This is a genomic window from Pseudomonas serbica (genome assembly GCF_028823535.1).
In the GTDB taxonomy this organism is placed as follows: domain Bacteria; phylum Pseudomonadota; class Gammaproteobacteria; order Pseudomonadales; family Pseudomonadaceae; genus Aquipseudomonas; species Aquipseudomonas serbica.
This window is the reverse complement of the sequence record NZ_JAQIYM010000025.1, coordinates 1-52,938: the sequence shown is the minus strand read 5'-3', so window position 1 is coordinate 52,938 and position 52,938 is coordinate 1. Positions and strand designations below refer to the sequence as shown.

Here is a 52,938-nt window from a genome sequence, read left to right as displayed (position 1 = left end):
GCGTGGGGTCTTGGTCGTCATGGTCATCTCCTCATTCAGCGGTCAGTGGCGTGGCATCGGCAAACAAGGATGTACATGTATGCTTATACCAACCTGTATGTACAAGTGAATGCAAGTGAAGGGCCAAAATCGTTCTGAACGGACGCAGCGCAATTCAGAATCGAATAAAAAATGAATTAAAACAGTTGGTTAACAAAAACAAGAAAAAGAGGGAAATGCAAAGAAGCACGAAAATTCTGTTGCAACTTTGCAAGGGTTTGCTGCGGCGGTGAGCATCCCGTAACACTTTTGTGCGAAAAGAAACGCTGGGTTGTCACTTTTTTGCCATATTTGGCCCTGGCAGTAACAGCCCCTGCAGGGTGTCTGCAACAGCAGCCTTGTCGAGCGGCAAGCGGGGGCCGCTCGACGGATGAATCAGCTGCCGAACTTGCCTTCCAGGCGATAACGCGAACCCGGATAGACCAGTCGCGCACAGCCGACCTGGCCTTTGGCGGCCCAGGTACGGCGGCGAATCAACAGGCACGGCTCGTACCGTTTTATTTGCAACAGCTTGCATTCCGCAGATTTGGCATGGATCGACTCGACCACGTGTTCGCCTTCGGTCAGTGGGGCCAGCTGGATCAGATAGGCGTAGGGCGTGACCTTGGTAAAGTCCTGCTGCAAATAAGCGGGTGCGACCTCGGCATTGACGAAGCGTTCTTCAATCTGCACCGGCACGCCATTCTCGTGGTGCACCACCACCGAATGGAACAAGCGCTTGACCCCCTCCAGGGGGAAGGGCATGGACGCGCGGGCCCGTTCCGGCATCTCCTCAAGCACGATCACTTCGCAGCGATGCTCATGACCCCGGGCCTCGATTTCTTCTGCGATGTTGTGGATCTCGAACAGCGCGGCGTGCCCCTTGGGCTCCGCCACGAAGGTGCCAACCCCTTGCATGCGCACCAGCGCGCCTTCGATGGTCAGTTCGCGCAATGCGCGGTTGATGGTCATGCGACTGACCCCCAGCAAATTCAGCAATTCGCTTTCAGACGGAACCTTGGAATTGGGTAGCCAGGCACCGGAGCGGATCTTCTGCATGATGATTTGCTTGACCCGCGCATACAGGGGGGAGGGGCTCTCGAGAGAAAAGGACTCGAGAGGCGCATTGTCCTCAATAGATTTGGCCACGTTTATTCCTGAATTGAAAAAATTACCCCGACAAGCTTGGCGGCCAGTTTACCGAGCTACGACAGATACGCCTATGTGTAAACAATGTGGCGCAGGGGTGGGGCACCTTGGGTGCCCCCAACGATCAGCGCACCAGGCAAGGTTGCTTGTTGTTGAAGCTCCAGCCAGGAATCAGGAACTGCATCGCGACGCTGTCATCCCGCGCACCCAGGCCCATGCCTTTGTAGAGTTCGTGCGCCTTGGCCACGGCGTCCATGTCGATGTCTACCCCCAGGCCGTGCCGGGTCGGCACCTTGACGTAGCCACCTTCGATTTTCAGCGGCTCCCTGGTCAGGCGCTGGCCATCCTGCCAGATCCAGTGCGTGTCGATCGCGGTGATCTCACCCGGTGCGGCGGCCGCTACTTGAGTGAACATGGCCAGGGAGATATCGAAGTGATTGTTGGAATGAGAGCCCCAGGTCAGGCCCCATTCGTGACACATCTGGGCCACACGAACCGAGCCCTGCATGGTCCAGAAGTGCGGGTCGGCAAGTGGGATGTCGATCGATTGCAATTGAATGGCGTGGCCCATTTCGCGCCAGTCGGTGGCGATCATGTTGGTCGCGGTTTTCAGGCCCGTGGCACGGCGGAATTCGGCCATCACTTCGCGCCCTGAGTAGCCATTTTCAGCACCGCACGGGTCCTCGGCGTAGGCGAGGACATGATGCTGGTCCCGGCACAGGCGGATGGCTTCCTTGAGCGACCAGGCGCCATTCGGGTCAAGGGTGATGCGTGCGTCGCAAAAGCGTTCAGCCAGGGCGGTGACCGCTTCGATTTCTTCATCGCCGCTCAGTACGCCACCCTTGAGCTTGAAGTCGTTGAAGCCGTATTTGGCCTTTGCAGCTTCAGCCAGGCGCACGACCGCCTCGGCGCTCATGGCTTTCTCGTGGCGTAGCCGGAACCACTCGTCTTCAGCGTCGGGCTCGTTGCGGTAGGCCAGGTCCGTGACATTGCGGTCGCCGATGTAGAACAGGTAGCCGAGCATTTTCACAGCATCGCGTTGCTGCCCTTCGCCCAGCAATGCTGCCACCGGCACCTCGAGGAACTGACCCAGCAGGTCGAGCAGCGCGGCTTCCATCGCGGTCACCGCATGGATAGTGATCCGCAGGTCAAAGGTTTGCAGGCCGCGACCCGCCGCATCACGGGATGCAAAGGTGCTGCGCATCTGGTTGAGGATGCGTTGGTACTGGCCAATGGGCTGGCCGATCACCAGGCTGCGAGCGTCTTCGAGCGTTTCGCGGATGCGTTCGCCACCCGGTACTTCGCCCACGCCAGTGTTACCGGAACTGTCCTTGAGAATGACAATGTTGCGGGTAAAGAATGGCCCGTGGGCACCGCTCAGGTTGAGCAGCATGCTGTCGTGCCCCGCGACGGGGATGACCTGGAAGCTGGTGACGACAGGGGACTGGGTGGTGTTGGCGGCATGTTCAGCGTTCATGGCAAATTCCTGCGAAATATGGTCGTTCAGGGATCAAGGGGATCAGTGGGATTTGCTCAGGGTCGCACCCGTTGCAGCGGTGGTTGGCGGCGTCAGCAGGGAGGATGCTTTCGGCGCAGTCCTGGCGAAAAACACCAGGATCGCGGCGAGCACCGAAGTGCCGGCCAGGCCATAGAGGCCGCCCTGGATCGACCCGGTGGTCTGCTCCAGGAAGCCGAAGGTTGTCGGTGCCACGAAGCCACCCAGGTTGCCGATCGAGTTGATCAGCGCGATGACAGCGGCGGCGATACGTGCATCCAGGTAGCCCTGGGGAATTGGCCAGAACAGCGAAGACGCCGACTTGAAGCCGATGGCCGCGAAGCAGATGGCGACGAAAGCAAAGATCGGCCCGCCGGTGGTGGACAGGAACATGCCGGCCGCAGCAATCAGCAGGGCGGTGGCAACCCAGGCTTGCTGGAACTTGAACTTGCTCGACAGGGTGGCGAAGGAGTACATGGCGATGATCGAGATCAGCCAGGGAATCGAGTTGAAAAACCCGACCTGCACGTCGCTCAAGTCTCCCATCTTCTTGATGATGCTGGGCAGCCAGAAGGTCGCGGCGTAGATCGTCAGTTGTATGCAGAAATACAAGGCGCAAAACAGCAGGATCTGACGATCTTTGAGCAGCTTGCCAAGGGTCGGTTTCACTGTGCTCAGTGCTTCGCGCTCGCGTTGTTCCTGATCGATGGCGCCGACCAGTGCATCTTGCTCTTCACGCGTCATCCACTTGGCGTCGTGGGGTTTTGAGTCAAGCCAGAACCAGACGAAAAAGCCCAGGGCTACAGAGGCCAGGCCTTCGATGGCGAACATCCACTGCCAGCCGTGAAAACCGAAACCTTCGATCTGCAGCAGGGCGCCCGAGAGAGGGCCTGAAATCAGCGAAGCAACGGCTGAACCGCTGAGGAAAATGGCAATGGCTTTGCCGCGCTCCACGCCTGGCAACCAGCGGGTGAAGTAGTAGATCACGCCGGGAAAAAAGCCTGCTTCGGCCACGCCCAGCAGAAATCGCAGGATGTAGAAATGGGTTTCGTTCTGGATGAACGCCATCAGCGTGGCGACGATGCCCCAGGTGAACATGATGCGGGTCAGCCAGATACGTGCGCCGACTTTTTGCAGCAGCATGTTGGAGGGCACTTCGAACAGCGCGTAGCCGATGAAGAACAGGCCTGCGCCCAGTCCGTAGGCGGCAGCGCCGATACCCAGGTCATGTTCCATGTGCGTGCGCACGAAACCGATATTGACCCGGTCGATGTAGTTGAGGATGAACATGATCACGAAAAGCGGGAGCACGTGTCTCTTTACTTTGCTCACGGCCCGCGCGAGATCTGAATCGCTTTCTGGAACGACGGATGCGTTGTTTGAATTGTTCAAAATTCAATTCTCCCACTGATTATTTTTATGCGGGTTTTAGCGTGACACCGGCGGCTTGTTGGGATCTGTGGTGCGCCTTGTGTTGATAGACATCATACAACTGGCTTTTCTGAATCGCAATGCGGTGGGCTGCGTTTTGTTGACGTAATGGACGGCGAAAAATAGTCATCAGGTTATAAAGCCCATGTTTAACGGGCTGTAGGCCCTGTAGGTAGAGCGGTTCGGTGCGCTTTCGCAAGCTGGTCGGGGGGAAAGGCCTGCGGCTGCGATTCAGTTTATTGATGTGTTGTCATACAAGTAGGCGCTATTTTTGATCAAGTCCGGCGGAGTACGTTCGCGCGGGTGTTAAGCTCTCAAGAGCGAAATTCCGTGGACTCAAAACCTATGCAAACTGAAAACGGCATCCCTGTCCGTAGACGTTCTACCAACCTGGCCCAGGGCGTGGTCGAGGCGCTGACCCAGCGCATTTTGCTCGGCCAATTGAAGCCAGGCGAAAAGCTGCCCTCGGAATCCACCATCGTTCTCGAGCATGGCGTGAGCCGCACCGTTGTCCGGGAGGCCATCTCCAAGCTGCAAGCGTCGGGTCTGGTAGAAACACGCCACGGCATCGGCACGTTTGTATTGGCGCAACCATCGCAGCCAGGGCTGCGCCTGCATGTGGATACGGTGGCAAGCGTCAGGAGCATGCTCGAACTGAGATTGGGCCTGGAGGTGCAGGCTGTTGCACTGGCAGCGGTGCGCAGGACTGATGATCAGCTCGCTCGCATGCGCCAGGCCTTGAGTGATTACCAGGCTTCGCTGGCCAACAACGACAGTTGCGTCGAGGAGGACAAGCGCTTCCATCAGATCATTGCCGAGGCCACCGGCAATACCTTTTTCACCGAGATCATGCAGCACCTGGGCAATGCAATGATTCCTCGCACCCAAGTGAAGGGTGACGAACGTGGAGGCGCCGACTTTGCGCAATTGGGGCAGCTGGCGAACAGGGAACATGAAGCTATTTTCAACGCGATCAAGCGGCAGGATCCCGATGCGGCTCGGGCTGCGATGGTCTTGCACCTGACCAACAGCCGGGATCGTTTTTCGGGAGAAACTCTGTAAACCCGTAGCCTGCGCATTCACCCCCTTGTTCCTACAGCTTCCACGCATCGAGTGGCAGCGCCGCCGTGCCTGCGCACCACACTCCGCCTGCGGGCCGACTAAGGGAAACCTTTAGCCGGGTTGGAGATTTCCCCCTTTCGGATGCTGTTCATCTTGATACCGGCGCGGCGTCTACTCGCTTACCTTGCGTAGACCCCGGACGTGTCGTCGTAGTGGATTGTCCATTGAGCTCGCCTGGCGCCATAACAACAAGAAAGCGGTTTTTGTGTTTCGTTTGACACTGCTCCTATAAATACAGTGCCCAGGCACATACAGATGTGGAGATGTTGGATGTATCAGGTAAAGCAGTCTTGCCGAGGGCTCGGTATTGCCAGCGTGTTGGGGATGATCTGTTCGCCATTGGCCGCACAGGCCGATGTTATCGATGACAGTCACTTCAAAGTGGATACGCGTAACTTTTACTTGAATCGCAACTACACCAATACCAATGCGCCGGTTTCCGAAGTGCACAGTTGGTCCCAGGGTTTCGATGCGCAGTTCACCTCCGGTTACACCGACACGGCCTTGGCCATTGGCCTGGATGTGGATGCGCAATACGCCGTGCGCCTGGATTCGTCGGGCAATGACGGTTCGTTGCCTTACAGCGTGAGCGAGCAGCAGACGGCCGATGACTACAGTCGCGCCGGTGCCACTTTCAAGATGCGCTACAGCAAGACCGAGTTGAAGGTCGGCGATCTTCGCCCGCAATTGCCGGTGGCGTTCGATGACACCAGCCGGCAACTGGATACCATCTACCAAGGGGCTGTGGTCGAGTCCAGGGAAGTGGACGGATTGACGATGACCGGCGGGCGTTTCTGGTCTGCGGTGACCCGCGAATCATCCAATCACGAGAAACTCTACAAGTTTGGCTCCACCGATAATCTCGACAGCGACGGCCTGGATTTTGGCGGCGTTACTTACGACATTACCAAGACTTTGCAAGCCAGTTACTTCTACGGCGTGTTGCACGACATTTATCAGCAGCACTATTTCGGCCTGATGCACATGGCTGATCTGGGTAACGGCTACAAACTCAAGACCGACTTGCGTTACTTCAATAACAATGAAGACGGCAGTGCCTTGAACGGTGAGATCGACAACCGTTCCTACGGTGCCTTGTTTACCCTGCTCAAGGGGGCGCACATGTTTGGCCTCAGTTACCAGCGCATGCTCGGCGACAGTGTGTTCCCGACGATGAACGGCTACATCCCGCAACCTTACCTGGTGCACTGGTCGTCACTGGGGTTTGTCCGCCCGGATGAAAAGTCCTGGGGGGCGCGCTACAGCTATGACTTTGCCGGCATGGGCATGCCAGGGCTGAAGCTCTACACCCGCTACATCAAGGGCACGAACTGGGACCGTGGCGGCAACCTGAGCGACAATCAGGAAAGCGAACGTTTCCTGGGGCTCAGCTACGTGGTACAGAGCGGGGCGCTGGCAGGCCTCGGGCTGGACCTGCGCAACATCGATGTGAAACAGAAGTACGGCTACGACTACAACGAATTCCGTGTCGCCACGACCTACACCTGGAAGTTCTGGTAAGTCCAGTCCAGCCCGCGCTTGACCCCATAACAATAAGAGGCCTGACCATGTTCGAACCCATTGTCCTTTGCATCTGCCCTGCAACTTTCCAGTCGGCGCGCCGTGCACCGTTACCCGGCGCGCTGCGCCCATGAGCGGATTCCAGAAGGAGCAAACACTAGTGAATATCCAGGTCGACAGTACTGTCCTGCAAAACAAGAAAACCTACCTCTACGAGTGGTACGTGGTCGGTTTGTGCATGATCGCCTACATCTTTTCATTTGTTGATCGACAGATCCTGGCGCTGATGATCGAGCCGATCAAAGCCGACCTGCAGATCAGCGACACTCAGTTCAGCCTGCTTCACGGGCTGGCCTTTTCGTTGTTCTATGCCTTCATGGGCATGCCCATCGCCTATCTGGCGGACCGTTTCTCCCGGCCGAAAATCATCGCCGTCGGCGTCGTGTTCTGGAGCCTGGCGACGGCTGCCTGCGGCTTGAGCAAGAACTTCCTGCACATGTTCCTCGCCCGCATTGGCGTCGGCGTCGGCGAAGCGGCCCTGTCGCCCTCGGCCTACTCGATGTTCAGCGACATGTTCCCCAAGGAAAAACTCGGCCGCGCAGTCGGCATCTATTCGATCGGTTCGTTCGTCGGTGGCGGCCTGGCCTTCCTGGTGGGTGGCTATGTGATCGCCATGCTCAAGGACATGAACACCATCGAGGTGGCCTTTCTCGGTGCGATGAAAGCCTGGCAGCTGGCGTTCTTCATTGTCGGCCTGCCCGGCATCGTGGTCGGCCTGCTGATCTGGCTCACCGTGCGTAACCCGGCGCGCAAGGGCCTGCAGGTCGATGCGCAGGGCAGGGCCAGGAAGGTCGGGATGACTGACGGCCTGCGTTTCCTCGGGCGTCACCGTGCCACCTTCGCCTGCCACTACCTGGGCTTTTCGTTCTACGCCATGGTGCTGTTCTGCATGATGAGCTGGAGCCCGGCGCTGTATATCCGCAAGTTCGGCCTGTCGCCGATGGAAGCAGGCTACATGCTCGGCACCGTACTGCTATTGGCCAACACCGCCGGGGTGCTGTTCGGTGGATGGCTCACCGATTACCTGGCCAGGAAAGGTCATCAGGATGCCGCGATGCGCACCGGCGTCATCGGCGCCCTCGGCATGGCGGTGCCAGCCGTGCTGTTCCCCCAGGCTGATCAACTGTGGCTGTCGGTGACCCTGCTGGTGCCGGCGATGTTCTTCGCCTCGTTCCCGATGCCGGCGTCCACGGCGGCGATGCAGATTCTTGCGCCGAACCAGGTGCGTGCACAGGTCTCGGCGGTGTTCCTGCTGATCAGCAATTTGCTGGGGTTGGGCCTGGGCACCACCTTGGTGGCGCTGTTGACCGACCGCTACTTCGGATCGCCCGCGGCGGTAGGTTCGTCGATGTCGCTGGTGATCTGTGGGGCGTCGGCGTTGACTGTGCTGCTGCTATGGCACGGCTGCCGCCGTTTCCGCGAAAGCTATGCACGGGAGTACCCTGCCCAGGCGTGAAGTAAATAGTCCATAGTGGTGCTTCAGCCTCGCTCCGTACAACGCAGCGGGGCTGATCCGCTGCAGGTCAGGAGAGCCTCTGATGTTGAATGACGTACACCTGCTGGAACGGCACAGCCTGCTCAGTTCAGCCGATTACCGCGAGATCAAGGACAAGGTCAGCCACTACCTGTGCCCGCACAGCTTCAACGTGCTGCGTGACGAGCCCATTCATACCCGGCTCAACGGCGTGTTCTTCGGCACTTCGGCGCTGCTCGACCTGCGCTATGGCGCGCCGGTGGAGATCACGATCGGCGACATTGCCGATCAGTACCTGTTTCGCATCACCTTGCAGGGGCATTGCGAAGTGGCCCACGGTCGGCGCAGCGCGGCAATGCAGTCGGGCTACCTGAGCGTTTCCTCGCCGTTCGCGCAAAGCCGCATCGTCACCGATGGCGAGTGCCGCAACCTGATCCTGCGCATCGACCGTGATGCCCTGCAGATGCAATTGCAACGCTTGCTCGGTCGCAGCCTGCGCCAAGCGGTGATCTTCGATGTCAGCGTCGATCATCGGCGTGCCGGCATCGTCAGCCTTTATCACACCCTGGACTACATCTGCCGGCTCTACGGCAGCGGCGTCGACGGTTCGCGCCTCGCCAGCGGCCTGTCCGACTACCTGATGCAACTATTGCTCACCCAGTTGCCGCATAACTACGGCGCGGAGCTCTTGCTCGATTCGCGCGCGCCGCTGCCGCACCACGTGAAGAAGGCCCGCGACTACATCGAGGAGCACCTCGACCAACCGATCAGCCTGGCGACCCTGAGCGAGCTGTGTGGTGTCTCGGTGCGTACCTTGCAAAACGGCTTCAAGCAGTTTCTCCAGCAAGCGCCCGTGGAGTACATCCGCGACCGGCGCCTGGCGGTGATCCACGAGTCGCTGCAGCAGGGCAAGGGCTGCGAATCCGTCACCGATATCCTGTTGCGTCACGGCATCAACAGCTTCGGGCATTTTTCCAGTGCCTATCGTCAACGTTATGGCTGCCTGCCGTCGGACACTTTGCGGCGCAAGAAACATTGAGACGCCTGCGTAATCCGTGAGTCGGCTGCGCAATCGGATAAGCCTGCGGCGGCACCACTCGCTAGCATCGAGTCTCTTACAAGAGGAGTGACTCCATGAAGATTACGGTGCTGGGTGGTGGACACGGCTGTTATGCCGCTGCTGTCGAAATGGCTGAAAAGGGGCATCAGACCCGCCTGTGGCGTCGCGATTCTGCTGCGCTCAAAGAGCTGCTGGCGATCGGCAGCCTGACCATCAAGGACTATCGCGGCACTCGCCAGCTATCGGTCGGCAATCCAGGTGACAAGCTGTCACTGACCGACAACCTGGACGAAGCCCTGGCCGACGCGCAGCTGATCATCATCCCGCTGCCAGCGACCTCCCACGAAGATTTGGCCAGACACGTGGCGCCGCATCTGCGCGACGGCCAGGTGGTGTTCCTGCCACCGGGCACTTTTGGCAGCTACGTGTTCGCCAAGGCCATGGCCGACGCCGGCAACCGCAGCAAGGTCGCCTTCGCCGAGACCGGCACGCTGCCGTACCTGGTGCGCAAGCATGGCGCCAGTGACCTGGTGATCAGTTGCTATGCCACCCGTCTGCCGACTGGCGTGTTCCCCAGCCACCTGTCCGAGCACGCTTTTGCGGTGCTGCGTGAAGCCTACCCGAGCATCGAGCCGATCGAAGACGCCCTGAGCGGTGCATTGATGAACGCAGGTCCCATCATCCACCCGCCGCTGATCATGATGAACGCCGGTCCCCTGGAGCATTTCGAGGCCTGGGACATTCACAACGAAGGCACCCAACCGTCGATTCGTCGCGTGACCAACCAGCTCGATGCCGAACGCATGGCCGTGCGCGAAGCATTGACCTACGGCGCGCCGCACTTCCCGCTGGCTGATCACTACAACAGCAGCGCTGGCGAGGAATGGATGTACGGTCGCGGTGCCCATGGCAAGCTTACCGACAGCGGCGACTGGCGCGAAGACATCGACCTGCAAAAACATCGCTACATGCTCGAAGACACCCGCCTGGGCCTGTCCTTCCTGGTGTCCGTTGGCCGCTGGGCCGGTGTGCCGACCCCGGTTGCCCAAGGCCTGCTGAGCATTGCCTCGGTCGTTGCGGGGCGCGATCTCTACGCCGAAGGCCGCACCCTGGAAAACCTGGGTCTGGCCACGCTGAGCCCGGCGCAGATGACCGAACTGCTGACCAGGGGTTACAACTGATGAGCGCCGCGCTGCCCCAAGTCAGCGTGGTCGGCGCCGGCCGCATGGGCGAGGGCATTGCCCTGGCGTTCATCCATGCGGGCCTGCCAGTAACCCTCATCGACATCAAGGATCGCGCCGAGGATGAGCGCCACGGCTACTTCGAGCGGGTGCGCACCAACCTGCGCGGCGAGCTGCAGATGCTGGTACGCCTCGGCGTGCTCCAGTCGGAGCAGTCGGATATCGCGCTTTCGCGGTTGACGCTGTTGTCCAGATCCGAGGCCGCCGAGGCCATGCACGTGTGCGACCTGGTGTTCGAAGCCGTGCCGGAAGTCATTGAGGTCAAGCAGCAGACCTTTGCCTGGGTCAGCGAACATGTCCCGGCGACGGCCATCATCGCCTCGACCACCTCGACCTTCCTGGTCACCGAGTTGAGCGAAATGGTCAGCGGGCCGCAGCGCTTCGTGAACGCGCACTGGCTCAATCCCGCGCACCTGATGCCGCTGGTGGAAGTCAGCCGCAGTGAAGCGACCTGCCCCCAGGTGGTGGAGCGGCTGCTGCAACTGCTCAAACGCATCGGCAAGGTGCCCGTGGTGTGCAATCCGGTGGCGGGCTACATCGTGCCGCGCATCCAGGCACTGGCGATGAACGAAGCGGCGCGGATGGTGGAAGAGGGCGTGGCCAGCGCCGAGGATATCGACACCGCGGTGCGCGTCGGCTTTGGTTTGCGCTTCTCGGTGCTGGGCCTGCTGGAGTTCATCGACTGGGGTGGAGGCGACATTCTCTACTACGCTTCGCGTTATCTCAGTGGTGCGCTGTCTCCACGTTTCGAGTCGCCGCAGGTGATCGCCGACAATATGCAAAACGGCCGCAATGGCCTGCGCGATGGCCAGGGTTTCTACGATTACCGTGACCTGGACGTGGACGCCTACCGGCAGCAGCGTCTCGGCGATTTTGTTCGCAAGCTGGAGTTGTCGGGGTTGACGCCTGCGTTCGAGGGCGCCTTGAGGCAGGCCTGAGCATCAGGGGCAGCGGCCAAGGCGAGGGAGTTTTCACTCCCTCGCCGGTGTGTTACCCCCGACACTCCGCCAGGCCTTTGACCTGTCCCGAAGCCGTCTGGTTTTCGTCGCTCAACCAGCGTTCGAACCCTGCGCCAATCGCCGGCCACTCCGAATCGATGATCGAATACCAGGCGGTATCGCGGTTCTGTCCCTTGACCACCATGTGCTGGCGGAAGACGCCTTCGAAACTGAAACCCAGGCGCTCGGCGGCGTACTTGGAGCGGGCGTTGCCGTTGTTGCATTTCCACTCCAGGCGCCGGTAGCCGAGGGCGAACGATTCCTTGGCCAGCAGATAGACGGCCTCTGTGCTTTTGGGGGAGCGTTGCATCGGCGCGCCGAAGGTCACGTGGCCAATTTCGATGCGGCCCTGGGCCGGGATGATCGACATCAGGCTGAGGATGCCTTGCACCTCGCCGCTGGCGCGGTCGATCACGCTGAAGAAGTAGGGATCGCTGCTGGCGGCGTGGTTGTTCAGCCAGTCGTTGAAGACGCTGCGCTCCGGGAAGGGACCGTAAGGCAGGTAGTCCCAGAGTTTCGGGTCGGCCCCCGGGCCTTGCAGGGCCTTGAACAAGTCGTCGCCGTGGCGCGCCGGGTCGAGTTTTTCCAGGCGGATGAAACGCCCTTCGATCAGTTGGACGGTCGGGGCCGGGACGCCTTTCCAGTCGGCGAGTGAAGTCATGCTGTTCTCCTTGAACCTTAAATGGCTTTGCGAAACTGGATGAAACCCGGACGCTCGGCGATGCGCTCATAGAGCTGGATCGCCGTGGCGTTGGTTTCGTGGGTCAACCAATGCACCTTGCAGCAGCCGTCTGCCTTGGCGGTGGCATAGACAAATTCGATCAACTGACGGCCGACGCCCGTGCCTCGGGTTTGCGGTACCACCAGCAGGTCCTGCAGGTAGCACGAGTTTTCGATGCTCCAGTTCGAACGATGGTAAATGAAATGCACCATGCCTACCGCTTTGCCGTCAGCCCAGGCGAGGGCGGCGTGGGTCGGTTCGTTCGGGTCGAGCAGGCGCTGCCAGGTGCTTTGGCTGACGACGTCCGGCAGTTCGGTGTTGTAGAAGCGCAGGTAAGCCTGCCACAACGGCAGCCAGGCGGCGTGGTCGTCGGCGTTGACCGGGCGGATTTCGATCTGACTCATGTTCATTCCTCAGGGCATCAAGTGGGCGAGGGCCTGGTCCTGTGCGTCGGGGCTGGCAGCCAGCCCTTCGCGCACGCCGGCGATATCGGCGGCATTGCGGTTCTGGCTGAGCTTGCGTTTGCCTTGCAGGCGCTGGATCGGCAGGGCGAAACCGACGATGGCCTTGAGCATGCCGTCGATGTAATCGGCGGGTGCATCGGCGACTTTCCACGGTTGCGCACGACCGGCTTCATGTCGATCGGTCAAGGCGCTGACCAGCGTGCGCAGGCGATCGGCATCGGTGAACACTTCGGCGCTGCCATAGGCGTGCACGGCGACGTAGTTCCAGGTCGGCACGACTTTGCCGTGCTCGGCCTTGCTCGGGTAGAACCCGGGGCTCACATAGGCTTCGGCACCGGCAAAGATGACCAGTGCTTCGGCACCGTCCTGCAGTTCCTTCCACTGTGGGTTGGCCTTGGCGAAATGGCCATACAAGGTGCCGTTCGGTCCCTCGTCGGGGTTCAGCAGCAAGGGCAGGTGACTGGCTTGCAGGCCCTGTTCGCCATGGGTGACCAACAGGGCGAGGCGGGTACCGAGGATCTGTTGCTGCAGCGCTTGCAAATCATTGAAGGCGAAACCATTGGGCGTATACATGGAAATATTCCTTGGCGGATGTCTGCATCCTAGGCAGGCTATTGGTCTGTTGTAAGAGCCATTAACGTCGAATTTCATGGGTCCATTTTCATGACGGATGTGCCGCTGTCCCTATCCTTCAACCCGGCGGGTATCGAACTCGACCGGCGTCAGGGGTTGAGCCGCCAGCTCTACCAGGCCTTGCGGGCCAGGGTGCTGGATGGGCGACTGGCCAGTGGCACGCGGTTGCCGGCCAGCCGTGACCTGGCGGCGGCGCTGGTGATCTCTCGCAACAGTGTGGTGCGCGCCTACGATCAGCTTTACGCCGAAGGGTTTATCGAGGGGCGGGTGGGGGACGGGACTTATGTCGCGCAACTGCCCCAGGCGTCGTTGCCGGGCAAGAAAGCTGCGAAAAAAGGGTCGGCGAGTGCGTCGAAACAATGGCTGGATTTGCCACTGGTAGCGCCTGAAAAGCGCCTCTACAGCGGTGCGCTACAGCGTGTCGAAAACAACCATTTGCCAACGCCGCCGAGTGGTCCGCCCCGGGCTTTTCGGGTCGGCGTGCCAGCGTTCGATCTGTTTCCGTTCGAGGTGTGGGCCAAATTGAATGCGGCGTTCTGGCGTAAACCGGATTTGCAACAGCTGTGTTATGGCGCACCTGAAGGGGACGCGCGGTTGCGCGGGATGATCGCCGCGTATTTGCGCAGTTCCCGTGGCATGCAGTGCACTGCCGGGCAAATCGTCATCACCAGTGGCGCGCAACAGGGGATCAGCCTCTGTGCGCAGTTGCTGGTGGAGCCGGGGGACGGGGTGGCAATTGAAAACCCCGGCTACCGCGCGGCGGGTCATGCGTTCGCGGTGGCCGGCGCACGATTGCACGGCGTGGCGGTGGACAACGAGGGCATCGATTGCAAGGCGTTGGCGGGGTTGGGCGATTGTCGCCTGGCCTATGTGACGCCTTCACATCAATACCCCACGGGGGTGGTGATGAGCCTGGCGCGGCGTCTGGAATTGCTGGCCTGGGCCGAGCGCGCCAACGGCTGGATCGTCGAGGACGACTACGACGGTGAATACCGTTACAGCGGCGCCCCCCTGGCGCCGCTGGCGGCACTTGATCGGCAGGGACGGGTGCTCTACGTCGGAACGTTCGGCAAAGTCGCCTTTCCGGCCTTGCGCCTGGGTTATCTGGTGCTGCCACCGGCGCTGGTGGACGCGTTTTCGCAGCGTCGAGCGGTAGACGTACGACATTCAGAGGTCAGCACCCAGGCGGTGATGGCCGAATTCATGGCCGCCGGACACTTTCAACGGCACATCCGGCGCATGCGCCGCGCAGCGTTGAGCCGACGCAACACCTTATTGACGGGGTGGCCGCGGGACATCGCCGGAGTTGGCGATCTGCCGGGCGTGGCGGCAGGGCTGCACTTGACGGTCGCGGTCGACTCCTTGGCCCGTGAGCGTGAACTGATCGATAAAGCCGCCAGGGTCGATGTCGAAATCAACGGGCTGAGCAGCTACTGGTTGCCGGATTCGCAGGAGCCGGCGGACCAGCGTGCGGGGCTGGTCCTCGGTTTTGCGGCGGTGCCCGAGGCTGCGATCAATGACGCGCTCGGACGTCTGGACAGGGCCTGGCGCGAATAGCCTCAGCGCCTGGCTTTTGGTTCCAGTGGCCAAAACAGCTTGCGCAGCTCGGGGTCGACGAGCTTTCGCAGGACACCATCAATGGGCTCGATCGTGTTCAAGGCGGTTTGTTGTTCGGCGGACAAGGTCTTCAGATACTCGTCGGCAACTTTAAGGTGTGCCGCAGTAGGACGGTCGGCAGGGCTGGATAAATTTTCATAGTGAAAATGCGCCACCCAGAAAGCCTTGCCGTTGGTCTTGTCGAGAATCCGGTACTCCTGGAAGAAGTCGCCCATCCCTTTGGTCTGGATTCGCCCTCGCTGGCCGGGTTCGATGCCAACCTGCGTGTTCTCCTGCAGCCATTTGAAAGCGGTTTGCGTCGGTTTGCGCTGCTTGTACAGCGCCGCTCGAACGCTGACGCCTGCTTCACGCATTCGGCGGGCCGCCGTACGCAATTCGAGGCCCAAGCCGCTCACCGGCGGCGGGTCGCCGTCTTCGTCTTTCATCCGGATCAACGCCTGGTCGACGCTGTTGGCGCTTTGCTCCAGTCTGAGCGCCTGTTGATCGAACACATCCTGTATGTCAGCGGGTATGCGCCTTGGGCGCAACGCGTCTTTACCGTTGCGCTCGATGAATCTGGCTGTATCCAGGTTCAGTTCAATGGCGGCCTCGATGAGCTCCACATCCTTGAGTGTCGAGGCCGGCTGCCGGCGGATGACTGGCGCGATGGGTGTGAGGGGATCATCCGCAGTTTTGCCAGGTTCGCTTTTGGAGGGGGCCTTGGGCCGGGTTTTCCGGACTTTGGCCGGTTGATGGGAAGAGGACGGGTGACTGCTCGTCGTGGGTCGTTGTACCGGCTTTGGTTCTGGCTCCGGCAGCAACGCCTGGAGTCGGGTCTGAGCCAATTGCGCGAATTCGGCAATCAACCCTCGCAGGTGTTGGAGTCGGGGGCGCCTGACCAGGTCGGGGTAGGTGTCCGGCAGTTCCTGGAGGCGCTGGTCAGCGTCGGCGAAGGTTTCAATCAGCGTGTCCAGGTCTTCGATCCGTGTCTGCAACGGGCTGTTGTCTTTGCCCGACTTTGTAAAGTCCACCACTTGAATGGCGGCTTTGGCGGAGCTCACGATGATCTTGCCCACGGCATCCCTTGCCTGGGTCATCAGGGGGCTGTCCTTGTCTTCAAGACACAGCTCCTGGGCCATGCCTAACTCGTTGGCTTTAAGATCGAGCACGGTGAACGATGGCGAAAGTTTCTTGAATTCCATCGCTCTCTCGATGCCGGCCCTTCCAGCCGCACGCAGACCCTCGATGGTCGATTGTGAAAGCTCGAGTTTTTCGACCATTTCCTGGCTCAGGTCAGTCGCCAGCTGAATGTTGGCCACGTAGGTTTTTATGGGCATCGGTTCTGTCTGGCCAGCGTCGGTCATCATCCTTGTCGCCCGGGCATACTCGGTTCTTTTGATGACGAACCACAGCGCCAGGTTCTTCTGCAGTGACGTGCTCAGGCTCAGCAGTTCATAGACATAGTTTTTCGTCCCGCCGAGGGTGCGCCATTCACGGAGCTTTTCCAGCGCTTGCTGATACGCGGTAATGGTAAGGCCCAGCTTTTCCGAATACGCCAGGCTGAGGCTTGTGAAATTTTCCGAGGTGGCCTTTTGTATGTCGGTTTGCAACGTTGAAAGCTCGGTTTCCATCACCTTCGCCTGATCGTTGAAGGAACCCAGGGCCGCCTCCAGTTCCAGCAGGCGCACCTCACTGGAAGCGACCTGGGGTTTGCTGAAGGCATTGCCGCCACCCCCGCGCAGGCGCAAGCGCAGGTCGATGAACCAATGGCCTTTGGCATCATGAGTGAGCAGCGGACCGCTGCGATTCAAGTCGTCAGGGTCAACGATATGCGCCTGACCCTCGCCGCTGACCATGACCTTGAACCATCGCTCGCCGACCTGGGCAAAGGTGCTGTTGGCGATTTGATAGAGATGAGGAGGTTTTACGTTGATCTTTGTCACGTTCTTGTCAGTAATATCGATGGCCACGACTTTGAAAGTGTCCAGGTAGGCACCCAGCGCCATCGGGGTTCGACGAGGTACGGAGCCGGCCACTTCGAGCGAGGAGCGGTGCTCGGGGGCCAGTTCGGCGACCAGCGGCACCGGGTCGAACTTGACGGCGACGGGCTCGACCCCGGCTTGCGATGGTTTCTCGATCGACGACCGCGCAAGTCTAGAGCCGGCCAGGGCATTGCGCCGCATCACCGCGTGGTGGCTGAGGATAATGCCGGTGATCAGCAGCAGGTCCGATACCGACGTCCATTCGATGAAGGTGTCGCCTCGATCCCTGGCGTCGATGACCTGCTGGATTTCGTTAATGGTCTGCCAGACCCAGACGGCCGTTCCGACAGCGCCGGTGAGAAAATTCGAAGTGACGGCGAACAATGCCCAGCTGCTTTCCCTGAGCAAACTCCAGCGCCGTTCGGCGTTTGATTGTGACTGGCGGTCCGCCAGGTCGACCAAGGCCTGGGCATTGCTTTTGAACAGTGTCGACAGGACATTCCCGGTTATTTCGTCATACTCGAATGTCACGCGTCCGAACCCGTCTCCTTGTTTCAACAGGTTGACCAGCTGTTCAGCGACGATCCACGGGGATGGCAGGCCGGTGGGGAAAACATACTGGGCATACTCATAGCTGCGGGTATTGTCCGGCAGCCATGCCAGCACGGAGTCCCGCAGCTCCCCGGGTTGATGCAACGCGTACAGCAGGTTTTGTCGAGAGGGAAACTGCAGCAGGGGCTGGTCCTGCATCGGTCGATACAGCAGGCAAGGCCCGCTTTCGACCTCTCGAGGGCAGATGAGGAACATGTTCTGGACGGTGTCACTGCTGCTGATCAGACGGTGTTGCGGCGTCAGCTTGAGCGGGTAGATGGCGATGGTGTGGGGGGTGTCGGTATTGCTGTCGAACAACTCGCAGATGAACCGGTAGCCGTGTTCATCAATGCCCGACTCGTGTTTGACCTTGCCTTCGAGAGCCAGCAACGGTAACAGCAGGCGCAACTGGTCGCAGTAGAAATTTTCCTGGCGTCGGGATTCGACAGGTTCATTGATCAGCTTGCGCTTGATCAGGGCAGGGTAAGCCTCGCCGATGTCGACCTGTGCCGCCAGACTGGTGAGGAATGCCGGTGTGAGCCATTGCGGCACAGCCTGATCGTGCAGGAACGATACCGTCGCCATGTAGGGCGCCTGGTTTTCCAGGGCAAAATCGGCAAGGGTCTCGGTGCGGTGGTCGAGGGGGTTGGGCAGGGTGAAGTTATCCGCGGTAAAACTGTTGGTGATGTTGATCCGCAGCTCATTGAGCGGCAGTTTCGCAGCATCGATTGCGCGGGTATCGGCGATGATCGCTTCAACCATCAAGCGCTGGGCATAATTGGTGATGGACGGAATCTCGTTTCTCGCTGCCTTGTGCTCTGGCTGGCGATAAAGCTTGCCCAATGCCGTGATGTAGCGGCTGTAGTCTTGAATGTCCATGGGCGAGGCGTTGCGCAACCAATCGGGAATCGCCGCGTGCAGTTGCCTGAGCCGCGCGTGTTCGGTTTCGTCGAGCCCGCTTTGAAGTTCCGCGTCATCGTTCACGGGGTTCTCCGCAGACCTCATGGCGTCGATGGCATCGAGCTGTGATGAGACCAGGGCCCAGGCCATGTGGTCAAAAACGTTGCCGTCAGGCTCGAAAAGCCGCCATGTCATGGTGCGCCCTTCGAGCGGATCCCCCAGGCGGGCGGGCAGCGAATTGCCCAATTGTTCCATTGAGCTGAACGACTCATAACCGCGCTCGATGGTGTACATCACCAGCAATTCGCGTTCACGGCATGTGGCCTTGAGCGCCACGGCCCCGCCGATCAACAGGTGTCTGTTGGCCGTGGTTTCAACGATGTCGATGTCGATCAGGCATGCCTGAATGGCCGACAGGTCGCTGTTCGAATTTTTTCGTGTGGCTCTGTCCGGATCATTGAACACCTCGCGCGCCATCGCGCATTCGTCGGCGTCCCAGCCTTTGATCGTTTGCACATTCAGCGCGTTGCGCAGCGAATCGGACAGCTCCTGCCAGCGGGGGATCTTCTGGCCGTTGTGGTTCCAGTAGTCGAGCTGTCGCTTCTGCAGTTCCAGGAATAACCGAGGCACTGAATCATTGAGGGCCCGGGCAATGTCTTCGATGCTGACAGCAAGATGAACCGGGTCGTTGGCGTCGGATTCCAGGGTCAGGAAATGTTCGCCTTCGAGGTAGTTGGCGGTCGTGCCATACAGGCTGTGCAGGACGAGCGTAGCGGTGAGTGACATGAATTCGATCGGCCCCGTCTCGACTTGATCGTTGACCACCAGCCATTTCGGGGTGGCGATGAGTGTTTTGTCGGGATCGATTTTCAGTTCTGGATAAAGGGTTGCCAGTTTCTCGCGTAGCAGGTCGGATGCGACTTCGCTCGGCAGCGGGCCGTGGCTGGTCTGGCTGACGAGATCGCTTTGTTCCATGAGCGCCGTCGAGTCATCCGGGGCGCCTGGTGAGGGGGTGCTGGTCATGTTGGATAAGTACCTGGGTGCGTTGATGAGGGCAGCAAATGCCGCTTGTATCCAAGGTAACGGGAGGCCGAGAGCCCAAGGCGGTAACTATTTATGCTTTGAAGAGGCCCGCGTGATTGCGGGCCTCCAGGTTTGGCGGCGCGTGGCTCAGGATGTCGAAGAGGAGGCTATGGCTTTCGACAGGAACAAGGATCGGGCCAGCTGTGGGCTGATCTCGCTGCGGTAGATGGCGATCATTTCGTTGTTGTTGCCGGCCGTGCGCAGGTCGAATGCGCCGCCGAGAGTTCGTTGCGATTCGGTTTTCAAGTGCGCGGCACTGTAGGCCTCGACAGCGCTGGAGGGGCTCGGGTAGTGGAAGTGGGCGTACCAAAGCACTTTGGCGGAGCTGGCGTCGCGAATTTCATACTCCTCGAGATAGTCCTTGCGGTGACCTTTGAGTCGCTTTCGCCCCGGTGTCTTGACGATGGCGATCAAGCCTTTGCTGTGCAGCCATTCGACGCGAGCGGCAGTGGGAGGTTGCTGCTTGGTCATGCTGATTCGTGTCAGGCGACCCTTTTCGTCAAGGCTGGCCGCTCCCTCATTGAGCTGTTTCGCCACACCCACGGCGGAGCCCGGGCCTGCTTCGGTGACGTTCAGCAGGGTAAGTGCCTCTTCGATGGCGGCTGCCGCTTCCTTCATCCGGCGCGCCCGTTGCTGGAAAAGATCCTCGATTTCAACAGGGATACGCCCCGGCCGTTTGGCATGGGCCTCGGTTCGCAGGGTAAAGGCGTCCAGTTCGCCGAGTAATGTCTGCCCCGCCTGGACACTGGCATTGAGCTCGGGGCGAACGGTTGGCGCAGGCGCGGGCGTGCCCGTCACGTGTTCGAGCCAGACACCGGGCGTTTTCTCGTGAAAGGTCACGACCTTTCCGCTCAGTGGTGAGGTTACGTCGAGCAGGTCGGTGCCGTTGGCGGCCGCGCGCTCGCGCAGCTTGCCCACGACCGTTCCCTTGAATCGGGTCTTGATCACGCGCTTGGGCACCGGGGCCGGGCGTGAGGGGCCGGGTGTCGGTTCCAGCATCTTGCGCTCGGTGAGCAGGCTCGCGAGGTGTTTCACGCTGCGCTCCCTGAATGCTTCGACCTGCTGGCGCATCAGGTCCAGCGGGGGCTGCAACAACTGCCCTGAATACTCCTCGGGCAGATCGACAATTCGTTGGTCCAGGGTTGCGAATTGCTCGACCAGATCATTGAAAGCGTCGATGTGTTCCGCCAGTGCCAGCTCATGATTTTCGCCAGTCAGGTCGAGTGACGACTGGATGGTAAGGCCGGCATCGTCGACCAGTCGTTGCATGGCCTGGCGCGCTTGCGTGGTGGCTACGTTGTTGCTGTCGTTGAGGCACAACTCCTGCGCCAGGTTGACCTGGAACAGCTTCAGATCCAGCAGGTCGAACGACGGCAGCAGCGCTTTGTATTGCCGGGCTGTTTCCACCGCCTCTTTACCCAGACGCATCATCTCCTCGATTCGGGCGTGGGTGAATTCGATCTTCTCGATGAACCCTTGGGTCATGTCGCTGGTGAGCTGATGGGTCTGGCGAGGTGTCTGAGTGCCCTCGATGGCCTCGTTGTCCAGCAGGGCCAGGGACTGGCGCATGCTTTCACCGAACGCCCGGTTTTGCCGGACGAACCATTTGTGTGTCAGTAACAGCTGGTAGTCCAGGCAGCTGACGAGGACCGGGCGGTAATTGGCGATGGGCTCAATGGCGTTGAAGTTCTTGAGTTGGTCGATGTAGGCATCGTAGGCCGCTACCTGTGAGTTCAGCAGATTGAGCAGCGGCTGGAGGTTCGAATCGGTGGCCGCCTTTTCCGCCGCCTCAAGTTCCTTGTTCAATGCAAGCTTGCCGGCATCGAAGGCTGTCAGTTGCTTCCTCAAGTCTTCCTTGAGTTGCTGGTTCTTGCGTTCAATTTCCTTTCGGGCTCTACCGCCGCCGCGCAGCCGCAGACGTGTGTCGACGAACCACTCGCCCTTCTCGGAATGAACCAGCAATGGGCCCGTCCTGGCTGGCGTTTGCCGTGAGTCGATGATCTGCACGTCACCGTTGTCATTGAGCATCACTTCAAACCAGCGTTGATCTATTCGGGCATACCATTTCTGTTCGAGCGGGATCAGGAAGCGGTGAGGGCCGGATACGGCGGGGATGTCTTTCAATGTCGCCGGCCGTGCAATCGCCAAGCTGTCCAGCAAGACGCCCAGCGATACTTTTGGCAACAGGCCTTGGGCGTAGACGGACGTTTCATGGCTTGCCGGCAACTGCCTGACATCGGCCCTTTGACTCAGGGTGATTTTGGGCGGCGGCAGGGGTTTGGCAACAGCTGTTGAAACCTTCTCGACGCTTTGCGACACAGGTTTGTCGCGATTGGCCGCGTGATGGGCAAGCACCATGCCCAGCGACAGGAACAGATCGGTCAGCGCTGCCCATTGTTGATCGCTGTCGCCGAGTTCGCGGGCTTCGTTCGCTTCATGCAGGTCATCCATGATTTGCCAGATCCAGGCGGCCGTCCCGGCGGTTCGCCCCAGGAAGGGCAGGGCAATATTGAAGAGCAGCCATGCCCCCTGCTTGAGCGTTGCCCAACGCCGTTCTCCATTGGCGACCGATTGCCTGTCTGCCAGTGTGATCAGCGCATTGGCGTTGGCGGTGAACACTGCTTGCAGCGGCGGTTCAGGAAGGGGAGTAGTCCTGATGGTGACAGCGCCCATCATGCCCAGTGTCGAGGCGGGGTCGACCAACCATTGCGAAAGCGTCCAGATGGAGGGCAGTTCGCCGGGGAAGACATATTGGGAATAGTTGAAATACAGGTCTTCCGGCAGCCAGGCCAGGATCGAGTGACGTAGCGCTTTATCGTGTCTGATCGCGTACAGCAGGTTCGCCTCGCTGGAATACTGCGTCAGCGGATGTTCGAGCAGCGGTCGAAACAGCAGGCATGGTCCCTTGTCCGCCCGTTTCGGCCCGATCAGGAACATGTTGGCCACTTCGTCGGCCTCGTTATTCTTACGTCCCCCCGGAATGAACGCCAACGGGCGAATGACAATTTCCTGCCCATCGACGTATCGATCGACAGGCTTTTCCTGCAAGGCGGCGGCCACGTATCGATAGCCCTGTTCGTCGATACCGCCAGCCTTGCCGCGGATCTTCAGTTGAAGCGCCAACAGCGGCAGTTGCAGGCGCAGCTGGCTGGTAAAAAGGTCCTGTCGACGCAGGCGTTCCCGGGGATCGGCCAGCAGCGTGTTCTTGATCAGCTCGGGATAGGTCTTGCCGATGTTGACGGTGGTGACGAGCGCTTCCAGGTAGGCGGGTGTCAACCACGCCGGCGCGGCCTCGCCATCCTTGTACTGCACGGTTCTGTCGCCAAGCGGCAGGCCGGCCAGGTTTTGCAAGGCAAATTCGACGAGCGAGATTTTCAGGGTCTGGGACTTGCCGGGAACGATGACCGCACCCAGGACGACAAGGCTGGTGATGCTGACTTCGATGTCCGCCAGTTTCAGCGTCGTCGCGGCTGCCTGATCCTTGATCTTCCGGTCCTTGATCATCTGGTCGATGAGTGCCTGCATGGCAAAATCCGGGAGCGCGGCAATCCCTTCATCAAAGGTTTTTGCGCGGTGCTGTTCGCGCAACAACGCCAGATCCATCATGTGTCGGCTGTAGCGTGTCAGGTCCGTGGGTGAGGCGTTCGCCATCCAGTCCGGCAACAACTGCCGGATCTGGCTGTAACGTGAGGATGAAGGCTGGTGAAGCTCCGAGAAGTCCTTCGCCGATGCAGCCACTTGCGGATCAAGGGTGGGAGTCCAGGCGGCGTCACCGATGGCACCGATGGCGTCGATCTCAAGGGCAATCAGCGCCCAGGCCTGGTGATCGAAGAACATCCCTTCGGGCTCGTAGAGGCGCCATTGCAGCGTGCGATCACCTTCAGTCACGCTAATGCGCCGCGACAGCGTTTGGCCCAACGCCGCCAACGAGTCGTAGTGCCTGAACCCTTCGGTAATCGAGTGGGTCATGACAAGGGTGCGCTCCCCCAGTGTGCCCACCAGTACTGCCGTTTCCAGTATCCACAAGTGTTCGCTCGTTGCGTTTTCAAGACTTTCGACATCGATCAGGCAAGCCTTGGACTTGTAGGTGTCGTGAGCTTCCCGTTCATGCTTGTCGGGAAACTGGAAAAGGGAGAGCGCCATTTTTCGACGATCCTCGTCCCAGCCCGTCACCTTGTCGACGTTCCAGATGTTGAGTAGCGCATCGCGCAACTGATGCCAGCGCGGCGTCGAATCCGCCAGGTACCGGTTCCAGTAGTCGAGTTGTTGCTCTTGATAGGCAATGAACAACAACCTGGACAGTTTGTTGAGCAGGCATCCGACGGTGTCGATTTGAACGGGAAGGTGAATCGGCGGCTCGACATCCAGTTGCCGTGTCAGGAAGTGCTCGCCGTCGAGGTAGGCCACCGATACGCCTGACAACGCCAGTCGTACCAGTACGTCGGTCAGGGATTCAAAGTGGCTGCTGCCGGGAACGACCTGAGCGTCGTTCATGATCCAGGCCGGTGTCACCACCATCGTCACATTCGGGTCGAGGTGCAGGTTTGGGTAGTTGATGTCGAGGACGATGCGCAATGAGTTTGCAGCGACTTCCCTGATCGAAGGGCCTGCCACCAGTTGGGTCAGCAGGGTGTCGGAGTTGATGGCGGGCGTGTCGGGCATGGCCGTTTCCTGTGTCCGGTGGGGCGTTGCGGGGGGCAACGCTGGTTCCCGGCAAGGTAGAGGGCGGTCAGTGGCTCGAGGTGGTAGATATGTATCGCGGGCAAAAAAAGACCCGCGTCATCGCGGGTCTTCTGTTTCAACTAGGTCCCGGACTTGATCTTGGTCCAGGCCCGGGTGCGTGCGCGTTCGGCATCCCGTGGCAAGGGTTGCAGGGTGTAGAGCGTGCCCATCGCCGTTTCGGTCGGGTACAGGTTCGGGTTGTTGCGAATCGCCGGGTCGACCCGTTCCGTGGCGTCCTTGTTCGGGTTCGGGTAGCCGACGAAATCGCTGACCGGTGCGATCACCTGGGGTTGCAGCAGGTAATTGATAAAGGTGTAGGCGTCTTCAGGGTTCTTCGCGCCTTTGGGAATGGCGAGCATGTCGAACCAGATCGGCGCGCCTTCCTTGGGCAGGCGCATGTCGACGACCACACCGTTCTTCGCTTCCTTGGCGCGGTTGGCGGCCTGGGAGAAGCTGCCGGAGTAACCGACCGCGACGCAGATATCACCGTTGGCAATGTCGGCCATGTACTTGGATGAGTGGAAGTAGGTGATGTGCGGACGGATTTTCATCAGCAGCGCCTCAGCCTTGGCGTAGTCCGCAGGTTTCTTGCTGTTGGGGTCCAGGCCGAGGTGCTGCAAGGCCAGGGGCAGGATCTCCGAGGGCGAGTCGAGGAGGGCGACACCGCACTGCTTGAGCTTGCTGATGTTTTCTTCCTTGAAGATCAGGTCCCAGCTGTCCACCGGCGCATCGGCCCCCAGTGCGGCCTTGACCTTGTCAGGGTTGAAGCCGATCAGGATGGTGCCGTACATGTAGGGCACGGCGAACTTGTTGCCAGGGTCGTTGGCCTCGATCAGCTTCATCAGCTTGGGATCGAGATGGTTCCAGTTCGGCAGCTTGCTGCGATCCAGCGGCTGGAATACGCCGGCTTCGATCTGCTTGGCCAGGAACACGTTGGACGGCACCACCACGTCGTAGCCGGAGTTGCCGGTCAACAGCTTGGCTTCCAGCGCTTCGTTGGTGTCGAAGATGTCATAGACCAGTTTGGTCTGGGTGTTCTGCGCCTTGAAATCTTCCAGGGCCTTGGGGGTGATGTAGTCGAACCAGTTGTAGACGCGTAGCGTTCGTTCTTCGGCGTGAGCGTTAGCGCTCAACAGCACCGCGCACAGGGCCGGAGCAAGGGCATGCTTGAGCTGTTTCATTGTTCAAAACCTTCCAGCACGTTCACCGCGTTGATGCCGATTTCTTCCACCGCGTAACCGCCTTCCATGACAAACAGCGTCGGTTTGCCGAGGGCGGCGATGCGCTTGCCCATGGCCAGGTAGTCTGGGCTGTCGAGCTTGAATTGCGAGATCGGGTCGTCCTTGAACGTATCGACACCGAGCGAGACGACGACGATGTCGGCGCCATAGCTTTCGATCTCGTTGCAGGCTTGCTCCAGAGCAGCGCTCCAAGCCTCCCAGCCGCTGCCGGCGGGCAATGGGTAGTTGAAGTTGAACCCTTCACCGGCGCCTTCGCCGCGCTCGTCTTCATAGCCGAGGAAGAATGGAAACTCGGCCTCCGGGTGGCCGTGGATCGAGGTGAACAGCACGTCGCTGCGCTCGTAGAAAATCGACTGGGTGCCGTTGCCGTGGTGATAGTCGACGTCGAGGATCGCGACCTTCTTGTGGCCCTGATCGAGGAAGGCCTGGGCGGCGATGGCGGCGTTGTTGAGGTAGCAATAACCGCCCATCAAGTCGCTGGCAGCGTGGTGTCCTGGTGGACGGCACAGGGCAAAGGCTGCGCGGGCGCCGCGCTGGATTTCCGCCTGTGCGGTCAACGCCACTTGCGCCGCGCTGTACGCCGCTTGCCAGGTGCCGGCGGTAATCGGCGCGCCGCCGTCGAAGCTGTAGTAGCCGAACTGACCATGCAGGCTGGTGGGCTTGATGCTGCGCAAGGTGCGGGCCGGCCAGGTGTAGGGCAGCAGGTCACCGTCGGTATTGAACTCGGTCCAGCGCGCCCAGGCACCTTTGAAAAAATCCAGGTAGTCGCGGCTGTGGATGCGTTCGATCGGCCCGAGGCCGAAATCTTTGGGCGCTTCGACGGGCCCCAGGTTCTGCTTTTGCACCCGTTGCAACACGTGGTCGGCACGCGATGGCATCTCGAAGCAGGGCTTGAGTTGCCCGTCGATCAATTCACAGCGGCCGTGGTGCAGGTGGTGATCGTCCGAGTAGATCGTCAGCATTTTGTTGTTCTCCGCAGGCTGTTTCGGTTGCACACAGTTTTGCGGCGCGCAGCGTTTCGGAGAACGGCAGGAAAGGCCAAAAGGGGACTTATATGGCCAAAATCATTGACCGAAATTCGCCCCTTTATGGCGTATTCTGGATGGTGACTTTGTACAAGCGGGCTTGCCCGCGAAGGCGTCGGCAAGGCAGAGGCCTTTTTTTGTCCCACAGTGTTATCGGTGCGGCCGAAATTGGCTGGGTGCAACGCCGCTCCAACGCACAAACGCATGGCGAAAACTCGCGGTCTCGCTGAAACCGAGCGCCTCGGCTATCCGATAGATCGGCATCTGATCCTCACACAACATCTGCTTGGCCTGCTCGAATCTCAGTTCATCCAGCAATTCCTGATAGCTGCACCCAAGGTCCTTGAGGTGTCGGCGCAGGGTGCGCGCGGAACAGTTCATTTGTTCGGCCAACCCCTCAAGCCCGGGTGCCGCATTCAACTGGGCACGGAGCAACTGGCGAATCCGCCCCAGCCACGCCTGGCGTCCGGTGAACTCGGTGTTCTGCTTGCGGCAGCGTTCCGCCATGGCCTGGTGGGTGATGACATCTGCCAGCGGCAAGGGTTGGTCGAGCCAGCGCTTGTCGAACGCAAAGGCATTGTTGCCTGCCCCGAAGTGCAGCGGGCAGGCGAAGTGTTCGGCGTAGGTCGCTTCATAGTCGGGCGCGGCATGTTCGAAACGCGCAGCCCGCAGTGGCAGGGCATGCCCGAGCAAGTCATCGCAGATGACTTTCAGCGATACCAGGCAGAACTCGGCGTTGAACACGGCCAGTGCCGGGCTCTCTCGATAATCAGCGGCGACGAACCAGATGCGCTCACCGTCCTCTTCCAGGCTCAGCTCGAAAAGTGTTCCCAATAGCGCCGGATAACGCATCGCCAGACGTAACGCGTCACCGAAGGTGGCACTGGTGAGCAGGGCATAGCCGAGTATGCCGTAGGACGAAACGTGCATCCGCTGGCCCAGTTCCAGGCCGATATCACGCTTTAGTGCGACGGCATTGGCGCAGACTTGCATCTCTTGATTGGTGGTAATACGCGTATCCGCCCGGCTCAGGTCCGTAGCGCTGATGCCGCTGCCTGCCAATAAGGCCTCGCTGGACAGGCCTTCGGCCTTGAAGGTGTTGAGCACCAGGGAGACGGCGTTGAGGGTGGTCAGATGGGAGTGGAGCATGCTCGGTTCCGGCGTGGGGGTGCTGGAACCGAGCAACTTGTGTGCCGACTTGGGTCAGAGGACCTTAATGGCCACTCAACAACGAAGCCGCACCGGCACCGCCGAACAGTCCGGCACTGACGCGGTTGAACCAGTTCTGGCCCTTGCCGCTACGCAAGTACCGCGCAGCGCCATGGGCGCCGAGGCCGTAGGCCAGCTTGCACAGCAGGTCCAGTACGGTCCAGGTGGCGATCATCACCAGCAGTTGCGGCAGGAACGGTTGCTCGGCACTCAGGAACTGCGGCAGGAACGCGGCAAAGAACAGGATGTCTTTCGGGTTACTGGCGCCCAACATGAAAGCGCGCCCGAACAATGCACGAAAGCGTGGAACCGCTGCAGCCGGAGGCACTTCGGCGCCATGGGACGGTTGGCGCGATTGCTGCCAGCTCTGCCAGGCGAGATAGAACAGGTACAACGCACCGACGATTTTCAGGGCGCTGAACAATTGTTCCGATGCCAGCAGCAGGGCGCCCAAACCCAGTGCCGAGGCACTCAACAGGCAGATCGAGGCAATGACGCCGCCGAGAAACGCCGGGTAGGAACGGACCAGGCCGTAATTCAAACTGTTGCTGATCATCAGCAAAGACAGTGGCCCCGGGATCAGGATCACCACCAGCGCAGCGCCGCTGAACAGCAGCCAGGTTTCCAGACTCATCACTTTCCTCCATTTGCACAAAAGCCTCACCCGACGGGGTGAGGCTGGTTCGAAGCGCGTACCGCCGAGCGTTACAGGAAGATGAACTTGGCAATGAAGATTGCGCAGAGCACCCACAGGCTGACGGAAATTTCCTTGTACTTGCCGGTACCGGCCTTCAGCGCCACGTAGGTGATGAAGCCCAGCGCGATGCCGTCGGCGACCGAGAAGGTCAGGGGCATCATGATTGCAGTGACGATCGCCGGAATGCTGTCGGTTGCCTCGTCCCATTCGATGTGGGCCATGCCGCCCATCATCAGCATGGCGACATAGATCAACGCACCGGCTGTTGCATAGGCGGGGATCATCCCGGCCAGCGGAGCGAAGAACATGGCCGCAATAAATAACACACCTACGGTCACTGCGGTAAGACCAGTCCGACCACCTGCCGCTACACCCGCGGCACTTTCCACATAGCTGGTGACCGGTGGAACACCGACGACCGCACCAAAGACACTGGACGCACTGTCGGCTTTCATGGCGCGCGAGAGGTTTTCGATCTTGCCATCCGCGTTCACCAGGTTGGCGCGCTGGGCTACACCCATCAAGGTGCCGGCGGTGTCGAACATGTGCACGAAGAGAAAGGCCAGCACCACGCTGATCATGCTGACGTTGAACACGCCGGCGACGTTCATGGCCATCCAGGTCGGGGCCAGGCTCGGCGGGGCTGACATGATGCCCTCGTAGTGCACCAGGCCCAGGCCCCAACCGGCCAGGGTCACGGTGATGATGCTGATGAGGATCGCGCCGAAGACCCTGTGGTAGCTGAGGATGGCGATCATCAGGAAGCAAACGGCGGCGAGCAGCGGACCAGGCTCGCGCAGCGAACCGAGCTTGATCAACGTTGCCGGGCTATCGACGACGATGCCCGCGGTTTTCAAGCCGATCAGCCCGAGGAACAGGCCGACGCCAGCCCCCATGGCGAAACGCAAGCTGACCGGGATGCTGTTGAGCAGCCATTCGCGGATCCGCGAGAAGGTCAGGATCATGAACAGCACACCTGAGACGAACACCGCACCCAGCGCGGTTTCCCAGTTGTAGCCCATGGTGCCGACCACGGTGTAGGTGAAGAAAGCGTTCAGGCCCATGCCCGGTGCCAGGCCAACCGGCCAGTTGGCGTACAGGCCCATCAACAGGCAGCCCAGGGCGGCGGCAATGCAGGTGGCGACGAACGCCGCGCCATGGTCGATCCCGGCGTCCGCCATGATGTTGGGATTGACGAAGATGATGTAGGCCATGGTGATGAAGGTTGTCAGACCGGCAATCAACTCGGTCTTCACCGTGGTGCCATGCAAGCTGAGTTTAAAGATGCGCTCCAGCCAGCCATTGCGTAAAGGCGGCGAGAGATCCAGCGTCGATGCTTCGGATTTGCGGCTTTCCACAGCGAGGTACTCCTCAAGAGTTTTATTGTTATTTCCAGGGCCGGACCCATGAGGGTGGCAGCGGCCCTTTGAGGCACTTGCGAAATTGTTGACCGATAGGTCAGGAACTCGCACGAAGTGGATTATGCTTTTGTATACAAATAAAGCAAATAATGTTTTTGATTTTGTCGACGAAAAGTTTGGCAATAGGGATATATCGCCATGAAAGACGCCTTCGCGAGCAGGCTCGCTCCCACAGGGGAATGCGATCAACTGTGGGAGCGAGCCTGCTCGCGAAGGCGATAGATCGATCAATGCAAATCTGAAAGAGGGCTCATTCAGCCGCAGAATGACTTTTCCCAAGCGCCATATTCACCGCCAACCACCCATTCACCGCCGTCTCCCCAGCCTCGGCGAACACCCGCTCGAGCAGTTTCACCTGCTCACGTCGCAGCGCCTGTTCAAACCGCGCGCCGTCGTCGGTCAATTCCAGCAGGCGCTTACGCTTGTCCGTCTCGGACGCCACGCTGTTCACCAGATGCATTTCCAGGAGTTGGCGCAACGGCATGTTCAGTGCCTGCTTGCTCACGCCAAGCAATGCCAGCAGTTCCTTGACGCTCAGGTTCGGGTAGCGGGCAATGAAAAACACGATGCGTTGATGCACCCGACTCAAGCCGCGCCGCTCGAGCATTTCATCGGCCTTGGCGGTGAAGGCTTGGTAGCCGAAGAAAAATGCTTCCATGGCCTGCTGTTGGGAGTTCGGGTTTTTAAGGTCAATCATGTTGACGTATCCGCTCGAGCTGTCGTAATTTCGGTCAACAAGTTTGACTCATTTTCCCCAAGCCTCGCTACCGGTGACTCCCATGGCTTTTTCCGAACGTGTCTCGCGCCTTAAAAGTTCTTTGATCCGTGAAATCCTCGCTGCCGCCCAACGTCCGCAGGTGATGTCGTTCGCCGGAGGCTTGCCGGCCGAAGCCATGCTGCCGAAGGTCGAGTGGGACCGGATGCCGGTGTCCATCGGCCAATACGGCATGAGTGAAGGCGAACCGGCCTTACGCGAGGCCCTGGCGGAACAGGCGCGAGCGCTGGGTGTGCCCTGTGAGGCGAAGCAGGTGTTGGTGGTCAGTGGTTCCCAGCAAACACTCGACCTGGCGGCCAAGCTCTATATCGACAAAGGCACCGAGATTTTGCTCGAAGCACCGACCTATCTGGCGGCACTGCAGATCTTCCAGCTGTTTGGTGCACATTGCCTGACCGTGCCGCTGCAAGCCGATGGGCCGGACCTTGCGCAACTGCGCGCGCGGCTGGAAAACCATCGCCCGGCGTTCATCTACCTGATCCCGACGTTCCAGAATCCATCGGCCGTGCGATACAGCGAAGCCAAGCGCGAAGCGGTCGCGGCATTGCTGGACGAGTTTGGCGTGACCCTGATTGAAGACGAGCCCTACCGCGAGTTGACCTTTGATGGCGGCAGCGCCCAACCGATTGCCGGACGCCTGAAGAAGTCCAGTTGGATCTACACCGGCACCGTGTCGAAAACCCTGCTGCCGGGCCTGCGCGTCGGCTACCTGATCGCCAGCCCGGACCTGTTCCCGCACCTGTTGAAACTCAAGCAATCGGCGGACTTGCATACCAATCGGGTCGGTCAGTGGCAAGCACTGCAATGGATCGGCAGTGAGGCCTACCAGCAGCACCTGAGTGAATTGCGCGGTTTTTACCGGGAGCGCCGCGACGCCTTCCAGGCGGCGCTGCAAACGCACTTTGCCGATCTGGCGGACTGGAACGTGCCACAGGGCGGGCTGTTTTTCTGGCTGACGCTCAAGCAACCGCTGGACACCCGGACGTTGCTCAATGCAGCGTTGGACAATGACGTGGCGTTTATGCCCGGTGAGCCGTTCTTCCCCGAGCCGGACAGTCATCACGGCCATCTGCGGCTGAATTTCAGCCATATCGACCCGACGCGGCTGGAGGAAGGGCTCAAGCGCTTGGCGGCGGTGGTGCGCCAGGGCCAGGCGGCGCAAGCGGCCTGAAGGTAAAAATAAACCGGCGCACGAGCCGGTTTATTTTTTCTGAGATCTTCGATGTTTGTGCCGGCCCCTTCGCGAGCAAGCCCGCTCCCACAGTTGAATGCATTCCAATGTGGGGGCGGGCTTGCTTGCGAAGGGGCCGTCAATCACGCCACAATTACATCAGGCTGCAGCAAACCGCTTATCCAGATAATCAATGATCACCTTGGACTCATACATCCAGGTCGTCTGGCCATTTTCTACGATACGCAGGCAAGGCACCTTGATCTTGCCACCCTGCTCAAGCAGGGCCTGGCGATCCTGTTCGCTATTCTTCGCATCGCGCAAGGCCACCGGTACGTTCAGGCGGCGCAGGGTGCGGCGGGTCTTCACGCAGAACGGGCAGGCATGGAACTGATACAGGGTCAGGTCCTTGGCCGCAGCTTCGACCTTGGCCTGGTCAGCGGCAGGGCGCTGCTTCTTGCCAGGGCGGGTGATGAAGTCAATGAAGATGATCAGTTGGCCAAGGCCGACACGAAGCGCTTTTACGAACACGTTTGAAGCCTCACGGTGCTAATTGAGAAAGGCGCGCAGCTTACCTGATTTTTTCCGGGCGAAAAAAAACCGGCGATGAATGCCGGTTCTCTTCGTGTTGCCAATTACTTGATCAAGCTGAGAAATTCGCTGCGAGTCGCGGCGTTCTCACGGAATTCGCCCAGCATCACCGAGGTGATCATCGACGAATTCTGCTTTTCCACACCGCGCATCATCATGCACATGTGCTTGGCCTCGATCACCACTGCAACGCCCAGGGCGCCGGTGACCTGTTGGACTGCATCGGCAATCTGGCGGCTGAGGTTTTCCTGGATCTGCAGGCGGCGGGCGTACATATCGACGATCCGCGCGACTTTCGACAAGCCCAGTACCTTGCCGCTCGGGATGTAGGCCACGTGGGCCTTGCCGATGAACGGCAGCAGGTGGTGTTCGCACAACGAGTACAACTCGATGTCCTTGACCAGCACCATTTCGCTGTTGTCGGAGCTGAAGAGGGCACCGTTGGTGACTTCTTCGAGCGTCTGTTCATAACCGCGGCAGAGGTACTGCATGGCTTTGGCGGCACGTTTTGGCGTGTCGAGCAGGCCCTCGCGGGAGGGATCCTCGCCCAGTTGGCCAAGGATCGCGGTGTAATTCTGTTCCAGGGACATGAAACTACCTGTGGGATTTTACGCAAAGGGCAAGGGTACGGTGACGGACACGACGCTGCAAGCTCGAAGCATGAGGATTACTCGTCGCGGCCTTCCATCATGGTTCGTTTGAGCATCACATAAACAGCACCTGCACCGCCATGCTTGGGCTGGCACGAGGTGAAGCCGAGTACCTGTGGATGCTGGCGCAACCAGGTGTTGACGTGGCTTTTTATCATCGGCCGCTTGCCGTCCAGGCGCACGGCCTTGCCGTGGGTGACGCGTACGCAGCGGATTTCGAATCTGGTCGCTTCAGCCAGGAATGCCCAGAGGGTCTCCCGGGCCTTTTCCACGCTCATGCCGTGCAGGTCGAGGCTGCCTTCGAAGGGAATCTGCCCGATCTTGAGCTTGCGTATCTGGCTTTCCTGCACGCCGTCGCGCGCCCACATCAGCTCGTCTTCGGGGCCGACGTCGATGACGAACTGATCGGACAAGCCGTCAACGGTGGTGGCATCGGTGCGCACGGTGGCCGCCTGGCGCAACTTGGCGATGTGCGCGCGGTCAGCCTTGGGTTTGCCGGTTTCGGCGCGATCGTGCTTGATCGGCTTGACGCCTTGGATCGCACTTTTGAACAGGGAAAAATCGTCGTCTTGCATGTCAGCCTCCGCGAAGGGCGGCCAGTTTACCCAACTCGAAGCGAATCGGGCGCGAGAAAACGCGCGACATTGAACTGCGACTTGCGCTCAGTCGTGTTTTTTCATCAGGTGTGGGGACATGTTCAGCGCGTTCGACTGGCGCGAGCGTCGGCGGCAGCGACGCCACAGCCACACACCGAGGTACAGCACGATCAGGCCGATGACCAGGATCACTGCCGCACCCGCGCGGTTGCTGTTCAACTCGCCCAGGGCGGGAACGTGGCCGAACAGGCTGGCGGCACCGGCCATCGCCAGCAGCACGCCGCAGGTCGCCAGCAAGGCGGCAAACGCCGCGCCGAATCGAAAACGCCAGTTGCTTTGGCCTTTGGGCCGCAAGCGGCGAGCGTCAAAACCATCGGATAACTTCATTCCGACCTTCCTCAATGGGTATCGGCCCTTCGACCGGAAGTTGACCGGGATGTTCCTGAGGCTAAGACATTTACGGCGAACGAGAGGCTTTTGCGGATGAGCGGCGGGGTGCGCCGCTCATAAACCGCCGATCAGACCAGGTCGTTGGTCATGGCGAGGGCGGCAAAGTTGTCCGCCATGATCGCCATTTCGGTCTGCTGGACATGCTCGGCGCTCAGGACGCCGCCTTTGTACGGCAGATCACGGGTGGCGCAGGCGTCTTCGACCAGGGTGCAACGGAAACCCAGGTTCTTCGCCGCCCGCACGGTGGTGCTGACACTGGAATGACTCATGAAACCGCACACTACCAGATCCACCGAGCCCAACTCCTCGAGGCGCTTTTTCAGGTCCGTTCCATGGAAGGCACTGGGCAGGATCTTCTCGATCTTGATTTCGCCGGCCAGCGGTTCCAGCCCTGGAATGAACTGGCCACGCTCGCCGCGCGGGTCGAACAGCCCGCCAACGGTGCCGAGATGGCTGACATGCACGATAGGCCGGCCGGCCGCACGGGCAGCCGTCACCAATTGCTTGATGTTCGCGACAGCCGCATCCATGCCGCTCAGGGCCAGGGGGCCGCTGAGATACTCTTTCTGGGCATCGATGATGATCAGGGTCGCATGACTCAGTTTGGCTGCTGCATAACCGCGGCCGCTGAGTTGAAACATCGTTTGTGGAACGGACATTCTGGGGCTCCTTCGGGTGGGGCTTTTGCGACATTGTCCTCTGGCGGAGCGCTTCTGTGAATCGCTACCATCGTAGGCACCGTCGTTACTGGCGTGCAGCGTTGTCAAGTATGCCGTTTTGTTCAATGGTTGGTGAGAAAACCAGATGTTTCCTACATTTGCCCCGGTGTTTTTCCTGCGTCGTCCTGACGGCATTTGACTGGTAGAATCGCCCGTCGATTTTTCTGGAGTTTACCGTCGTGATCACTTCCCGCCTTCGTACCCTGCGTGACCATATCCGTTGGGCCGTCAGCCGCTTCCATGGGGAGGATCTGTTTTTCGGCCATGGGACCGACAACGCCTGGGACGAAGCCCGTCAACTGGTGCTGGGTGCGCTGCACTTGCCGTGGGAAATCTCCGACAGTTACCTGGACTGCAATCTGGAAGAAGACGAAGTCGTCCACCTGCAACACCTGCTCAAGCGCCGGATCGAAGAGCGGGTGCCCACCGCTTACCTGCTGGGTGAAGCCTGGTTCTGCGGCCTGTCGTTCATTGTCGATGAGCGCGTGCTGATCCCGCGCTCGCCGATTGGCGAACTGATCGAAAACCGTTTCACCCCATGGCTGGGTACCGAGCCGGCGCGGATTCTCGACTTGTGCACCGGCTCCGGCTGCATCGGCATCGCTTGTGCCTACGAGTTCAAGAATGCTGAAGTGGTGCTGGCCGACCTGTCTTTCGAAGCGCTGGAGGTGGCGAACCAGAACATCGAGCGCCATGGTGTCGACGAGCGTGTCTACACCGTGCAGGGCGATGGTTTCGATGGCTTGCCGGGGCAGCGTTTCGACCTGATCGTGTCGAACCCGCCGTACGTGGACGCCGAGGATTTCGCCGACATGCCGGACGAGTACCAGCACGAACCGGAGCTGGGCCTGGCTTGCGGCGATGACGGCTTGAACCTGGTGCGACGCATGCTGGCCGAGGCCGCGGATCACCTCACCGAGAAGGGCCTGCTGATTGTCGAAGTGGGCAACAGCCAGGTGCATGTCGAGGCGTTGTACCCGCAGGTCGATTTCGCCTGGCTGGAGTTCGAGCGCGGTGGGCATGGTGTGTTCATGTTGACGGCCGAGCAGTGCCGCGATCATCAGGCATTGTTCGCGTCCCGGGTCTGACCCGTCCTGACCGTTCCCACGCAGAGCGTGGGAACGGTCACCGTCTCAACGGTGCGTCGCAATCCAGATCAACAACCCCGCCTGAAACACCGCAAACGCCACCAGACACGCAATGGTAAAGCGCAAACCGGCGTCTTCACGCTGGTATTTGCTGACCTTCTCTTCGTGTTTCTTGAGTTTGACTTCCTGCTCGGCCAGGTTCTGCTCGGCTTGCTGGAGCATCTGCGCCGCCTCGAGAATCGTCACCACCTGGACTTTCTCGGTGTTCCAGTCGCCCAGCAAGTCACCAACCCTGACTTCTGTGACGCTGCCTTTCAAATGCTGGGCATCGGCGTAGACCACGTCGAAACCGTGCACCCGCAAAAAGTGATCGCGACGCAGGCGCGTGTCTTCGTTCAGCGCGTCCTTGTTGTTGAGGTCGGTGCCCTCTACGGTGTAACCCGGCCAGCGTTTTTTCGCCCAGTTGATGCCGTGTGCGGCCATGAAGCGGCCGATGCCGCGGTTCAGCGGTTCGATTTGCAGGCCGCTGTCAGGTCCGAAATGCACGCGTTTTTCCGCGTGATCGACCCACACATCCAGATGATTCTGCTCCTTTCGCACCCGCTGGCCGGGCAGGGTGATGCGCATGCGCATCAGGCTGTGAGCCTTGTCGTGGCGCTCGGCATAACCGAACTCGACAAAGCGCAGGGGCCGCCCACCGGTATTGCGATCGGTCTGCAGCGGCGCCAGACGGAGCATCTTCGGGTGCTCGACGTCGACGTCCGCCCAAGGCAGCTCGACCACTGGCGGTGCCTCTTTTTCAGCGGTGGTGTCGGGTGAAGTCGGGGTATCGGTCATAACGGCGAGATCCTGTCCAAGCTCTGCTTGTCGCCAGCGATGGCACTGGCGACAAAGGCTTATCGGCCGTTTTTTTCAAGACTGGAGGGCAACAGCGCTCAAGAAGCGCGAAGTCCGTCAATAAAAGCGAGGATTCGCGTGCCGAGTTCCGCTGCCAGCGGCAATTGCGGGTCTTTGTAGGAAGCCAATTGGCGCTTGACGTCGTTGGGCACGATGCGCATGACGTGGTTCATGCCTTCGATCAGCGCCAGTTCGGCGTCCGGTTTGGCCGCCTTGAGCAACCGGGCGTCATTGACCCCGACCTGGATGTCATTGCTGCCCTGGATGATCAGCGCCGGCATTTTCAGCTTCGCGAACGCCGCAGCGGGATCCTGGCGGAACAGCGAAATCAGGTACGGCTGCACACTGGGACGGAAAATCACCTGCAGGGGCGCTGGCACGTTGTCGTCGGTTTTCCCGGCCTTGAGGCTGTCGAGCAGTTCATTGCTGCGCAGCAGCAGTGGGGCAGGCAGGCGATTGCCCAGTTGCTGGCGCAGCACCTGGTCGATCGGCCGGGCGCTGCCGGACACGGAAATAACCGCCGCCGCATCGACGCTCGGCGCCGCGAGGCTGGCGATCAAGGCACCTTCGCTGTGGCCCAGCAGGATCAGTTGGCTGAAGCGCGGGTCGGTCTTGAGTTTGCGGCCCCAGGCTTGGGTGTCGGCGACATAGGCTTCCACCGACAAATTGCGTTCGTCAGGGGTAGCGGGCAGGCTCGCCGCCACGCCGCGCTTGTCGTAGCGCACGCTGGCGATGTTGTGTTTGGCCAGCACCCAGGCCAGGCGCTTGAGGCTGTCATTGCGCCCGCCCTCGGGATTGTTTCCGTCGCGATCGGTTGGGCCGGAGCCGGAAATGATCAAGACAACCGGCACTGGTGTGTCGGATTTAGGCAGCAACAAGGAGCCGAAAAGCTCACCGGTGCCGGTATCCAGGGTGATCGGCCGCTGCAGGACAGTGGCCTGGGCGAAGCCGGAAATCAGGGTAAGGCTCAAGGCTATAACTCGCAGCATTGTCGGGCCATCATCATCGAGGTGCCGGTTGGACTCGCAAGCACCCATAAGGTTCGGGCATAGGTTCGAGGATGAACTACTTGGATAGCCTGCGTATACTGGCGCGCATTACGTATTCAGGTTCATTTCACGGAGCGTCCTGCATGTCCGGCAATACCTACGGCAAGCTGTTCACTGTCACCACCGCTGGCGAAAGCCATGGACCGGCGTTGGTCGCCATTGTCGATGGCTGCCCGCCGGGCCTGGAGATTTCCCTTGAGGATCTGCAGCGCGACCTGGATCGGCGCAAGCCTGGCACCAGTCGTCACACCACCCAGCGCCAGGAGGCCGATGAAGTCGAAATCCTCTCGGGCGTGTTCGAGGGGCGCACCACCGGCTGCTCCATCGGCTTGCTGATTCGCAACACCGACCAGAAGTCCAAGGACTACTCGGCGATCAAGGACTTGTTCCGTCCGGCACACGCCGACTACACCTACCACCACAAATACGGTGAGCGCGATTATCGCGGCGGCGGCCGCAGCTCGGCCCGGGAAACCGCGATGCGCGTGGCAGCCGGCGCAATTGCCAAGAAGTACCTGGCGACCCAGGGCATCGTCATTCGCGGCTACATGAGCCAGCTCGGCCCGATCGAAATCCCGTTCAAGACCTGGGATTCGGTGGAGCAGAACGCATTTTTCAGCCCCGATCCGGACAAAGTGCCGGAGCTGGAAGCCTATATGGACCAGTTGCGCCGCGACCAGGATTCGGTGGGTGCAAAGATCACCGTGGTCGCCGAAGGCGTGATGCCAGGGTTGGGCGAGCCGATTTTCGACCGTCTTGACGCGGAACTGGCCCATGCCCTGATGAGCATCAACGCGGTCAAGGGCGTGGAAATCGGCGCCGGTTTCGCCAGCGTCGCCCAGCGCGGCACCGAGCATCGCGATGAAATGACGCCAGAAGGTTTCCTCAGCAACAACGCGGGCGGCATTCTCGGCGGCATCTCGTCCGGCCAGCCGATCGTGGCCCACCTGGCGTTGAAGCCGACGTCCAGCATCACCACGCCGGGCCGATCCATCGACATCCATGGCAACCCGGTGGACGTCATCACCAAGGGCCGTCACGACCCGTGCGTCGGCATCCGCGCCACGCCGATCGCCGAAGCGATGATGGCTATCGTGCTGATGGACCACCTGCTGCGTCATCGTGGCCAGAACGCTGATGTGCGGGTGAACACGCCGGTGCTGGGCCAGATTTGAGTCAACGGTGACGGCGCTCCCGTACTGGCGGCTTTCCAGCTTTTATCTGTTTTATTTCGCCTTGCTCGGTTCGACAGCGCCTTTTCTGGCGCTGTACTTCGATCACCTGGGATTCTCCGCGGCGCGCATCGGCGAGCTGGTGGCAATCCCCATGCTGATGCGTTGCGTAGCCCCGAACCTCTGGGGCTGGCTCGGCGACTATACCGGGCGGCGGCTGGCCATCGTGCGCTTCGGCGCAGTGTGCACGTTGCTGACTTTTTCGCTGATCTTCGTCAGCCAGACCTATGCCTGGCTGGCGATGGTCATGGCCTTGCACGCGTTCTTCTGGCATGCGGTGCTGCCGCAGTTCGAGGTCATTACCCTGGCGCACCTGCAAGGCCAGGCCTCCCGCTACAGCCAGATTCGCCTGTGGGGCTCGATCGGTTTCATCATCACGGTGGTGGCGCTCGGGCGCTTGTTCGAATGGCTCAGCCTGGACATTTACCCCGCGGCGCTGGTGCTGATCATGGCCGGGATCGTCCTCAGCAGCCTGTGGGTCCCGAACGCCCACCCCGTCCAGGGCGAGCGACTGACCGGAGAGGGTTTCCTTGCACAACTGCGCAGCCCCGGGGTGTTGGCGTTTTACGCGTGCGTGGCGCTGATGCAAATGAGCCACGGTCCGTATTACACCTTTCTCACCCTGCACCTGGAGCGACTGGGCTACAGCCGGGGCGTGATCGGCATGCTCTGGGCCGTTGGCGTGGTGGCCGAGGTGCTGATGTTCATGGCGATGAGCCGGATCCTCGCGCGCTTCTCGGTACGGCGCGTGCTGCTGGCGAGTTTTCTTCTGGCCGCGTTGCGTTGGCTGCTGCTCGGTTCGTTGGCCGAATTCCTCTGGGTGTTGTTGTTTGCCCAAGTGTTGCACGCAGCGACGTTCGGCAGCTTTCACGCCGCGGCCATCCAGTTTGTGCAGCGCAGCTTCGGCCCACGCCAGCAAGGGCAGGGCCAGGCGTTGTACGCCGCCCTGGCCGGCACCGGTGGCGCAGTGGGCGCGCTGTATTCCGGTTACAGCTGGAATGCCCTTGGCGCTCCCTTAACCTTTAGTATTGCCAGCCTCGCAGCGCTGGCGGCAGCCGTTATCATTGCCACACGAATGCAAGAGGACACGCGCTCCCTCTTGAACCCTTAAGGAGTTGCCCAGATGAGCAGCCTGTCCGTTTATCACGTTTCCAGTCCTGAATTACCCAACAAGGTGCTGACCCATTTCGAAGACATCGCCTCGACCCTCGCCGAGCAGGGCGTGCGCTTCGACCGCTGGCCAGCCACGGCGAAGATCCGTCCCGGCGCCAGCCACGACGATGTCATCAATGCCTATCAGGGGCCGATCGACAGCCTGATGACCGAGCACGGGTTGCGCGCGGTCGATGTGATCAGCCTCGACCGCGATCACCTGCAAAAAGACTCGATTCGCACCAGTCTCTTCGACGAACAGCGCCAGGACCAGGACGAAGTCCTGCTGTTCGCTTCGGGAAGCGCCTTGATATCTGTGCGCATCGACGATTACGTCTACGCCGTGCTCTGCGAGAAAAATGACCTGATTACGCTGCCGGCGGGCACTCGGCAGTGGCTGGACATCGGCGAACAGCCCTTTGTCGTGGCTCTGCGTCTATCCGTGGGCCAGCCTCGGCAGGCCAATTTCACCGGCGACGACATTGCCGGTCGATTCCCGCGAATGGACGACTTGGCGATCAGTCACTGACCAAACAAATCCAGGCCGTGAAGCGCAAGCTTGCACGGCCTGTTGGTTTAACGCGGCGCGACACTTACAGCGAATGATAGGTCGGCAAGGCAAAGCGCTGCTGGCTTTGCAGCATGGAGATTTGCGGCAACTCGCTGGCCTGTTCGGCCAGATCGCGGCGGATGGCGCTGATGACCCACGACAATTGGTCGCCATTGTGCAGTTGCTGGTAGGAAATCGAGCGTTTGAATTCCCTGCCTTCGCTGCGCAAGGTGAGCAGGATCCCACCGTCTGGTCGATCCTGGGTGGTCACGTCGAAGTTGGAGAACAAGGAAGAGAATTTTTCTTGGATCAGGCTCATGTCTATCAGCTCCGTTAGCTCTTGAATGGCAAGCATGAGTAGACGGTTGCAGTGATTGTGCCAGTATTTGCGCCTCTAAAATATTCAATTAAAACAACAACTTATAGATTCTTGTGTTTTTTGCTTTCGTGCAATCTGCATGAATGGCTATCGTGCATCCTGCATTTTGCGTGGTCGTCGGCGTTTCGATGGAACCATTTGTCGCGTACGCGCTCATGATTTCAAACGAGGTTGTCGCGGATACAAAACATTTCAAAAACCGCGTGTACAGCTGCAGAACCGTTGACGTATTTTCGGGGTCGATCAATGCCGCCCGACAATAAGAAGATTCAACGGGAACCGCCATGAGCCGCACGCAGCGCGACACCATCACCTGGGGCATGATGCTCCGCAAGCTGCCTTCCATTGCCAAAGCCATTCCTCGGGTGGTCAAGGGCATGAAGGTTGCCAACGTCAAGGATCCGACCCAGGCGTGTGGGCTGGGCTGGAGTTTCGAGCAGGCCACCCTGCGCAATCCCGAAGGCCCGGCCTTGCTCTGCGGCGAAGTGCAACTGACTTACGCCCAGGTCAACCGTTGGGCCAACTCCATCGCCCATCACCTGATCGCCGAGGGCATCGGCAAGGGCGACGTGGTGGCGGTGTTCATGGAGAACCGCCCGGAACTGCTGGTGACCCTCCTGGCGGTGGCCAAGGTCGGTGCCATCGGCGCGTTGCTCAACACCTCGCAAACCCGCGATACCCTGACCCACAGCCTGAACCTGGTGACGCCGGCGGCCATTGTCGTTGGCGCGGAGCTGGTCCCGGCCTACCTGGCCGTGCGCGAACGGGTACCGATCGAAATGACGCGTACCTGGTTCGTTGCCGACCAGGACACCTACAGCCACCCGGGAATTGCGCCCGAGGGGTTCGTCAACCTGATGACGGCCAGCATCGATGCCTGCAGCGACAACCCCGCCAGCAGCCGGCAGGTCTTTTTCGACGATCCCTGTTTCTACATCTATACCTCGGGCACCACCGGGTTGCCCAAGGCCGGGGTTTTCAAGCACGGGCGCTGGATGCGCAGTTGCGCCAGCTTCGGCATGATCGCCCTGGATATGCGTCCCGAGGACATCGTCTACTGTCCGTTGCCGCTCTATCACGCCACCGGCCTGTGCGTGTGCTGGGGCTCGGCCATCAGCGGGGCCTCGGGGTTCGCCATCCGCCGCAAGTTCAGTGCCAGCCAGTTCTGGAGCGACGTTCGCAAGTACCGGGCAACCACCCTGGGCTATGTCGGCGAACTATGTCGCTACCTGGTCGACCAGCCACCCAGTGCCGACGACAGTAAGCACGGCGTGACCAAGATGATCGGCAACGGTCTGCGTCCCGGCGCCTGGGCCGAGTTCAAGACACGCTTCGCGGTCGAGCATATCTGCGAGCTGTATGCCGCCAGTGACGGCAACATCGGCTTTACCAACATCCTCAATTTCGACAATACCGTGGGCTTTTCCCTGATGTCCTGGGAGCTGGCGGCGTATGACCATGACAGCGGTGCGCCGACCCGCGGCGCCAATGGTTTCATGCGCAAGGTCGGCAAGGGCGAGCAGGGGCTGCTCCTGGCCAGGATCGACGACAAGGCACCGCTGGATGGTTACACCGACCCGCGCAAGACCGAAAAAGTCGTGCTGCACGACGTGTTCGTCAAGGGCGACCGCTACTTCAACACCGGCGACCTGCTGCGCAACATCGGTTTCGGTCATGCCCAGTTTGTCGATCGCCTGGGCGACACCTACCGCTGGAAGGGTGAAAACGTGTCGACCACCGAGGTCGAGAACGTCCTGCTGATGCACCCGAATATTTCCGAGGCCGTGGCCTATGGTGTGGAAGTGCGCAATACCAACGGCCGTGCCGGGATGGCGGCGATCACTCCCGCGGAATCCCTGGCGACCCTGGATTTCAGCGAGTTGCTGGCCTTCGCCCGACAGCACATGCCGGCCTACGCGGTGCCGCTGTTTTTGCGGGTAAAAGTGAAAATGGAAACCACCGGGACGTTCAAATACCAGAAGACCCGCCTCAAGGACGAAGCGTTCGACCCCGGCAGGACCGGCGAAGACCCGATCTATGCCTGGTTGCCGGGAACCGAGACGTATGTGCAGGTCACCGAGCAGGTGCTGGCAGACATCCAGGGTGGCAAGCATCGCTACTGAATATGAGGTCATTGAAGATGGCAATTGAAAAGGGCTATGGCCACGCATCAGAAAAAAGAAGTGACAGTGACGAGCACGCTCGGGAAACTGTCGGCTTTGTGAAAAACTGAAAGTGGAGCGTTCAATGTCAGACAAAAGCCGCCAGATGACCCCCGAAGAAGCTGCCGAGTTTGCCGAACAGGTCTTCAACAAGGCGCGCGAAGGTGATGCGGCCATGATGGCAGCGCTGCTGAGCAAGGGCCTGCCGCCGAACCTGCGCAATCACAAGGGCGACACCTTGCTGATGCTGGCCGCTTATCACGGCCACGTGGACACGGTAAAAGTCTTGCTCGAACACAAGGCTGATCCGGAAATCCGCAACGACAACGGCCAGAGCCCGATTGCCGGCGCGGCATTCAAGGGTGACCTGGCCGTGATCAAGGCCCTGGTCGAAGGGGGCGCACAGGTTGAGGGTTCGTCCTTCGACGGCCGCACCGCGCTGATGATGGCCGCGATGTTCAACCGCGTCGAAGTCGTCGACTACCTGATCAGCAAGGGCGCCGATCCGCGAGCCAAAGACGCCAACGGCATCACCGCGCTGGATGCCGCCAAGACCATGGGCGCCGTCGATACCGTTGCGCAGCTTGAGAAACTGCTGGGCTGACGGCATTTCCGGCCAGGTTCGATCAGCCGCCTTGCGCAAGGACCTGGCCTGACAGGCTCAGTAAACCCAGACCTCGACCCGCCGATTCCTGATCCGTCCCTCATCCTCGCTGTTGGCCGCCACCGGCATCTCGGCGCCGAAACCGCGCACGTCACGCAGCACCACGCCACTTTTCACCAGTTCGCGGCGAACCGCCATGGCACGCAGTTTCGAGAGCAGATCGGCGCGCGCCGGATCGAGCTTGGCATCGCCGAAACCCACCAGCGTTACCCGGCGATCGGTCTTGTCGTGCTGCTTCATATAGTCGAGCACCCGTGACAGGTCCTGTCGGGCCTTGTTGTCCAGGCTGGCGCTGCCTTCTTCGAAACGAAAGTTCACCGTCAGGCGCATGGCGTGGCGGCTCAGGGCCTGGTAGCCCTCGGGCATCAACGCATTCGGCGTGACGTTCATGGCCTGGATCGTCTGGGCGATAAAGCCGTTGGCCGCGACGATCGCCTGGCCCTTGCGGCTTTGCGCGAAGGTCACCAGCGCTTGCGCCCAAGGGTTGTTGCGCTTGGGTGGCAGGTAAAGGAACAGGCGCCGGGACAGGGGATAGTCTTCCGTGGCAATCAGGCTGTTGAGCGGCAGCATGGCCATGGACTGGCCATCGGCAATCGCCACGGTCTTGGCGGAGCGCACGTAGGGCAGGCCGATAAAGCCAATGCCGTGGGGATCCTGGCTGACAGCGTCGGACAGTTGTTCGCTGGATTCGAAACGTTTCGCGGTGCCGCTCAGGGTTTTGCCGTGACCGCTGAGGACCAGCTCCCTGAACGTGTCGAAGGTGCCGGACTGATCATCGCGCGCATAGAGATGAATGGCTCCGCCTTCGCCGCCGAGCTCTTCCCAGGTTTTCACCTGGCCGCTGAAAATGCGCGCCAGTTGGCCCGTGTCGAGTGTGTTCAACGGGTTTTGCGGATGCAGGATGATCGCCAGCCCGTCGATGGCGATGACCTGTTCGGCGGCGGCGCTTTTCAGGTCGCCCAGGGTTATGAGGCTTTGCAGCTCGTTGTCCTTGATCGGCCTGGAAGAAGCGGCGAGATCGGCACTTGCGGTTTTCAGCGCGGCGAAACCGGTGCTGGAACCGTGGGCCGCCAGTTGCACTTCGACCCGGCGGCCTTCCAGGGTTTCACCGACGATACGCGACTCGTTGGCTGTGTCCGTCGCTTCACTGTGCACCTTGAGCAGACCCTGTTCGCGCATCAGGCCCTCGACCAGCGCCGGCCCCAATGCCGCGCCAATGGTGTTGGAGCCCTGGATGCGCAACACCGGGCCCTGCGCGGGGATCGGCAAGGCGCTGGCCATTACCGACAGCGGCAGCCAGGTGCAGAGCATCATCAGGAGCAACCCGCGCAGCGACATGCCGGCACCTTTCAAGACCAGGGGAGGTGCCGGGAGAATAAGTCAGAAAGATGTCCGAAAGATGACAGCTCTGTACGGCAACCACACCTCTGTAGGCGCTGGCTTGCCAGCGAAAACGTCCGACAGATCAATGCAATATTCAAGGACGCCTTCGCCGGCAAGCCGGGCTCCTACAAGGGAAGGCGCCCGAATGATTTAACTCAATTCCAACCAGATCGGCGCATGATCCGACGGCTTCTCCATCCCACGCAGTTCGTAGTCGACACCGGCCGCCTTGACCCGTGGCAACAGCCCGTGGGAGGCGAGGATCACATCGATACGCAGCCCGCGCTTGGGCTCGTCCTCGAAGCCACGGCTGCGATAGTCGAACCAACTGAAGACGTCAGCCACTTCCGGGTTCAAGTGACGGAAACTGTCCACCAGGCCCCAGTTCTTCAACCGGGCCATCCACTCGCGCTCTTCCGGCAGGAAGCTGCATTTGCCGGTTTTCAGCCAGCGCTTCATGTTGTCCGGGCCGATGCCGATGTCGCAGTCTTCCGGGGAAATGTTCACGTCGCCCATCACCACCAGCGGCTGTTCGTTCTTGAACTGGTTTTCCAGCAGTGCCTGCAGGTCGCCGTAGAAGCGCTGCTTGGCCGGGAACTTGGTTGGGTGGTCGCGGCTTTCACCTTGCGGGAAGTAACCGTTCATGATGGTCACCGGCACGCCGTTGGCGTCGGCGAAGGTGCCCCAGATGAAACGTCGCTGGGCATCCTCTTCGTCGGTGGCGAAGCCTTTGTGCAGGGCCAGCGGTTCCTGGCGCGAGAGCAGGGCGACACCGTAATGACCCTTTTGCCCATGGAAATACACGTGGTAGCCCAGGGCCTTGATCTCATCGAGTGGAAACTGATCGTCGTGGACCTTGGTTTCCTGCAGCCCGATCACATCGGGTTGATGTTTTTCGATCAGCGCCGCCAGCTGATGGGGACGAGCGCGAAGCCCGTTGATGTTGAAGGAGACGATCTTCATGCTCGGCAGTCCTGGCAAAAGGGCGATGCTAGCTGACATGGGCAATGGGGGCCAGTGCGCGGTGGGACGAACCGGGTTTCATTGCCTACACTGTTTTGCGATCAGCAAGGAACTGTCTCAGCCCCATTGAGCTCGTAACAACAAGCGCGCAGCCCTGCGAGCTGCGCCATGGAGAACGACCGTCATGCCTGAAACCTCCACCGCCATTGCCGATATCCACATGCTCGACAGCGGCTATTCCCGCGAAGCGCGTTCTCTGCTGTATCAGGCCTACCGGCACGAGCCGACGTTCAGCTACCTGTTCGAAGCCGAGCGTCCCGGCTATGAGCAACGGGTGCGCGCCACCGTGCGCGAACTGGTCAAGCAACACTTTTTCCAGGAGTTGCCAGCCATCGGCCTGTTGGTCAACGACCGGCTGATCGGCATTGCCCTGATCGCGCCACCACAACGGCGCCTGGGGGTGACCGAAAGTTGGGCGTGGCGCCTGCGCATGGTGCTCAGTACCGGATTTCGCTGTACCCGCCGCTACCTTGAATACCACGACGCCGTGGCGGCCTGCGTGCCGAACGACTCGGTACACGTGCTGCCGTTGCTGGGGGTTCACCCGCAATTCCAAGGCAAGCATTTTGGCGAGCAACTGTTGCAGGCGGTGCATAACTGGTGCGCCGTTGATGAAAACTCCCAGGGCGTGATTCTCGACACCGGCAACCCTCGTTATCTCGACTTCTATAAACGCCAAGGCTACGAAGAGATCGGCGAGGTGGCCGTGGGACCGATTCGCGAACACGTGTTTTTTCACGCCAATCCGCAGGTATTACATTCGGCAACAGCTTGAGGTCGAACTTTCAGTGCATGCCAGGCTCTATCACGCTCCACGCTCGTGATAGCATCCGCGCCTATGAAGTTTCCAGGAAGAATTACCAGTGGCGTGCTGATGCTGATTACCAGCTGCGCGGCACTGGCGCAAAGTGAATTGGATGTGCGGATCAAACCGTCCAACGATGCACTGAAGGCCAATATCGAAGGCTATATCGGCAGTCTCGGCGATCGTGACGAAGAGGCTTTGCTGCGCTTCAGTCGCGGCGCCGAGGAGCAGGCGCGCAAGGCCGCCCAGGCCTTGGGTTATTACCAACCGCAAATCGACAGTGAAGTGAAGGGTGGCAAGACGCCGCGCCTGGTGCTGACCATCGAGCCCGGCGAGCCGGTGCATTTGCGCAACGTCACGATCCGCGTCGACGGTCCGGCGGCCTCCCTCAAATCCTTTCGTGTGCCCAAAAGCCATGCCCTGCAAACCGGGGCGGTGCTCAACCACGGTCAGTACGAGGACGCCAAGCGCCTGATCCAGAACCAGGCCTCGCGCTATGGGTTTTTCAGTGGCCGTTTTAGCCGTCAGAAGTTGGCGGTCGACCCGCGGGCCGGCGTGGCGGATATCGAGCTGATCTACGAGAGTGGTCCGCGCTACTCGCTGGGCAAAGTCAGTTTCGAAGGCGACACACCGTTCGACGAAGACCTGCTGCAACGCATGGTGCCCTTCAAGGCCGGTACGCCGTATGACTCCGAATTGATCGCCGAGCTCAACCAGGCGCTGCAATCGAGTGGCTATTTCGAAGGCGTGCGGGTCGACGCGGCGCCGACGGCGTCCAAGGACGATGTGATCCCGGTAGACGTCAAGCTCGAAACTCGCAAGCCACGCACCATGGGCCTTGGTCTTGGCTACTCCACCGACGTCGGCCCCCGGGTCAAGGCCAACTGGACCCGGCACTGGGTCAACCCCCAGGGGCACAGTTATGGCTGGGAGACCGAAGTCTCGGCGCCCCGGCAGAACGTCGGGTTGTTCTACGACATTCCCCTGGACCCGCCGCTGACCGACAAACTGCGCTTCGCCGGTGGTTACCAGAACGAAGAAATCGCCGACAAGGACAGCCTCAGCAAGTTGCTGACCGTCGGCCCCGAGTGGCACAGCAAGTTGCCCAGCGGCTGGCAGCGGGTGGTGTCGCTCAAGTGGCAGCGTGAGGAATACCGCCTTGGCGACGACTCCGGCCTCAGTACTTTATTGATGCCCGGTGTCAGCTATTCGTACCTGAAAAGCGATAACCGTATCGACCCGCACAACGGCTATCGCCTGCAGTTCGAAAGCAAGGTCGCCAAGGAAGGCCTGGGTTCCGATAACAACTTGCTGTACGGCACCGCGCTGGTCAAAGGCCTGACCACGGTGTTCGACAAGCACCGCCTGCTCGGTCGGGTGCAGGTCGGCGGCAGTGCCACCAACGGCTACAAATCGATTCCGCCGTCGTTGCGCTTCTTCGCCGGTGGCGACCAGAGTGTGCGCGGCTACGACTACCAGAGCCTGTCCCCGGAAAACAACCAGGGAGACCGCATTGGTGGTCGCTACATGGTCACTGCCAGCGCCGAATACCAGTATTCCGTTGCGGAAAAATGGCGCGTGGCGACCTTCGTCGACCAGGGCAATTCCTTTAATACACTTGAACTGCCGAACCTCAAGACCGGGGTCGGTATCGGCGTGCGCTGGGTCTCTCCGGTAGGGCCGATCCGCCTCGACCTGGCTCATGCGCTGGACGACGATGGCGGCATTCGATTGCACTTTTCCATGGGGCCCGAGCTGTGACGCGTGGTTTGAGAATAACGCTGCTGGCCATTCTGGCATTGCTGGTACTGGTGGTCCTGACGTTGACCACGGTGCTGGGCACGGCCACAGGCAGTCGCTGGGCGCTCGGGTTTGTGCCGGGTTTGAGCCTGGACAATTTCCAGGGCCGCCTGGGCGGGCAGTGGAGCGCCGACCGTGTGCTGTGGCAGCAAGACGCCAGCCGGGTCGAGCTCGATAAAGTCATCTTCGCCTGGTCGCCGCTGTGCCTGACGCGCATGACCCTGTGCATCGATCAACTGAAGGCTGATCAGGTCAGCCTGCAATTTCCGCCCGGCGCGCCGCAAGAGAGCAGTGGGCCAATCACGCTTCCTGACTTGAATTTGCCGCTGGCGCTCGAACTCGGGGACATTCAGGTCGCCAGCCTGTTGTTCAACGGCAGCGAGCAACTCAAGGGCTTGCAACTGGCGGCGCATTGGACGGTCGACGGGTTGCAGATCGACTCGGTGCAACTGCAGCGCGATGAACTGAGCCTGCACCTGTCCGGCTTGCTGCAATCGACTGGCAAGTGGCCGCTCAAGGCCGAAGGCAAGCTGACCCTGCCGGCTCCGGGCACCGAGCCGTGGGCGCTGGCTTTGAAAGTCGATGGCGACCTGCTGAAAACCCTGAACCTCCAGGCCGACAGCAGCGGCTACCTCAACGGGCAACTGACCGGTGAGCTGCAACCCTTGGTGGAAAACCTGCCGGCCAAGGTGCGCATCACCGCCGACGGCTTCAAGCCCAGTGCCGATTTGCCCGATACCCTGCAACTCAATCAGCTTGAACTGACTGGCGCCGGCGATCTGAAAAACGGTTATCAGTTGCTCGGCAAGGCCACGCTGCCAGCCGAACAAGGCCCGGTCGAGCTGGCGCTGCAAGGCAAGGTCGACGCCAACGGCGCGCAGATCGCCGCGCTGGACCTGACCGCCAACGACAAGCAAAGCCTCAAACTCACCGGGCAACTGGACTGGAGCAAGGGCCTGAGCGCCGATGCCAGGATCGCCTGGCTGGACTTCCCGTGGCACCGTCTCTATCCGCTGATCGACGAACCCCAGGTGGCCCTGCGTAGCTTCAACGGTGATGTCTCCTACACCGACGGCAAGTACCTGGGTCATTTCGACGCCGCGCTGGATGGTCCGGCCGGGGCGTTCAGCCTGGCCAGCCCGTTCGCTGGCGACCTGACGAAAATCTACCTGCAACAAATCCAGCTCGTCGCCGGGCAGGGCAAGGCAGAAGGGCACCTGAACCTGCAATTCGCCAACGGTATCGCCTGGGACACTGCGCTGGATCTTTCCGCGATCGACCCGGCGTACTGGGTCGCGGAACTGCCGGGCACCCTGGCCGGCCCCTTGCGCAGCAAAGGCGAGATGAAGAACGAAAAACTCAGCCTGAGCGCCGACCTGGATCTGAAAGGCAAGCTGCGTGGCCAGCCGGCCGTCCTGCAGGCCAAGGCCGATGGCAGTGGCGAGCAATGGAACCTGAATGCGCTGCAGATTCGCCTCGGCGACAACAGCATCAACGGCAAGGGCAGCCTGCAACAGAAGCTCACCGGTCAGATCGACATCAAGCTGCTACGCCTGGCCCAGCTCTGGCCGCAGTTGCGCGGCCAGATCAATGGCCGGGTCGATGTCGCCGGCACGCTCAAGGCACCGCAAGGCAAGCTCGGGCTGCAAGGCACGCAATTGGCCTTGCAGGACAATCGCCTGCAAAGCCTGAACCTGGACGCGACACTCGACAGCGCGCAACGGGCGAAAATCGACCTCAAGGGCAGCGGCATCCGGGCCGGCGATACCGCTCTGGGCACGCTGACCGCCAGCGGTCAGGGCGACATCCGGAACCAGAAGCTGAGCCTCGACCTGCAAGGGCCGAAGCTCAAGCTTGCCCTCGGCCTCGACGGAGCGCTGGACCAAGGCAACTGGCGCGGACGCCTGGCCAGCGGCGATATCCAGGCCGGTGGCCAGGACTGGAAGCTGCAAGGTCCGGCGAAACTTGAGCGGTTGGCGGACGGCAAAATCAATTTTGGCGCCCATTGCTGGGCGTCTGGCCCGGCCAGCTTGTGCGGCGAAGACCAGCGCCTGATGCCAGAGCCGAAGCTGCGTTATCACCTCAGGCAATTCCCCATCGACAGCCTCGCGCAGTGGCTGCCGAAGGATTTCGCCTGGCAAGGCCGACTCAACGCCGATGTGCAACTGGACTTGCCAGCCAGCGGCCCCAACGGTGTGATCAGCATCGATGCCAGCGGCGGGGCGCTGCGCGTGCGCGAGAAAGAGCAGTGGCTGGAGTTCCCCTATCAGACCTTGAAGCTCACCAGCACGCTTACGCCCAAGCGCATCGATAGCAACCTGAATTTCGTCGGCGGCAAGCTCGGGGAATTGATGGTGCAGGCGCAGATCAACCCGCTGGCGAAGAACAAGCCGCTGACCGGTACGTTCCGCTTGAGTGGCCTGGACCTGTCGGTGGCGCGGCCGTTTGTGCCCATGGTCGAGAAACTCACCGGTCGCCTCAATGGCAGCGGCACGATTTCCGGCGGCCTGCTGGCGCCGCTGGTCAACGGCAATCTGATGCTCAGCGACGGCGAGGTGTCCGGCGCCGAGTTGCCGATGGAAATTCAGGCGCTGCAATTGCAGGCGGTGATCGCTGGCGAAAGCGTGCAACTCAACGGCGGCTGGAAAAGCGGCAAGGCCGGGCAGGGCAGCCTCAACGGCAATGTCGCCTGGGGCCAGGCGCCGGTGGTGGACCTCGCGGTCAAGGGCTCGCAGTTGCCAGTCAGCGTCGAACCCTATGCGAAAGTGGAAGTGGCCCCGGACCTGAAAATCTCGCTGAAGGGCGATGAACTGGCCATCGCCGGAAAAGTGCGGGTGCCCAAGGGCGACATCACCATTCGCGAGTTGCCGCCATCGACGGTCAAGCTCTCCGATGACACGGTGATCATCGGCCAGCAGACCGAAGAGGGCAAACCACCCCTGGCGATGAAAATGGACATCGATGTGGTGGTTGGCGAAGAGAAGCTGAGTTTCGCCGGGTTTGGCCTGACCGCCAACGTGCAGGGGCATGTGCACATCGGCGACAACATGGACACCCGTGGTGAACTGTGGCTCAACGACGGCCGCTATCGCGCCTACGGCCAGCGGCTATCGGTGCGTCGGGCACGGTTGCTGTTCGCCGGCCCGATCGACCAGCCGTACCTGGACATCGAGGCCATCCGCCAGACCGACGACGTGATCGCCGGCATCCGCTTGAGCGGCAGCGCCGAGCAACCGACCACGCAGATTTTCTCGGAACCGGCCATGAGCCAGGAACAGGCGTTGTCCTACCTGGTGCTGGGGCGTCCACTGAGTACCAATGGAGAAGACAACAACATGCTCGCCCAGGCCGCGCTCGGCCTGGGCCTGATGGGCAGCTCCGGAATCACCGGCGGCCTGGCGAAGAACCTGGGTATCGAGGATTTCCAGCTCGACACCGAGGGCAGTGGCAACGCCACCAGCGTGGTCGCCAGCGGCAACCTTTCCGAGAAGCTCAGCCTGCGTTATGGCGTCGGCGTGTTCGAACCGGCCAACACCATTGCCCTGCGCTACAAGCTGAGCAAAAAGGTTTACCTTGAAGCCGCGGGTGGCGTGGCCAGTTCGCTGGATATCTTCTACAAACGGGATTTCTAAACCGCCACGCAACCCTGTAGGAGCTGGCTTGCCAGCGAAAGCGGTGGATCAGGCAACATCGTTGTTGACGGGAAGGACGCCTTCGCTGGCAAGCCAGCTCCTACAGGGATTTGTGGTGTGGTCAGAATTGTACCGTCTGCCTGAGCATCGCATGTTTACCCGGAAGCCGCTGGCGGCGTGGCCAGTTCGCTGGATATCTTCTACAAGCGCGATTTCTAAACCGCCATGCAACCCCCTGTAGGAGCTGGCTTGCCAGCGAAAGCGGTGGATCAGGCAGCATCGTTGTTGACGGGAAGGACGCCTTCGCTGGCAAGCT

The 52,938-nt window shown here is 60.5% G+C and carries 41 protein-coding genes; 17 read left to right on the top strand and 24 right to left on the bottom strand.

What is annotated here, in order from left to right; all coding sequences use genetic code 11:
* Positions 1-414: 414 nt before the first annotated feature.
* The 3 genes from hutC to NQL71_RS28680 all read right to left on the bottom strand — a co-directional run bounded on the left by hutC (position 415) and on the right by NQL71_RS28680 (position 4,054).
* A complete protein-coding gene (gene hutC / locus NQL71_RS28690) occupies positions 415-1,167 on the bottom strand; it encodes a histidine utilization transcriptional repressor HutC (protein ID WP_046815611.1) in 753 nt (250 codons plus the stop codon).
* Positions 1,168-1,291: 124 nt separating this feature from the next.
* The gene (gudD, locus tag NQL71_RS28685; RefSeq protein WP_274643723.1) at positions 1,292-2,644 is read right to left on the bottom strand and encodes a glucarate dehydratase; all 1,353 of its coding nucleotides are present in this window, start codon (positions 2,642-2,644) and stop codon (positions 1,292-1,294) included.
* A 42-nt stretch (positions 2,645-2,686) separates the two neighbouring features.
* Positions 2,687-4,054, bottom strand: coding sequence for an MFS transporter (locus tag NQL71_RS28680; protein ID WP_274643722.1), 1,368 nt, complete (start codon positions 4,052-4,054; stop codon positions 2,687-2,689).
* A gap of 384 nt (positions 4,055-4,438) precedes the next feature.
* Between NQL71_RS28680 and NQL71_RS28675 the strand changes: the two genes are divergently transcribed.
* From NQL71_RS28675 to NQL71_RS28650, 6 genes are all read left to right on the top strand, one after another.
* Positions 4,439-5,155 carry a FadR/GntR family transcriptional regulator gene (locus NQL71_RS28675; RefSeq protein ID WP_166620368.1) on the top strand — a complete coding sequence of 239 codons (717 nt, stop codon included), beginning with the start codon at positions 4,439-4,441 and terminating at the stop codon, positions 5,153-5,155.
* 330 nt (positions 5,156-5,485) lie between these two features.
* The gene (locus NQL71_RS28670) at positions 5,486-6,736 is read left to right on the top strand and encodes an OprD family outer membrane porin (protein WP_077182703.1); all 1,251 of its coding nucleotides are present in this window, start codon (positions 5,486-5,488) and stop codon (positions 6,734-6,736) included.
* Positions 6,737-6,896: 160 nt separating this feature from the next.
* Complete coding sequence (locus NQL71_RS28665) at positions 6,897-8,252, top strand: spinster family MFS transporter (protein ID WP_077182704.1); 1,356 nt, start codon at positions 6,897-6,899, stop codon at positions 8,250-8,252.
* A gap of 82 nt (positions 8,253-8,334) precedes the next feature.
* Complete coding sequence (locus tag NQL71_RS28660; protein WP_046815605.1) at positions 8,335-9,309, top strand: AraC family transcriptional regulator; 975 nt, start codon at positions 8,335-8,337, stop codon at positions 9,307-9,309.
* 95 nt (positions 9,310-9,404) lie between these two features.
* Positions 9,405-10,511 carry an NAD/NADP-dependent octopine/nopaline dehydrogenase family protein gene (locus tag NQL71_RS28655; protein ID WP_274643721.1) on the top strand — a complete coding sequence of 369 codons (1,107 nt, stop codon included), beginning with the start codon at positions 9,405-9,407 and terminating at the stop codon, positions 10,509-10,511.
* Positions 10,511-11,509: a 3-hydroxybutyryl-CoA dehydrogenase gene (locus NQL71_RS28650; protein WP_274643720.1), complete on the top strand. Its 999-nt coding sequence runs from the start codon at positions 10,511-10,513 to the stop codon at positions 11,507-11,509. The genes NQL71_RS28655 and NQL71_RS28650 overlap by 1 nt, the downstream gene beginning before the upstream one ends.
* 52 nt (positions 11,510-11,561) lie before the next feature.
* Here NQL71_RS28650 and NQL71_RS28645 read toward each other — a convergent pair whose 3' ends face one another.
* The 3 genes from NQL71_RS28645 to NQL71_RS28635 are packed head-to-tail and all read right to left on the bottom strand — an operon-like array spanning position 11,562 to position 13,327.
* Positions 11,562-12,230 (bottom strand): GNAT family N-acetyltransferase, encoded by a 669-nt coding sequence (locus tag NQL71_RS28645; RefSeq protein ID WP_166620372.1) that lies wholly within the window; start codon positions 12,228-12,230, stop codon positions 11,562-11,564.
* Positions 12,231-12,247: 17 nt separating this feature from the next.
* The gene (locus NQL71_RS28640) at positions 12,248-12,694 is read right to left on the bottom strand and encodes a GNAT family N-acetyltransferase (RefSeq protein WP_166620373.1); all 447 of its coding nucleotides are present in this window, start codon (positions 12,692-12,694) and stop codon (positions 12,248-12,250) included.
* A 9-nt stretch (positions 12,695-12,703) separates the two neighbouring features.
* Entirely contained in the window at positions 12,704-13,327 is a 624-nt protein-coding gene (locus NQL71_RS28635) for an FMN-binding negative transcriptional regulator (protein ID WP_046815600.1), read from the bottom strand.
* Positions 13,328-13,417: 90 nt separating this feature from the next.
* On the opposite strand from NQL71_RS28635, the gene pdxR reads away from it, so the two are divergent.
* Entirely contained in the window at positions 13,418-14,944 is a 1,527-nt protein-coding gene (gene pdxR, locus NQL71_RS28630) for a MocR-like pyridoxine biosynthesis transcription factor PdxR (protein WP_274643719.1), read from the top strand.
* Positions 14,945-14,946: 2 nt separating this feature from the next.
* Here pdxR and NQL71_RS28625 read toward each other — a convergent pair whose 3' ends face one another.
* The 8 genes from NQL71_RS28625 to NQL71_RS28590 all read right to left on the bottom strand — a co-directional run bounded on the left by NQL71_RS28625 (position 14,947) and on the right by NQL71_RS28590 (position 30,551).
* Entirely contained in the window at positions 14,947-19,479 is a 4,533-nt protein-coding gene (locus NQL71_RS28625; protein ID WP_274643718.1) for a dermonecrotic toxin domain-containing protein, read from the bottom strand.
* A 147-nt stretch (positions 19,480-19,626) separates the two neighbouring features.
* The gene (locus NQL71_RS28620; protein ID WP_077182707.1) at positions 19,627-24,201 is read right to left on the bottom strand and encodes a dermonecrotic toxin domain-containing protein; all 4,575 of its coding nucleotides are present in this window, start codon (positions 24,199-24,201) and stop codon (positions 19,627-19,629) included.
* A gap of 140 nt (positions 24,202-24,341) precedes the next feature.
* Entirely contained in the window at positions 24,342-25,442 is a 1,101-nt protein-coding gene (locus tag NQL71_RS28615) for a polyamine ABC transporter substrate-binding protein (RefSeq protein ID WP_046815596.1), read from the bottom strand.
* Positions 25,439-26,464 (bottom strand): histone deacetylase family protein, encoded by a 1,026-nt coding sequence (locus tag NQL71_RS28610; RefSeq protein ID WP_077182708.1) that lies wholly within the window; start codon positions 26,462-26,464, stop codon positions 25,439-25,441. Before NQL71_RS28610 ends, NQL71_RS28615 begins: the two co-directional genes overlap by 4 nt.
* Before the next feature lie 213 nt (positions 26,465-26,677).
* Positions 26,678-27,676: an AraC family transcriptional regulator gene (locus NQL71_RS28605; protein WP_046815594.1), complete on the bottom strand. Its 999-nt coding sequence runs from the start codon at positions 27,674-27,676 to the stop codon at positions 26,678-26,680.
* Positions 27,677-27,740: 64 nt separating this feature from the next.
* On the bottom strand, positions 27,741-28,370 hold the full coding sequence (locus NQL71_RS28600; protein WP_046815593.1) for a LysE family translocator: 630 nt from the start codon (positions 28,368-28,370) through the stop codon (positions 27,741-27,743).
* A gap of 71 nt (positions 28,371-28,441) precedes the next feature.
* Positions 28,442-29,791, bottom strand: coding sequence for an NCS2 family permease (locus tag NQL71_RS28595; RefSeq protein WP_034151285.1), 1,350 nt, complete (start codon positions 29,789-29,791; stop codon positions 28,442-28,444).
* A 313-nt stretch (positions 29,792-30,104) separates the two neighbouring features.
* Positions 30,105-30,551: a MarR family winged helix-turn-helix transcriptional regulator gene (locus tag NQL71_RS28590; RefSeq protein WP_166620380.1), complete on the bottom strand. Its 447-nt coding sequence runs from the start codon at positions 30,549-30,551 to the stop codon at positions 30,105-30,107.
* Positions 30,552-30,633: 82 nt separating this feature from the next.
* On the opposite strand from NQL71_RS28590, the gene NQL71_RS28585 reads away from it, so the two are divergent.
* Positions 30,634-31,800, top strand: a complete 1,167-nt coding sequence (locus tag NQL71_RS28585) for an aminotransferase-like domain-containing protein (protein WP_274643717.1) — start codon at positions 30,634-30,636, stop codon at positions 31,798-31,800.
* A gap of 159 nt (positions 31,801-31,959) precedes the next feature.
* Here the strand turns inward: NQL71_RS28585 and NQL71_RS28580 are convergent, their stop codons facing one another.
* The 5 genes from NQL71_RS28580 to NQL71_RS28560 form a co-directional block, all read right to left on the bottom strand.
* Complete coding sequence (locus NQL71_RS28580; protein ID WP_274643716.1) at positions 31,960-32,331, bottom strand: glutathione S-transferase N-terminal domain-containing protein; 372 nt, start codon at positions 32,329-32,331, stop codon at positions 31,960-31,962.
* Positions 32,332-32,435: 104 nt separating this feature from the next.
* Entirely contained in the window at positions 32,436-32,981 is a 546-nt protein-coding gene (folE, locus tag NQL71_RS28575; RefSeq protein ID WP_046815589.1) for a GTP cyclohydrolase I FolE, read from the bottom strand.
* 77 nt (positions 32,982-33,058) lie between these two features.
* A complete protein-coding gene (locus NQL71_RS28570) occupies positions 33,059-33,616 on the bottom strand; it encodes a Smr/MutS family protein (protein ID WP_046815588.1) in 558 nt (185 codons plus the stop codon).
* Positions 33,617-33,703: 87 nt separating this feature from the next.
* On the bottom strand, positions 33,704-34,024 hold the full coding sequence (locus NQL71_RS28565) for a hypothetical protein (protein ID WP_046815587.1): 321 nt from the start codon (positions 34,022-34,024) through the stop codon (positions 33,704-33,706).
* A gap of 131 nt (positions 34,025-34,155) precedes the next feature.
* A complete protein-coding gene (locus NQL71_RS28560; protein WP_046815586.1) occupies positions 34,156-34,746 on the bottom strand; it encodes a cysteine hydrolase family protein in 591 nt (196 codons plus the stop codon).
* A 239-nt stretch (positions 34,747-34,985) separates the two neighbouring features.
* Here NQL71_RS28560 and prmB point away from each other — a divergent pair, with 239 nt between their 5' ends.
* Positions 34,986-35,894, top strand: a complete 909-nt coding sequence (gene prmB, locus NQL71_RS28555; protein ID WP_046815585.1) for a 50S ribosomal protein L3 N(5)-glutamine methyltransferase — start codon at positions 34,986-34,988, stop codon at positions 35,892-35,894.
* 45 nt (positions 35,895-35,939) lie between these two features.
* On the opposite strand, the gene NQL71_RS28550 is transcribed toward prmB, so the two are convergent.
* On the bottom strand, positions 35,940-36,731 hold the full coding sequence (locus tag NQL71_RS28550) for a hypothetical protein (protein WP_274643715.1): 792 nt from the start codon (positions 36,729-36,731) through the stop codon (positions 35,940-35,942).
* Positions 36,732-36,829: 98 nt separating this feature from the next.
* Complete coding sequence (locus tag NQL71_RS28545; RefSeq protein ID WP_046815583.1) at positions 36,830-37,828, bottom strand: alpha/beta hydrolase; 999 nt, start codon at positions 37,826-37,828, stop codon at positions 36,830-36,832.
* Between the two features lie 95 nt (positions 37,829-37,923).
* Here NQL71_RS28545 and aroC point away from each other — a divergent pair, with 95 nt between their 5' ends.
* From aroC to NQL71_RS28530, 3 genes are read left to right on the top strand one after another with little or no spacing between them, the layout of a single operon-like run.
* A complete protein-coding gene (aroC, locus tag NQL71_RS28540) occupies positions 37,924-39,015 on the top strand; it encodes a chorismate synthase (RefSeq protein WP_046815582.1) in 1,092 nt (363 codons plus the stop codon).
* 7 nt (positions 39,016-39,022) lie between these two features.
* Complete coding sequence (locus NQL71_RS28535) at positions 39,023-40,183, top strand: MFS transporter (RefSeq protein WP_046815581.1); 1,161 nt, start codon at positions 39,023-39,025, stop codon at positions 40,181-40,183.
* Positions 40,184-40,195: 12 nt separating this feature from the next.
* Complete coding sequence (locus NQL71_RS28530; protein ID WP_274643714.1) at positions 40,196-40,753, top strand: acireductone dioxygenase; 558 nt, start codon at positions 40,196-40,198, stop codon at positions 40,751-40,753.
* 64 nt (positions 40,754-40,817) lie between these two features.
* Here NQL71_RS28530 and NQL71_RS28525 read toward each other — a convergent pair whose 3' ends face one another.
* Positions 40,818-41,093 carry a DUF3509 domain-containing protein gene (locus NQL71_RS28525; RefSeq protein WP_046815579.1) on the bottom strand — a complete coding sequence of 92 codons (276 nt, stop codon included), beginning with the start codon at positions 41,091-41,093 and terminating at the stop codon, positions 40,818-40,820.
* Between the two features lie 344 nt (positions 41,094-41,437).
* Between NQL71_RS28525 and NQL71_RS28520 the strand changes: the two genes are divergently transcribed.
* Positions 41,438-43,276, top strand: coding sequence for a long-chain-acyl-CoA synthetase (locus NQL71_RS28520; RefSeq protein WP_046815578.1), 1,839 nt, complete (start codon positions 41,438-41,440; stop codon positions 43,274-43,276).
* 124 nt (positions 43,277-43,400) lie between these two features.
* On the top strand, positions 43,401-43,919 hold the full coding sequence (locus tag NQL71_RS28515; protein ID WP_046815577.1) for an ankyrin repeat domain-containing protein: 519 nt from the start codon (positions 43,401-43,403) through the stop codon (positions 43,917-43,919).
* Between the two features lie 57 nt (positions 43,920-43,976).
* On the opposite strand, the gene NQL71_RS28510 is transcribed toward NQL71_RS28515, so the two are convergent.
* Both NQL71_RS28510 and xthA read right to left on the bottom strand, forming a co-directional pair.
* A complete protein-coding gene (locus NQL71_RS28510) occupies positions 43,977-45,317 on the bottom strand; it encodes a substrate-binding domain-containing protein (protein ID WP_274643713.1) in 1,341 nt (446 codons plus the stop codon).
* A gap of 195 nt (positions 45,318-45,512) precedes the next feature.
* Entirely contained in the window at positions 45,513-46,325 is an 813-nt protein-coding gene (gene xthA / locus NQL71_RS28505; RefSeq protein WP_046815575.1) for an exodeoxyribonuclease III, read from the bottom strand.
* Between the two features lie 184 nt (positions 46,326-46,509).
* Between xthA and NQL71_RS28500 the strand changes: the two genes are divergently transcribed.
* The 3 genes from NQL71_RS28500 (at position 46,510) to NQL71_RS28490 (ending at position 52,622) form a co-directional block, all read left to right on the top strand.
* A complete protein-coding gene (locus NQL71_RS28500) occupies positions 46,510-47,160 on the top strand; it encodes a GNAT family N-acetyltransferase (protein ID WP_020800047.1) in 651 nt (216 codons plus the stop codon).
* A gap of 63 nt (positions 47,161-47,223) precedes the next feature.
* Positions 47,224-48,951 (top strand): autotransporter assembly complex protein TamA, encoded by a 1,728-nt coding sequence (locus NQL71_RS28495; protein ID WP_046815573.1) that lies wholly within the window; start codon positions 47,224-47,226, stop codon positions 48,949-48,951.
* On the top strand, positions 48,948-52,622 hold the full coding sequence (locus tag NQL71_RS28490; protein ID WP_274643712.1) for a translocation/assembly module TamB domain-containing protein: 3,675 nt from the start codon (positions 48,948-48,950) through the stop codon (positions 52,620-52,622). Before NQL71_RS28495 ends, NQL71_RS28490 begins: the two co-directional genes overlap by 4 nt.
* The last annotated feature ends 316 nt before the right edge of the window (positions 52,623-52,938 follow it).

What these genes read in the sequence shown, in the direction of transcription:
- gudD (WP_274643723.1), bottom strand. Translation starts at nt 2,644, where the DNA reads ATGAACGCTGAACATGCCGCCAACACCACCCAGTCCCCTGTCGTCACC.
- NQL71_RS28675 (WP_166620368.1), top strand. Translation starts at nt 4,439, where the DNA reads ATGCAAACTGAAAACGGCATCCCTGTCCGTAGACGTTCTACCAACCTG.
- NQL71_RS28670 (WP_077182703.1), top strand. Translation starts at nt 5,486, where the DNA reads ATGTATCAGGTAAAGCAGTCTTGCCGAGGGCTCGGTATTGCCAGCGTG.
- NQL71_RS28660 (WP_046815605.1), top strand. Translation starts at nt 8,335, where the DNA reads ATGTTGAATGACGTACACCTGCTGGAACGGCACAGCCTGCTCAGTTCA.
- NQL71_RS28655 (WP_274643721.1), top strand. Translation starts at nt 9,405, where the DNA reads ATGAAGATTACGGTGCTGGGTGGTGGACACGGCTGTTATGCCGCTGCT.
- NQL71_RS28650 (WP_274643720.1), top strand. Translation starts at nt 10,511, where the DNA reads ATGAGCGCCGCGCTGCCCCAAGTCAGCGTGGTCGGCGCCGGCCGCATG.
- NQL71_RS28645 (WP_166620372.1), bottom strand. Translation starts at nt 12,230, where the DNA reads ATGACTTCACTCGCCGACTGGAAAGGCGTCCCGGCCCCGACCGTCCAA.
- NQL71_RS28640 (WP_166620373.1), bottom strand. Translation starts at nt 12,694, where the DNA reads ATGAGTCAGATCGAAATCCGCCCGGTCAACGCCGACGACCACGCCGCC.
- NQL71_RS28635 (WP_046815600.1), bottom strand. Translation starts at nt 13,327, where the DNA reads ATGTATACGCCCAATGGTTTCGCCTTCAATGATTTGCAAGCGCTGCAG.
- pdxR (WP_274643719.1), top strand. Translation starts at nt 13,418, where the DNA reads ATGACGGATGTGCCGCTGTCCCTATCCTTCAACCCGGCGGGTATCGAA.
- NQL71_RS28625 (WP_274643718.1), bottom strand. Translation starts at nt 19,479, where the DNA reads ATGACCAGCACCCCCTCACCAGGCGCCCCGGATGACTCGACGGCGCTC.
- NQL71_RS28620 (WP_077182707.1), bottom strand. Translation starts at nt 24,201, where the DNA reads ATGCCCGACACGCCCGCCATCAACTCCGACACCCTGCTGACCCAACTG.
- NQL71_RS28615 (WP_046815596.1), bottom strand. Translation starts at nt 25,442, where the DNA reads ATGAAACAGCTCAAGCATGCCCTTGCTCCGGCCCTGTGCGCGGTGCTG.
- NQL71_RS28610 (WP_077182708.1), bottom strand. Translation starts at nt 26,464, where the DNA reads ATGCTGACGATCTACTCGGACGATCACCACCTGCACCACGGCCGCTGT.
- NQL71_RS28605 (WP_046815594.1), bottom strand. Translation starts at nt 27,676, where the DNA reads ATGCTCCACTCCCATCTGACCACCCTCAACGCCGTCTCCCTGGTGCTC.
- NQL71_RS28600 (WP_046815593.1), bottom strand. Translation starts at nt 28,370, where the DNA reads ATGAGTCTGGAAACCTGGCTGCTGTTCAGCGGCGCTGCGCTGGTGGTG.
- NQL71_RS28590 (WP_166620380.1), bottom strand. Translation starts at nt 30,551, where the DNA reads ATGATTGACCTTAAAAACCCGAACTCCCAACAGCAGGCCATGGAAGCA.
- NQL71_RS28585 (WP_274643717.1), top strand. Translation starts at nt 30,634, where the DNA reads ATGGCTTTTTCCGAACGTGTCTCGCGCCTTAAAAGTTCTTTGATCCGT.
- folE (WP_046815589.1), bottom strand. Translation starts at nt 32,981, where the DNA reads ATGTCCCTGGAACAGAATTACACCGCGATCCTTGGCCAACTGGGCGAG.
- NQL71_RS28570 (WP_046815588.1), bottom strand. Translation starts at nt 33,616, where the DNA reads ATGCAAGACGACGATTTTTCCCTGTTCAAAAGTGCGATCCAAGGCGTC.
- NQL71_RS28565 (WP_046815587.1), bottom strand. Translation starts at nt 34,024, where the DNA reads ATGAAGTTATCCGATGGTTTTGACGCTCGCCGCTTGCGGCCCAAAGGC.
- NQL71_RS28560 (WP_046815586.1), bottom strand. Translation starts at nt 34,746, where the DNA reads ATGTCCGTTCCACAAACGATGTTTCAACTCAGCGGCCGCGGTTATGCA.
- NQL71_RS28550 (WP_274643715.1), bottom strand. Translation starts at nt 36,731, where the DNA reads ATGACCGATACCCCGACTTCACCCGACACCACCGCTGAAAAAGAGGCA.
- NQL71_RS28545 (WP_046815583.1), bottom strand. Translation starts at nt 37,828, where the DNA reads ATGGGTGCTTGCGAGTCCAACCGGCACCTCGATGATGATGGCCCGACA.
- aroC (WP_046815582.1), top strand. Translation starts at nt 37,924, where the DNA reads ATGTCCGGCAATACCTACGGCAAGCTGTTCACTGTCACCACCGCTGGC.
- NQL71_RS28530 (WP_274643714.1), top strand. Translation starts at nt 40,196, where the DNA reads ATGAGCAGCCTGTCCGTTTATCACGTTTCCAGTCCTGAATTACCCAAC.
- NQL71_RS28525 (WP_046815579.1), bottom strand. Translation starts at nt 41,093, where the DNA reads ATGAGCCTGATCCAAGAAAAATTCTCTTCCTTGTTCTCCAACTTCGAC.
- NQL71_RS28520 (WP_046815578.1), top strand. Translation starts at nt 41,438, where the DNA reads ATGAGCCGCACGCAGCGCGACACCATCACCTGGGGCATGATGCTCCGC.
- NQL71_RS28515 (WP_046815577.1), top strand. Translation starts at nt 43,401, where the DNA reads ATGTCAGACAAAAGCCGCCAGATGACCCCCGAAGAAGCTGCCGAGTTT.
- NQL71_RS28510 (WP_274643713.1), bottom strand. Translation starts at nt 45,317, where the DNA reads ATGTCGCTGCGCGGGTTGCTCCTGATGATGCTCTGCACCTGGCTGCCG.
- xthA (WP_046815575.1), bottom strand. Translation starts at nt 46,325, where the DNA reads ATGAAGATCGTCTCCTTCAACATCAACGGGCTTCGCGCTCGTCCCCAT.
- NQL71_RS28500 (WP_020800047.1), top strand. Translation starts at nt 46,510, where the DNA reads ATGCCTGAAACCTCCACCGCCATTGCCGATATCCACATGCTCGACAGC.
- NQL71_RS28495 (WP_046815573.1), top strand. Translation starts at nt 47,224, where the DNA reads ATGAAGTTTCCAGGAAGAATTACCAGTGGCGTGCTGATGCTGATTACC.